Annotated in this window: 58 protein-coding genes and 4 tRNA genes (2 of these 62 cut by a window edge); 43 read left to right on the top strand and 19 right to left on the bottom strand. The window is 55.5% G+C overall.

Annotated features, from left to right (window positions below):
- The 6 genes in view from lptB to LZP73_RS12865 are tightly spaced (at most 39 nt apart) and all read right to left on the bottom strand, a layout consistent with a single transcriptional unit that may run on beyond the window.
- Positions 1 to 258, bottom strand: the 5' end (the start) of a protein-coding gene (lptB, locus tag LZP73_RS12890; RefSeq protein ID WP_234235420.1) for an LPS export ABC transporter ATP-binding protein. 474 nt of this gene lie to the left of the window's left edge; the window shows 258 of its 732 coding nt (coding positions 1-258); its start codon is at positions 256 to 258; the stop codon falls past the left edge of the window.
- Positions 255 to 806 carry a lipopolysaccharide transport periplasmic protein LptA gene (gene lptA, locus LZP73_RS12885; RefSeq protein ID WP_234235419.1) on the bottom strand — a complete coding sequence of 184 codons (552 nt, stop codon included), beginning with the start codon at positions 804 to 806 and terminating at the stop codon, positions 255 to 257. The genes lptB and lptA overlap by 4 nt, the downstream gene beginning before the upstream one ends.
- Positions 796 to 1,356: an LPS export ABC transporter periplasmic protein LptC gene (gene lptC / locus LZP73_RS12880; protein ID WP_234235418.1), complete on the bottom strand. Its 561-nt coding sequence runs from the start codon at positions 1,354 to 1,356 to the stop codon at positions 796 to 798. Before lptC ends, lptA begins: the two co-directional genes overlap by 11 nt.
- A complete protein-coding gene (gene kdsC, locus LZP73_RS12875; RefSeq protein ID WP_234235417.1) occupies positions 1,353 to 1,904 on the bottom strand; it encodes a 3-deoxy-manno-octulosonate-8-phosphatase KdsC in 552 nt (183 codons plus the stop codon). Before kdsC ends, lptC begins: the two co-directional genes overlap by 4 nt.
- A 1-nt stretch (position 1,905) precedes the next feature.
- Positions 1,906 to 2,883 (bottom strand): KpsF/GutQ family sugar-phosphate isomerase, encoded by a 978-nt coding sequence (locus LZP73_RS12870; protein ID WP_211164340.1) that lies wholly within the window; start codon positions 2,881 to 2,883, stop codon positions 1,906 to 1,908.
- 39 nt (positions 2,884 to 2,922) lie between these two features.
- Positions 2,923 to 3,885 carry a calcium/sodium antiporter gene (locus LZP73_RS12865; protein WP_234235416.1) on the bottom strand — a complete coding sequence of 321 codons (963 nt, stop codon included), beginning with the start codon at positions 3,883 to 3,885 and terminating at the stop codon, positions 2,923 to 2,925.
- A gap of 180 nt (positions 3,886 to 4,065) precedes the next feature.
- On the opposite strand from LZP73_RS12865, the gene mlaF reads away from it, so the two are divergent.
- From mlaF to murA, 7 genes are read left to right on the top strand one after another with little or no spacing between them, the layout of a single operon-like run.
- Entirely contained in the window at positions 4,066 to 4,878 is an 813-nt protein-coding gene (mlaF, locus tag LZP73_RS12860; RefSeq protein ID WP_169563969.1) for a phospholipid ABC transporter ATP-binding protein MlaF, read from the top strand.
- Positions 4,879 to 4,891: 13 nt separating this feature from the next.
- Positions 4,892 to 5,650 carry a lipid asymmetry maintenance ABC transporter permease subunit MlaE gene (gene mlaE / locus LZP73_RS12855; RefSeq protein ID WP_267960184.1) on the top strand — a complete coding sequence of 253 codons (759 nt, stop codon included), beginning with the start codon at positions 4,892 to 4,894 and terminating at the stop codon, positions 5,648 to 5,650.
- Between the two features lie 59 nt (positions 5,651 to 5,709).
- Complete coding sequence (mlaD, locus tag LZP73_RS12850) at positions 5,710 to 6,183, top strand: outer membrane lipid asymmetry maintenance protein MlaD (protein ID WP_234235414.1); 474 nt, start codon at positions 5,710 to 5,712, stop codon at positions 6,181 to 6,183.
- An 11-nt stretch (positions 6,184 to 6,194) separates the two neighbouring features.
- Positions 6,195 to 6,854 (top strand): MlaC/ttg2D family ABC transporter substrate-binding protein, encoded by a 660-nt coding sequence (locus tag LZP73_RS12845; protein WP_234235413.1) that lies wholly within the window; start codon positions 6,195 to 6,197, stop codon positions 6,852 to 6,854.
- Positions 6,854 to 7,141 carry an STAS domain-containing protein gene (locus LZP73_RS12840; protein ID WP_234235412.1) on the top strand — a complete coding sequence of 96 codons (288 nt, stop codon included), beginning with the start codon at positions 6,854 to 6,856 and terminating at the stop codon, positions 7,139 to 7,141. Before LZP73_RS12845 ends, LZP73_RS12840 begins: the two co-directional genes overlap by 1 nt.
- 19 nt (positions 7,142 to 7,160) lie before the next feature.
- Positions 7,161 to 7,418, top strand: a complete 258-nt coding sequence (locus LZP73_RS12835; RefSeq protein WP_169563974.1) for a BolA family protein — start codon at positions 7,161 to 7,163, stop codon at positions 7,416 to 7,418.
- A gap of 9 nt (positions 7,419 to 7,427) precedes the next feature.
- Positions 7,428 to 8,687: a UDP-N-acetylglucosamine 1-carboxyvinyltransferase gene (gene murA / locus LZP73_RS12830; protein ID WP_234235411.1), complete on the top strand. Its 1,260-nt coding sequence runs from the start codon at positions 7,428 to 7,430 to the stop codon at positions 8,685 to 8,687.
- A 69-nt stretch (positions 8,688 to 8,756) separates the two neighbouring features.
- Here murA and degS read toward each other — a convergent pair whose 3' ends face one another.
- Together degS and degQ are read right to left on the bottom strand one after the other, a co-directional pair.
- Positions 8,757 to 9,839, bottom strand: coding sequence for an outer membrane-stress sensor serine endopeptidase DegS (gene degS / locus LZP73_RS12825; protein WP_234235410.1), 1,083 nt, complete (start codon positions 9,837 to 9,839; stop codon positions 8,757 to 8,759).
- A gap of 136 nt (positions 9,840 to 9,975) precedes the next feature.
- Positions 9,976 to 11,328 (bottom strand): Do family serine endopeptidase DegQ, encoded by a 1,353-nt coding sequence (gene degQ, locus LZP73_RS12820; RefSeq protein WP_234235409.1) that lies wholly within the window; start codon positions 11,326 to 11,328, stop codon positions 9,976 to 9,978.
- Positions 11,329 to 11,662: 334 nt separating this feature from the next.
- Here degQ and zapE point away from each other — a divergent pair, with 334 nt between their 5' ends.
- The 8 genes from zapE to rlmB all read left to right on the top strand — a co-directional run bounded on the left by zapE (position 11,663) and on the right by rlmB (position 19,591).
- The gene (gene zapE / locus LZP73_RS12815; RefSeq protein ID WP_234235408.1) at positions 11,663 to 12,775 is read left to right on the top strand and encodes a cell division protein ZapE; all 1,113 of its coding nucleotides are present in this window, start codon (positions 11,663 to 11,665) and stop codon (positions 12,773 to 12,775) included.
- 280 nt (positions 12,776 to 13,055) lie between these two features.
- Entirely contained in the window at positions 13,056 to 13,484 is a 429-nt protein-coding gene (gene rplM / locus LZP73_RS12810) for a 50S ribosomal protein L13 (RefSeq protein ID WP_234235407.1), read from the top strand.
- A gap of 14 nt (positions 13,485 to 13,498) precedes the next feature.
- Positions 13,499 to 13,891 (top strand): 30S ribosomal protein S9, encoded by a 393-nt coding sequence (rpsI, locus tag LZP73_RS12805; RefSeq protein WP_234235406.1) that lies wholly within the window; start codon positions 13,499 to 13,501, stop codon positions 13,889 to 13,891.
- A gap of 132 nt (positions 13,892 to 14,023) precedes the next feature.
- Positions 14,024 to 14,212 carry a DUF2065 domain-containing protein gene (locus LZP73_RS12800; protein WP_169563981.1) on the top strand — a complete coding sequence of 63 codons (189 nt, stop codon included), beginning with the start codon at positions 14,024 to 14,026 and terminating at the stop codon, positions 14,210 to 14,212.
- A 66-nt stretch (positions 14,213 to 14,278) separates the two neighbouring features.
- A complete protein-coding gene (locus tag LZP73_RS12795) occupies positions 14,279 to 15,574 on the top strand; it encodes an adenylosuccinate synthase (RefSeq protein ID WP_234235405.1) in 1,296 nt (431 codons plus the stop codon).
- 148 nt (positions 15,575 to 15,722) lie between these two features.
- Positions 15,723 to 16,343 (top strand): flagellar protein MotX, encoded by a 621-nt coding sequence (locus LZP73_RS12790; RefSeq protein ID WP_234235404.1) that lies wholly within the window; start codon positions 15,723 to 15,725, stop codon positions 16,341 to 16,343.
- Positions 16,344 to 16,384: 41 nt separating this feature from the next.
- Positions 16,385 to 18,850: a ribonuclease R gene (rnr, locus tag LZP73_RS12785; protein ID WP_234235403.1), complete on the top strand. Its 2,466-nt coding sequence runs from the start codon at positions 16,385 to 16,387 to the stop codon at positions 18,848 to 18,850.
- A complete protein-coding gene (rlmB, locus tag LZP73_RS12780) occupies positions 18,851 to 19,591 on the top strand; it encodes a 23S rRNA (guanosine(2251)-2'-O)-methyltransferase RlmB (protein WP_234235402.1) in 741 nt (246 codons plus the stop codon). It abuts the gene before it with no gap.
- A gap of 103 nt (positions 19,592 to 19,694) precedes the next feature.
- On the opposite strand, the gene LZP73_RS12775 is transcribed toward rlmB, so the two are convergent.
- Entirely contained in the window at positions 19,695 to 20,438 is a 744-nt protein-coding gene (locus LZP73_RS12775; RefSeq protein WP_234235401.1) for a DUF481 domain-containing protein, read from the bottom strand.
- A gap of 214 nt (positions 20,439 to 20,652) precedes the next feature.
- Between LZP73_RS12775 and rpsF the strand changes: the two genes are divergently transcribed.
- The 4 genes from rpsF to rplI are packed head-to-tail and all read left to right on the top strand — an operon-like array spanning position 20,653 to position 22,102.
- Positions 20,653 to 21,054: a 30S ribosomal protein S6 gene (rpsF, locus tag LZP73_RS12770; RefSeq protein WP_234235400.1), complete on the top strand. Its 402-nt coding sequence runs from the start codon at positions 20,653 to 20,655 to the stop codon at positions 21,052 to 21,054.
- An 8-nt stretch (positions 21,055 to 21,062) separates the two neighbouring features.
- The gene (priB, locus tag LZP73_RS12765; protein ID WP_169563988.1) at positions 21,063 to 21,368 is read left to right on the top strand and encodes a primosomal replication protein N; all 306 of its coding nucleotides are present in this window, start codon (positions 21,063 to 21,065) and stop codon (positions 21,366 to 21,368) included.
- Between the two features lie 12 nt (positions 21,369 to 21,380).
- Entirely contained in the window at positions 21,381 to 21,608 is a 228-nt protein-coding gene (gene rpsR, locus LZP73_RS12760) for a 30S ribosomal protein S18 (RefSeq protein WP_169563989.1), read from the top strand.
- 41 nt (positions 21,609 to 21,649) lie between these two features.
- Positions 21,650 to 22,102 (top strand): 50S ribosomal protein L9, encoded by a 453-nt coding sequence (rplI, locus tag LZP73_RS12755; protein ID WP_234235399.1) that lies wholly within the window; start codon positions 21,650 to 21,652, stop codon positions 22,100 to 22,102.
- A gap of 181 nt (positions 22,103 to 22,283) precedes the next feature.
- On the opposite strand, the gene LZP73_RS12750 is transcribed toward rplI, so the two are convergent.
- Complete coding sequence (locus LZP73_RS12750; RefSeq protein WP_234235398.1) at positions 22,284 to 24,482, bottom strand: S46 family peptidase; 2,199 nt, start codon at positions 24,480 to 24,482, stop codon at positions 22,284 to 22,286.
- Between the two features lie 129 nt (positions 24,483 to 24,611).
- Between LZP73_RS12750 and dnaB the strand changes: the two genes are divergently transcribed.
- The 5 genes from dnaB (at position 24,612) to LZP73_RS12725 (ending at position 29,201) form a co-directional block, all read left to right on the top strand.
- Positions 24,612 to 26,018, top strand: a complete 1,407-nt coding sequence (gene dnaB / locus LZP73_RS12745) for a replicative DNA helicase (RefSeq protein WP_234235397.1) — start codon at positions 24,612 to 24,614, stop codon at positions 26,016 to 26,018.
- 50 nt (positions 26,019 to 26,068) lie between these two features.
- On the top strand, positions 26,069 to 27,148 hold the full coding sequence (alr, locus tag LZP73_RS12740; RefSeq protein WP_234235396.1) for an alanine racemase: 1,080 nt from the start codon (positions 26,069 to 26,071) through the stop codon (positions 27,146 to 27,148).
- A 217-nt stretch (positions 27,149 to 27,365) separates the two neighbouring features.
- Positions 27,366 to 28,343: a tRNA dihydrouridine(20/20a) synthase DusA gene (dusA, locus tag LZP73_RS12735; protein WP_234235395.1), complete on the top strand. Its 978-nt coding sequence runs from the start codon at positions 27,366 to 27,368 to the stop codon at positions 28,341 to 28,343.
- Between the two features lie 226 nt (positions 28,344 to 28,569).
- Positions 28,570 to 28,869 (top strand): hypothetical protein, encoded by a 300-nt coding sequence (locus LZP73_RS12730; RefSeq protein ID WP_234235394.1) that lies wholly within the window; start codon positions 28,570 to 28,572, stop codon positions 28,867 to 28,869.
- 131 nt (positions 28,870 to 29,000) lie between these two features.
- A complete protein-coding gene (locus tag LZP73_RS12725; RefSeq protein ID WP_234235393.1) occupies positions 29,001 to 29,201 on the top strand; it encodes a PspC domain-containing protein in 201 nt (66 codons plus the stop codon).
- A gap of 108 nt (positions 29,202 to 29,309) precedes the next feature.
- Here the strand turns inward: LZP73_RS12725 and LZP73_RS12720 are convergent, their stop codons facing one another.
- Positions 29,310 to 30,047 (bottom strand): enoyl-CoA hydratase-related protein, encoded by a 738-nt coding sequence (locus LZP73_RS12720; protein ID WP_234235392.1) that lies wholly within the window; start codon positions 30,045 to 30,047, stop codon positions 29,310 to 29,312.
- A 29-nt stretch (positions 30,048 to 30,076) separates the two neighbouring features.
- On the opposite strand from LZP73_RS12720, the gene LZP73_RS12715 reads away from it, so the two are divergent.
- The 3 genes from LZP73_RS12715 to LZP73_RS12705 are packed head-to-tail and all read left to right on the top strand — an operon-like array spanning position 30,077 to position 32,280.
- Positions 30,077 to 30,571 carry a copper chaperone PCu(A)C gene (locus tag LZP73_RS12715; RefSeq protein ID WP_234235391.1) on the top strand — a complete coding sequence of 165 codons (495 nt, stop codon included), beginning with the start codon at positions 30,077 to 30,079 and terminating at the stop codon, positions 30,569 to 30,571.
- Positions 30,572 to 31,543, top strand: a complete 972-nt coding sequence (locus tag LZP73_RS12710) for a DUF2333 family protein (protein ID WP_234235390.1) — start codon at positions 30,572 to 30,574, stop codon at positions 31,541 to 31,543.
- Positions 31,544 to 31,545: 2 nt separating this feature from the next.
- Positions 31,546 to 32,280 (top strand): TIGR04219 family outer membrane beta-barrel protein, encoded by a 735-nt coding sequence (locus LZP73_RS12705; RefSeq protein WP_234235389.1) that lies wholly within the window; start codon positions 31,546 to 31,548, stop codon positions 32,278 to 32,280.
- Between the two features lie 64 nt (positions 32,281 to 32,344).
- Here the strand turns inward: LZP73_RS12705 and tolC are convergent, their stop codons facing one another.
- Positions 32,345 to 33,661, bottom strand: coding sequence for an outer membrane channel protein TolC (tolC, locus tag LZP73_RS12700; protein ID WP_234235388.1), 1,317 nt, complete (start codon positions 33,659 to 33,661; stop codon positions 32,345 to 32,347).
- A 242-nt stretch (positions 33,662 to 33,903) separates the two neighbouring features.
- On the opposite strand from tolC, the gene nudF reads away from it, so the two are divergent.
- The 7 genes from nudF to parC are packed head-to-tail and all read left to right on the top strand — an operon-like array spanning position 33,904 to position 41,869.
- On the top strand, positions 33,904 to 34,515 hold the full coding sequence (nudF, locus tag LZP73_RS12695) for an ADP-ribose diphosphatase (RefSeq protein ID WP_234235387.1): 612 nt from the start codon (positions 33,904 to 33,906) through the stop codon (positions 34,513 to 34,515).
- 20 nt (positions 34,516 to 34,535) lie between these two features.
- Positions 34,536 to 34,973, top strand: coding sequence for a DUF1249 domain-containing protein (locus tag LZP73_RS12690; RefSeq protein WP_169564003.1), 438 nt, complete (start codon positions 34,536 to 34,538; stop codon positions 34,971 to 34,973).
- A gap of 15 nt (positions 34,974 to 34,988) precedes the next feature.
- A complete protein-coding gene (gene cpdA, locus LZP73_RS12685) occupies positions 34,989 to 35,828 on the top strand; it encodes a 3',5'-cyclic-AMP phosphodiesterase (protein WP_234235386.1) in 840 nt (279 codons plus the stop codon).
- A gap of 42 nt (positions 35,829 to 35,870) precedes the next feature.
- Positions 35,871 to 36,446, top strand: coding sequence for a YqiA/YcfP family alpha/beta fold hydrolase (locus LZP73_RS12680; protein WP_234235385.1), 576 nt, complete (start codon positions 35,871 to 35,873; stop codon positions 36,444 to 36,446).
- Between the two features lie 55 nt (positions 36,447 to 36,501).
- Positions 36,502 to 38,388 carry a DNA topoisomerase IV subunit B gene (gene parE / locus LZP73_RS12675; RefSeq protein ID WP_234235384.1) on the top strand — a complete coding sequence of 629 codons (1,887 nt, stop codon included), beginning with the start codon at positions 36,502 to 36,504 and terminating at the stop codon, positions 38,386 to 38,388.
- Between the two features lie 51 nt (positions 38,389 to 38,439).
- On the top strand, positions 38,440 to 39,609 hold the full coding sequence (locus LZP73_RS12670; RefSeq protein ID WP_234235383.1) for a PQQ-dependent sugar dehydrogenase: 1,170 nt from the start codon (positions 38,440 to 38,442) through the stop codon (positions 39,607 to 39,609).
- On the top strand, positions 39,602 to 41,869 hold the full coding sequence (parC, locus tag LZP73_RS12665; protein WP_234235382.1) for a DNA topoisomerase IV subunit A: 2,268 nt from the start codon (positions 39,602 to 39,604) through the stop codon (positions 41,867 to 41,869). The genes LZP73_RS12670 and parC overlap by 8 nt, the downstream gene beginning before the upstream one ends.
- An 89-nt stretch (positions 41,870 to 41,958) precedes the next feature.
- On the opposite strand, the gene LZP73_RS12660 is transcribed toward parC, so the two are convergent.
- Positions 41,959 to 42,150 carry a bacterioferritin-associated ferredoxin gene (locus LZP73_RS12660; RefSeq protein ID WP_169564009.1) on the bottom strand — a complete coding sequence of 64 codons (192 nt, stop codon included), beginning with the start codon at positions 42,148 to 42,150 and terminating at the stop codon, positions 41,959 to 41,961.
- A gap of 290 nt (positions 42,151 to 42,440) precedes the next feature.
- Positions 42,441 to 43,367: a D-2-hydroxyacid dehydrogenase gene (locus LZP73_RS12655; RefSeq protein WP_234235381.1), complete on the bottom strand. Its 927-nt coding sequence runs from the start codon at positions 43,365 to 43,367 to the stop codon at positions 42,441 to 42,443.
- A 49-nt stretch (positions 43,368 to 43,416) separates the two neighbouring features.
- Here LZP73_RS12655 and LZP73_RS12650 point away from each other — a divergent pair, with 49 nt between their 5' ends.
- Positions 43,417 to 43,749, top strand: coding sequence for a DUF3392 domain-containing protein (locus LZP73_RS12650; RefSeq protein WP_234235380.1), 333 nt, complete (start codon positions 43,417 to 43,419; stop codon positions 43,747 to 43,749).
- Between the two features lie 13 nt (positions 43,750 to 43,762).
- Here LZP73_RS12650 and LZP73_RS12645 read toward each other — a convergent pair whose 3' ends face one another.
- The 5 genes from LZP73_RS12645 to rsgA form a co-directional block, all read right to left on the bottom strand.
- Positions 43,763 to 44,497 (bottom strand): glycerophosphodiester phosphodiesterase, encoded by a 735-nt coding sequence (locus tag LZP73_RS12645; protein ID WP_234235379.1) that lies wholly within the window; start codon positions 44,495 to 44,497, stop codon positions 43,763 to 43,765.
- A gap of 25 nt (positions 44,498 to 44,522) precedes the next feature.
- Positions 44,523 to 47,726, bottom strand: coding sequence for a mechanosensitive ion channel domain-containing protein (locus LZP73_RS12640; RefSeq protein ID WP_234235378.1), 3,204 nt, complete (start codon positions 47,724 to 47,726; stop codon positions 44,523 to 44,525).
- 67 nt (positions 47,727 to 47,793) lie between these two features.
- The gene (locus tag LZP73_RS12635) at positions 47,794 to 48,705 is read right to left on the bottom strand and encodes a DMT family transporter (RefSeq protein WP_234235377.1); all 912 of its coding nucleotides are present in this window, start codon (positions 48,703 to 48,705) and stop codon (positions 47,794 to 47,796) included.
- A 23-nt stretch (positions 48,706 to 48,728) separates the two neighbouring features.
- Positions 48,729 to 49,610 carry an archaetidylserine decarboxylase gene (gene asd, locus LZP73_RS12630; protein WP_234235376.1) on the bottom strand — a complete coding sequence of 294 codons (882 nt, stop codon included), beginning with the start codon at positions 49,608 to 49,610 and terminating at the stop codon, positions 48,729 to 48,731.
- Positions 49,611 to 49,652: 42 nt separating this feature from the next.
- A complete protein-coding gene (gene rsgA, locus LZP73_RS12625) occupies positions 49,653 to 50,714 on the bottom strand; it encodes a small ribosomal subunit biogenesis GTPase RsgA (RefSeq protein WP_234235375.1) in 1,062 nt (353 codons plus the stop codon).
- Between the two features lie 112 nt (positions 50,715 to 50,826).
- On the opposite strand from rsgA, the gene orn reads away from it, so the two are divergent.
- From orn to LZP73_RS12585, 8 genes are all read left to right on the top strand, one after another.
- Entirely contained in the window at positions 50,827 to 51,372 is a 546-nt protein-coding gene (gene orn / locus LZP73_RS12620; RefSeq protein ID WP_234235374.1) for an oligoribonuclease, read from the top strand.
- A gap of 257 nt (positions 51,373 to 51,629) precedes the next feature.
- A tRNA-Gly gene (locus LZP73_RS12615) sits at positions 51,630 to 51,705 on the top strand.
- 49 nt (positions 51,706 to 51,754) lie between these two features.
- Positions 51,755 to 51,830 (top strand) — tRNA-Gly (locus tag LZP73_RS12610).
- Positions 51,831 to 51,955: 125 nt separating this feature from the next.
- Positions 51,956 to 52,031, top strand: a tRNA-Gly gene (locus LZP73_RS12605).
- A gap of 49 nt (positions 52,032 to 52,080) precedes the next feature.
- Positions 52,081 to 52,156: transfer RNA gene (locus LZP73_RS12600), tRNA-Gly, on the top strand.
- Positions 52,157 to 52,568: 412 nt separating this feature from the next.
- Positions 52,569 to 54,065, top strand: coding sequence for an NAD(P)H-hydrate dehydratase (locus LZP73_RS12595; protein WP_234235373.1), 1,497 nt, complete (start codon positions 52,569 to 52,571; stop codon positions 54,063 to 54,065).
- Positions 54,066 to 54,151: 86 nt separating this feature from the next.
- The gene (tsaE, locus tag LZP73_RS12590) at positions 54,152 to 54,610 is read left to right on the top strand and encodes a tRNA (adenosine(37)-N6)-threonylcarbamoyltransferase complex ATPase subunit type 1 TsaE (protein ID WP_234235372.1); all 459 of its coding nucleotides are present in this window, start codon (positions 54,152 to 54,154) and stop codon (positions 54,608 to 54,610) included.
- A 2-nt stretch (positions 54,611 to 54,612) separates the two neighbouring features.
- Positions 54,613 to 55,675, top strand: the 5' portion of a protein-coding gene (locus LZP73_RS12585; RefSeq protein ID WP_234235371.1) for an N-acetylmuramoyl-L-alanine amidase. 269 nt of this gene lie beyond the right edge of the window; 1,063 of the gene's 1,332 nt are visible here — the first part of the coding sequence; the start codon lies at positions 54,613 to 54,615; its stop codon lies beyond the right edge, outside the window.

The raw sequence follows: 55,675 nt of genomic DNA, 5'->3' as shown, positions 1-55,675 counted from the left end.
GGGCAGGTAGCCTATGCCTTTACGGGCCCGCAGGTGCATGGGATCTGTGGTGAGATCGTCATCGTCGATGAAGATCTGTCCCTTGTCGCTCTTGACCAAGCCGACGACCATATAGAAGGTGGTGGTCTTGCCGGCACCATTGGGGCCGAGCAGACCTACGACCTGGCCCGTCTTTACCGTCAGGCTGACATCCTTTACCACCTGGCGGCTCTTATAGCTCTTGGCCAGGTTCTCGGCTCTCAAGGTAATCTGTGTCATTCCTGCTCCTGCTGGTTAACCTGCGGCTCGCTCTGTGGCATGGGCTTGGGCTCTTCCTGATAAGTTTCAGGTTGAATGATGGTGATCACCCTGTCATCGCCGTCGCCCGAGCTCTCGGCGATGAGTTTCTGCTCGCCTATGTTATAGCGGATGAGGTTGCCCTTAACTTGGCTGCCGGCCTGATCCAGGCTGGCATCACCCTTGAGGGTCAGGGTGCGGCTGGCTAATTCGTAACGTATTTCCTTGGCGCTGGCCGATGCCGGACGGCCATCATCGAGGATCTGCGAATAGGTGGCAGGATCCCCTATGGCGACCAGCACCTTGGCGCCATCGTTTTCGGGAGAATAGGCCCTCAGTTCGCTGGCGTGGATCTTGATTGACCCCTGAGTCACTTCGACCGGGCCGAAGAAGATCAGCTGGTTGTTCTTGATGTCGGCGGTTTGGCTGACGGCCTTGATCTTGACTTCTTGCTTGAGATCGCCTTCTTTGGCCACTGAACTCATGCTGATGACGCACAGCAGGCCGGCGAGGAATAAATTATTTTGCATCGTATGTACCTTCTATCTGACTGGTCAGCTGCACTTCTTGTGCATTGAGGTCGGCGTAAAGTCCTTGGCCCCGGATGTTGAAGTCTTTGCCCTTGACGTAGATGACTCTGTCGGATGTCATTATCATGGTGTTGAGATCCAGTTCCAGATAGCTTGTGGTGAGTGTCTGTACGGGTTCGGTCGGGCTGATGGCATCGATGATAACATCATTTTCCAGCACTACCTTGCCGCTATCCTTGTTGAGCCGCCCTTGGTTGGCCCTCAACCGCCATTGCGCCTGGCCCTTGTCCGGGTATATGAGGTAAACGGGTTGAGTGAACTTGGTGAGGTTGAACTCGGCGAAGTGCTCCATGTACTTGGCCGTGACCCGGCTGTTGACTTTGCCTTCGTCGTTGAAGCTGATGCTGCGCAAATCGTTGGCCATGAAGTCTGGCCTATTTTGCGCAGCCAAGTTGCCGCTGTCCTGGCTGCCATGTTTGTGCTGCACTTGCCAGTAGAGTATGAGTGCCGTGCTGAAAAACGCGATTATCGCCAGGGTGACCCGGTTCATACACTCATTCCATGGGCTGTGGTGAATTTATTTTGACTGAGCAGCAACAGGTCTGTCAGTTCCCTCAGTGCACCATGACCGCCCTGGATATGGGTCACCATGTGGGCATGTTGCCTCACATAGGGGTGACCGTCGGCGACGCACACGGCCAGGCCCACGGCTTTCATCACCGGCAAGTCCACTATGTCATCGCCTATGTAGGCGACTTCTTCCGGTTGCACCTCATAGCGCTCGAGCAGCTCACGGTAAGGAACAAATTTGTCGTCTATCCCCTGGTAGATGTGACTGATGCCGAGCGCCGTCATCCTGTTCTCAACGATTTTTGAGTTGCGTCCGGTGATCACCGCCAGGTTGAAACCGCTGGACAGGAGTGAGCGCACCCCGTAACCGTCGCGGGTGTGGAAAGCCTTGAGCTCTTCCCCGTTGTTGCTCATGTAGATGCGACCATCGGAAAATACCCCGTCGACATCGCAGATGAGCAGCTTGATCTTCTGGGCCCGCTGCCAGACGTCGGCGCTGATGGGGCCGTAAAAGCCTTGTTGTTCCATGTTAAATCACTCCCGCCTTGACCATGTCGAGCATATTGAGGGCGCCTATGGGGCGTTGGTTGGCATCGATCACTATCAGGCCATTGATATTTTTTTCTTCCATCAGCAGCAGTGCCTGGGCCGCCAGCACATTCTCCGTGATGGTGACACAATTACGTGTCATCACCTTGGCAATGGGGGTGGTGCGCAGGTTGACTTCTGCATCTATCACCCGGCGCAAGTCACCGTCGGTGAAGATGCCGACCAGCGCCTGCTTGTCGTCGACAATCGCCGTCATGCCCAAGCCTTTCTTGGATATTTCGTACAGGGCTTCGGTGATGCAGATGTCGTGGGGCACCAGGGGCAGGGCGTCGCCCTGATGCATGACATTGCTGACCTTGAGCAGCAATTTGCGTCCAAGGGCGCCGCCCGGATGCGACAGGGCAAAGTCGTCGCGGGTGAAGCCTTTGGCTTGCAGCAGGGCGACCGCCAGCGCATCGCCCATGACCAGGGTGGCCGTGGTGCTCGAGGTCGGTGCCAAGCCGAGCGGGCAGGCTTCTTCCTCGACCGCAATGCAGAGGTGCACCTGGCTCAGGCGGGCCATGTTGGAGTCGGGTTTGCCCGTGACCGCTATCATGGGAATGCCCATGCGCTGGATAACCGGCATCAGGGTCAGGATTTCGCTCGATTCCCCCGAATTGGAAATGGCCAAGATGATGTCGTTCTCCGCCAATACCCCGAGATCGCCGTGGCTGGCCTCACCCGGATGGACGAAGAAGGCGGGGGTGCCAGTGCTGGCGAAGGTGGCGGAGATTTTATTGCCTATATGACCCGACTTGCCCATGCCCATGACTATGACCTTGCCGCTGCAATTGAGGATCAACTCGCAGGCCTGGGCAAACTCGTCCGAGTCGACGTATTGATACAGATTGTCCAGTGCCGCCTTCTCGATATCGATAACGCTGCAGCCCCACCGGCGCAATTGGCTTTTATCTAGCATGTCTGTTTCTCTTTTCTTCTATGCCGCTATATCGCTCAATCAATGGGATTGAAACAGGATAAACTGATAAGCGATGAAGCAGCTGACTAATACCACCCCGTGCCAGGGTTTCAATTCCCGGGTGCGACCGCTGAATAACACCAAGACGGCGAGGGCGACACTGGTGGCCATCACCATGTAAAAGTCCCGGCCGCTGGCCATGGCATCTATCTCTCCCGGGGCTATCAGTCCAGGGACCGCGAGCACGGCCAGGATATTGAATAGGTTCGACCCTACAATATTCCCTATCGCCAGGTCATCTTCTTTTTTCAGCACCCCGGCGATGCAGGCGGCGAGCTCGGGCAGGCTGGTGCCTATGGCTATGATGGTCAGGCCTATCACCAGCTCGGAAAGATGGAACGCCTTGGCGATACCGACGGCGCCATCGACCATGAGGTCTGCCGCCAGGGGCAAGAGTACTATGCCCAGCACCAGCCAGAAGAGGGCCCTGGGGGTCGGCACGTCTTTGGGAATTTCGGCATCCGCCTCGGCGTCGAGGGGATCTTGCTGCTTGTTGGTCAGGGCATGCCAGATGAGGTAGGACATGAGCACCAGAAACAGCCCCAAGAGTATGACACCGTCGAGACGGGTCAGCATGCCATCATGCAGCAGATACCCGGCAAGCGCAGTGGCGGCCAGCATCATGGGGATCTCCCGCTTGAGGGTCTGTGAGCTGACGGCGATGGCGCCGAGCAATGAGGTCAATCCCAGGATCAATGCCACATTGGCTATGTTGGAGCCCAACACATTGCCTATGGCTGTGTCCGTCATGCCTTCCATCGAGGCGGTGGCGGCGACAAACATCTCGGGTGCCGAGCTGCCCATGGCGACGACAGTCAGGCCTATGAGCATGGGCGGCAGCCCCAAATTGCGGGCGAAGGCGGCGGCGCCGTAGACAAATTTATCTGCGCTCCAGATCAATACGACTAAGCCAGCAACAAGTAAAAAAACATTAAATAACATTTGATAACAATCGAGAGGGATATTACCCCGCATTTTCGCTGGATTTAACTCAAATTGAAAGTATCCTGACTCGATAGTCGCGATTCGGTTGTAGGTTAAAGCGCAATTACGTACAATTTGCAGCTCTTCGAGACCTCGCCAGGAAGGCGGTTATCTCTTCTTTCATCTCCGGAATCACGCATGACTCAAGATCTATCTCCCTTGGTTGAAATCCGTCATCTCGGTTTTAGTCGTGGCAATCGTGTCATCTATGAAGACATCAGCCTGTCCATCCCCAGGGGGAAGGTGACGGCTATCATGGGGCCGAGTGGCATAGGGAAGACCACCTTGCTCAAACTCATCGGCGGGCAGTTGCAGCCGGATCACGGTCAGGTGTTGTTTGATGGCCATGATGTGCACCGCGCCAGTCGCAGTGAACTGTTCGAGCTGCGTAAACGCATGAGCATGTTGTTTCAGAGCGGCGCCCTGTTCACAGATATCAATGTGTTCGACAATGTCGCCTTCGCGCTGCGTGAACATTCGGGCCTGCCCGAGGCCATCATACGCGCCATAGTACTGATGAAGCTCGAGGCGGTCGGGCTGCGTGGCGCCGCCAACCTGATGCCCAATGAGTTATCAGGTGGTATGCAACGCCGGGCGGCATTGGCGCGGGCGATGGCGCTCGAACCCGAGATGGTGATGTATGACGAGCCCTTCGCCGGCCAGGACCCTATTTCCATGGGGGTGTTGGTCAAGCTGATACGCGAGCTGTCCGATGCCCTCAACCTCACTTCCGTGGTGGTCTCCCACGATGTGCACGAGGTGCTGAGCATAGCGGATTATGTCTATGTGGTTGCAGACAAGAAGGTGATAGCCCATGGCACACCGGCACAGCTGCAAGCGCTCGACAATCCGCAGTTGAAACAATTTATTCAGGGGGCACCGGACGGTCCCGTGCCCTTCCATTATCCGGCCGAGGATTATCAGAAGGAGTTGGCCCGTGGGCTTGATTAACACTATTGCCGCGATGGGTCGCAGCGCCATAGAGATGATGCTGGGCTTCGGCCAGGCGGGTCTCATGTTGTGGGGCGCCATCTTTCAGAAGCCGCGGATTGCCAAGGGGCTTCCTCTGCTGGTGCGGCAGATTTATGTGGTCGGCGTTCAGTCCATGGTGATCATCCTGGTCTCAGGACTCTTCATCGGCCTGGTACTGGCGCTGCAGGGCTATAACATACTCGTGGGTTTCGGCACGGAAGAGAGCCTGGGCCCCATGGTGGCTTTGAGCCTGTTGCGGGAGTTGGGGCCTGTGGTGACTGCCTTGCTGTTTGCCGGCCGGGCCGGTTCGGCGCTGACGGCCGAGATCGGCCTGATGAAGAGCACTGAGCAACTGTCCAGCCTGGAGATGATGGCGATAGATCCCCTCAGGCAGGTGATAGCACCGCGCTTTTGGGCCGGGGTGATCAGCATGCCCTTGCTGGCGCTGATGTTTTCTGCCATAGGCATATACGGCGGCCACCTGGTCGGAGTCGAATGGAAAGGCATAGACAGCGGTGCCTTCTGGTCGATTCTGCAGGATTCGGTCGAGTGGCGTGAAGATATAGTCAATTGTCTGATCAAGAGCCTGGTGTTTGCCGTGGTGATCACCTGGATCGCCTTGTACAGGGGCTATCAGGTGACCCCAAATCCGGAAGGACTCAGCCGTGCGACCACGCAAACCGTGGTGCAGTCGAGCCTGGCGGTATTGGCACTGGATTTCTTGCTCACGACTATGATGTTTGGCCGCTAGCGCTGCCAAGCTGCAACAAATTTGCGTAATACGGATTCTACACAAGGTGGTAAAAGAGTATGTCAACACGGAAAATTGAGTTATTGGTCGGCCTGTTCCTGTTAAGTGGCCTGGCCGCCTTCCTGATACTGGTATTTAACGTCGCCAATGTCGAAGTTAGCTCGGGAAAAAGCAACTATAGCTTACAGGCCAGCTTCAGTAACATTGGCGGCCTCAAGGTACGCTCTCCGGTCAAGGTCGGCGGTGTGGTGGTTGGCCGGGTCAGCGCCATAGAGTTGGATCCCGTGAAGCTGGTGCCCGTGGTGACCCTGACCATGGACAAACGTTACAATCAGTTTCCCGAAACCAGCAGCCTGGCGATCCTGACCTCTGGTCTCTTGGGGGAGCAGTTCCTGGGATTGACCCCGGGTTTTGTCGATGATGATGTCGCCATGCTCGGCGATGGCGATAAAATAGATGACACACGTTCGGCACTGGTGCTGGAAGATCTGATAGGTCAGTTCTTGTACAGCATGTCATCCAAGGATAAATAGGAGTCACACTTATGTTGCGAGCAATATCCCGTTTTTGTTGTGCCTTGATGCTATTCGGTGGTTTGGGGCAGGCCCTGGCCGCAGATGACGGCATCAATACCATGGATCCCTATGCCATGGTGAAAGCCGTGGCCAACAAGACTTTCGATCGTTTTCACCAGGACAAGGCCATCATAGATAAGGACATGGATCATCTGAAACTCATAGTCCGTGAAGAACTGATGCCTTATATCGACTCCAAATACGCCTCTTACAAGGTGCTGGGCCAGTATCTGCGTGATACCACTGCCGATCAGCGTGAGCGTTTCGTGCAGGCCTTCGAAGGCTATCTAATAGCTACCTATGCCCAGGCCTTTACCGAGTACACAGATCAAAAGGTAGAGTTCTCGCCGGCAATCGATTTCAGCAAGGAAAAGATGGTCGATGTGAACGTGCAGATCATAGAAGCGGGACGCCCTCCCATTAAGCTGCAGTTTAAGGTGCGTCGCCTTAAAGACAACAGCTGGAAGGCCTTCGACTTGGTGGCCGAAGGCGTCAGCCTGCTGGCATCCAAGCAGTCAGAGGTGACCAATCTGGTGCGTCAGCAGGGCATAGAGGCAGTGATCGACATGCTCAATGAGCGCACCAAGGCGCATGTGACCAAGGCGAGTCAGCAGAGGACGGCAAAATAGTGGTAGAGTTTGTGCAACAGGGCGAGCAATGCCTGGTCAAGGGCCGTCTGACCCAGACAGATGTGAGTCACCTCTGGACACAGAAGGACACATTGCTGGGCCCTCAGACAAGTGAGCTGGAGTTATCGGCACTCGAATACAGTGACAGCGCGGGTATTGCGTTCCTCATTAGTCTGTCCCGGCAGGGCAGGACGCAACACCTGAGACTGATGGCGCCGTCGCCCCAGCTGAAAAAACTCATCGCATTATATAACTTGGCAGCCTTCTTCTGCGAAGAAGCTAATTGAAAACTAAGGTAAAGATTTCATGGATTGCACATTGATAGAAGAAATACTCACAGCGGCACTAGGACTCGAAGAAGTTCATGTCAGCTCGGATGGCAGCCATTATAAGGTCATTGCCGTCGGCGAATGCTTCGATGGCATGAGTCGGGTGAAGCAACAACAGGCCATCTATGGGCCTCTGAGCGAACAGATCGCCAGCGGTGAATTGCATGCATTGACTATTAAAACTTTTACGCCGACGCAATGGAAACGTGAAAAACTGTTCAACATGCCAGGGTAGAGGATAACAGTGGATAAATTAAAGATTCAGGCCAGCGGCGCCTTGAGCGGCGATGTCGTTATTTCCGGTGCCAAGAATGCCGCCTTACCCATACTCATGGCCGGGGTGTTGGCCGAAGGTGACTTCCTGGTCTCCAACGTGCCGTCGCTGCGCGACGTGAACACCAGCTGCGAATTGCTGCGTTGTTTGGGGGCCGAGGTGACTGACCTGGGCCAGGGGCAGATACGCATCTCGACCGAAAACCTCAATGAATTCTGCGCTCCCTACGATTTGGTCAAGACCATGAGGGCCTCTATCCTGATCCTTGGACCTCTGTTGGCGCGCTTCGGCACCGCCGACGTGTCTCTGCCCGGCGGCTGTGCCATAGGTGCCCGTCCGGTGAACCTGCATCTGCATGGTCTGGAACAGATGGGCGCCAAGATAGAGGTCGAGGAAGGTTATATCAAGGCCAGGGTCGATGGCCGCCTCAAAGGCGCACATATCTTCATGGATATGATCAGCGTCGGTGCCACGGAAAACTTGCTGATGGCGGCGGCGTTGGCCGACGGCGAGACAGTGATAGAGAACGCCGCCCGTGAGCCCGAAGTCATAGACTTGGCCAATTGTCTCATCGCCATGGGCGCCAAAATTACCGGTGTGGGGAGCGCGACCCTGCGTATCCAGGGGGTTGAACGCCTGCAGGGCTGCCACTACCGGGTGATGCCGGATCGCATCGAAACCGGCTCCTTCCTGGTCGCCGCCGCAGTCACCCGCGGCCGCATTCGTTGTCTGGATGCAGATCCTGCGTCCCTGGAGTCTGTGCTGGCCAAGCTCGAAGACGCCGGCGCCGCTATCACCACAGGCAAAGATTGGATCGAGCTGGATATGCAAGGCAAGCGCCCCAAGGCTGTCAACATCAAGACGGCGCCTTACCCAGGTTTCCCAACCGACATGCAGGCCCAGTTCTGCGTGCTCAATGTGCTCGCCGAAGGGAATGCGACCATTACCGAAACCATCTTCGAAAACCGTTTCATGCATGTCCCCGAACTGATACGCATGGGAGCGAACATGGAGCTGGAAGGCAATACCTGCATCATTCACGGCATAGAGAAGCTGAAGGGCGCTCAGGTGATGGCGACGGATCTGCGGGCATCGGCCAGCCTGGTGATCGCAGGCTTGGTCGCAGATGGCACTACTACAGTGGATCGCATCTATCATCTGGATCGCGGTTATGAGCATATCGAAGCCAAGTTTCAGGGGCTGGGTGCCCAGGTCGTCAGGATCAAGTAGGCGGATATCCGGTATCAAGCAAAAAGCCACCTTAGGGTGGCTTTTTTGTGTCTGCTGCCGGCGAGTGGCTTAACCGTTCGATACGGGTTTCTCGCCGATCACCACAGGGATCTCCTGGGGCTTGCCCTGGCGTATTATCGTCATCATCACCTTCTTGCCCGGCATGGTCTCGGCTATTCTGTCCATCAACATTTCGACCCCGGGAACTTCTTCGCCTTCGTATTTGATGATCACGTCTTTGGGCATCAGCTGTGCCTTGGCTGCCGGTCCTGTGGCATCGATACCCGTGATCAACACCCCCTTGGTATCCGGCAGGTTGAGGATCTGCGCGAACACAGGGCTCAGGGCTTCACCCGATATCCCCAAGGCACCGCGAATGACCCGGCCGTGTTGGATGAGTTTATCCATTATGCTGTGAGCCAGCTTGATCGGAATGGCAAAGTTGATGCCGTGACCTCCGCCTTCACCGCCTATCTGGAAGGCGGCGGTATTGATGCCTATCAACTCGCCGCGGGTGTCTATCAGGGCACCACCCGAATTGCCCGCGTTGATGGCGGCATCCGTTTGCAGGAAATCCAGGTAGCCTGTGCTCAGGCCGTTACGGCCGGTGGCGCTGATGATCCCCTGGGTGATGGTTTGTCCCAGGTTGTAGGGATTGCCTATGGCGAGGACCACATCACCCACCTGAACCGGAATATCCAGGTTAATTGGCACTATGGGCAGGTTATCGCCCTCAATCTTGAGCACCGCCAGATCTGTCTCGGGATCCGAGCCTATGACTTCCGAGGTAAATTTGCGCCCGTCCTGCAGCGCGACCACTATCTCATCCGCTTGTTTGATGACGTGGTAATTGGTGAGTATGTAGCCTTCCTTGCTCATGATGACGCCGGAACCCAGCCCCTGGAGCGAACTGGAATTGAGCGGTCGGTTTTGATCTATGCTCAGGCTGTAGATATTGACCACGGCAGGGGCCGCCCGGCGAACTGCCTTGGCGAATGACAGCTCGCTGCCATCGTGAGAGGCGGACTGCAGCAAGCCGTGGTTGCCATTACCGCCGTTGAACAGGGAGGTGGCCAGCAAAAAAATGGCCGCCATGATCAGGCCAAATAAGACCGCCTTACCTAGGTAGTGCAGAGTATTCTTTATATTCATAGGGTGGCTTTGCGGTCGGCTAAAATCAAAAAAGGTGATTTAGATTAACATGTTTAATAATAAGAAGCACAGGTAGCCATAGGCTACCTGTGCTCAACCTTGGCCGGCATAGCGCACCGGCCGTCAATCTGTTGCTTTAACGCAATACCAGGTAGAGTTGGCTCTTGCCTCTGATGAGCTTGAGGGCGACGGCACCCTCCTGATCTTTCAGCTCAGCTTTCAGTGACTTGAGATCCTTAATCTTGGTACGGTTGACCCCGACTATGAGATCTCCCTTCTGCAATCCGCTCAAGGCTGCCGGCGAGCCTTGGGCCACATCTGTGATTTCTATCCCGTTGCTGGCGTTTTCCAGTGTGGCGCCCTGCAGCATGGGATGAATCACACCAGCGGCCGCCTCGCTCGTTTGACTGGCTTCTCCCAGTGTGACCTTGACGGTTTTCTCATCGCCATCGCGTATGAGTCCAAGCTCGAGCTTAGCCCCGGCACCCATGGTCGCGACCTTGGCGCGCAGCTCCTGGAAGGTCTTAATCTTGCGGCCATTGACGCTGACGATAATGTCGCCACCCTTGATGCCTGCCTTGTCGGCGGCACTGCCCGGCATGACTTCGTTGACGAAGCCGCCATGTTGGGTATCCAGTCCGAAGCCCTCGGCCAGCTCGCTGGTCAGATCTTGTCCTGTGACCCCCAGTACCCCGCGTCTGACTTCACCGTGCTCTATCAACTGTTTAACCAGGTTATGGACCATGTTCGCCGGAATGGCGAAGCCTATGCCAACATTGCCGCCGCCGGGAGCCACTATGGCAGTGTTGATGCCGATCAGCTCGCCATTGAGATTAACCAGGGCACCGCCTGAGTTGCCGCTGTTGATGGCCGCATCCGTCTGAATGAAGTTCTCCAGCATTTCAATCCCCAGACCGCTGCGTCCCAGGGCGCTGACTATGCCGGAGGTGACAGTTTGTCCCAGGCCGAAGGGGTTGCCTATGGCAACGGCGAAGTCGCCCACCCGCAGGCTGTCCGAATCCGAGGTCCGGATGGCGGTGAGGTTCTTGGCCTCAATTTGCAACAGGGCGATATCCGACTCGGCATCTGTGCCGATCAACTTGGCTTTGACCTCGCGGCCGTCGTGCAAGCCTATCTTGATTTCATCGGCACCGTCGATCACATGGTTGTTGGTGACTATATAGCCCTTGTCGGCATCTAGGATCACCCCAGAGCCCAGGCCGCGAAACGGCCTTTCCTGCACTTGTTCCTGGGGGGCGTTGGGACCGAAGAAGTAGCGAAATACATCCGGGATCCTTTGCTTGGACACATGGGTACCGGACACGGCCACAGACACAACCGCAGGCGTGGTGCGCTCGAGCATGGGGGCCAGGCTGGGTAACATTTGGCCTTCAACCGTCATGGGGATGGCGGCCTGGGAGATGGCAGGCATCAGACTCAGGCTGACGCCTAGAATTGCGGCTGAAAGTACAGATAATTTTGTCTTCATCTATTCAATGCTCCAAAGGTGTAAGTAATAATCTAGACCCTGTCTTGCTGTCTGAGCCGGCGAGAGTCGAGTCGCTATTGTTAGGGGCGCCATTGCCCTGATATTGACTCCGACTCTGGGTGGTTTAAAAAAGTTCTCTTGATTAACAAAGGTTAATTTTAAATTGTCCGGTATTTCTCAGGCCAAGTTCGTCGATAAGCCAGGCCTTCATCTCCCGCTGTCACCGGCGCCATCCCGGCTGCCAAGGCAAACTCGGCCGGCTCACATATACCTTGCAGCCGACTGGCATGGTACTATTGCGCCGCGCAAGTTCAGCAGAGAAGAGAATATTCGAGTGTCGCAGTTAAGCCCTTGGCAACATTATCAAAAAGATCTTACCCGGGAAGGTTTCTCGCACGACTCTGCCCAGGAAAATGCCGTGAAGGCATTACAAAGGGTATATGAGGATCTGATTAAGGCAAATCAACCCAGATCGGCATGGGGTAAGTTGTTGGGCGCATTCGGCGCTCAATCTCAGTCACACCAGGTTCAGGGCTTGTATCTATGGGGCGGTGTCGGCCGCGGCAAGACCTACCTGATGGATACCTTCTTCGACGCCTTACCCGGGACCAGGAAGCTCAGGGCGCATTTTCATCGCTTCATGCACCAGTTGCATCATGAATTGGGAGAGTTGCCCGGGGTACAAGATCCTTTGTTGCTGATCGCCAAGAAGATGGCGGGGCAATATCAGATCATCTGTTTCGATGAATTCTTCGTCTCCGACATTACCGATGCCATGTTGCTGGGCACGCTATTCCAGGCTCTGTTCAAGGAAGGGGTTGTCTTGGTGGCGACCTCCAATATCATTCCCGATGATCTCTATAAAAACGGCCTGCAAAGGGCGCGTTTCTTGCCCGCCATCGCCCTGATCAATAAGCATTGCCAGGTGTTGAATGTGGATTCTGGGATAGATTATCGCTTACGCACCCTGGAGCAGGCAGAGATTTATCATTACCCGCTGGACCAAGAGGCCGAGACCAACCTGCTGCGATACTTCGGGCAATTGGCGCCCGAGTCTGAAGTATCGACTGCGCCCATAGAGATAGACGGCAGGGAGATCCCTATCCGCAAGCAGGCTCAGGGGGTGTTGCTGGTCGATTTTCGCGCCCTATGTGATGGTCCGCGCAGCCAACGGGATTATATGGAGTTGGCGTGTCAGTATCATACCGTCTTGATCTGTGGGGTAGAGCAGATGGGCGCCCAGCAAACCGGCGATGATATCGCCCGCCGTTTCCTGGCCATGGTCGATGAATTTTACGAGCGTCAGGTGAAGCTGATTATGTCCGCCGCCGTGTTGCTGGAACATATCTATACCGAGGGGCAGTTGAGTTTTGAATTCAGGCGTTGCCGCTCCCGCTTGGTCGAAATGCAATCCCATGATTATTTGGCCCTGGAACATCTACCCTGAGGCGAGGTTCAGGGGGCAAAAGTGCTGCGGCACTCTGCCGGGAAAGCGTGGGCGGCGGGGCAGCCCAGTCCCATGGTTTTTTATGATTTTCATTAAAATATCAGGTGATTTTTAACTCAGCTTTGTCTATAATCCGCCACCTGCCCACGTTACTCCGCCAATTGGGCGGAAGTTGTAAGCCAAATTCCTTGCTCGAAGGGGCACCAGGATAGGCAATTTTGTGTTGTTCGCAAATGCAGACAGCATGTGAGACAGAAATTAACTTTGGGTTTTTGTAATAATGAAGACTTTTACTGCTACACCAGAAACTGTAACTCGTGACTGGTATGTCGTTGACGCAGACGGCAAAACTTTAGGTCGTATCGCTACTGAAATTGCTATCCGTTTACGCGGTAAGCACAAGCCAGAATACACTCCACACGTAGACACAGGTGATTACATCATCGTTGTTAACGCTGACAAAGTGACTGTGACTGGTAACAAAGCGAAAGGCAAGACGTACTACTCGCACTCAGGCTTCCCTGGTGGCATTAAGCAAATCAGCTTCGAGAAGCTGCAAGCGCAGAAGCCAGAAATGATCATCGAGAAAGCAGTCAAGGGTATGTTACCAAAAGGTCCTCTGGGCCGTGCCATGTTCCGTAAACTGAAAGTTTACGCTGGCGCAGAACATAACCACACTGCACAACAACCTCAAGTTCTTGATATCTAAACGGGATTAAGCAAATGGCTGCAACTCAGTACTACGGCACTGGCCGTCGAAAAACTTCTACTGCTCGCGTATTCGCTAAAGCAGGTAGTGGCAACATCGTTGTAAATCAACGCCCTCTGGATCAGTATTTTGGTCGTGAAACTGCTCGTATGGTTGTTCGTCAACCATTGGAGTTGGTTGAAATGACTGACAAGCTGGACATCTATGTAACTGTTAAGGGCGGTGGTACCACTGGCCAAGCAGGCGCCATCCGTCACGGTATCACCCGTGCTCTGATGCAACTGGATGAAGCTCTGCGTCCATCTCTGCGCGCCGCTGGTTTCGTTACCCGTGATGCTCGTAAAGTTGAGCGTAAGAAAGTGGGTCTGCGTAAAGCACGTCGTAAGCCACAATTCTCTAAGCGTTAATACGTTTTCAGAATGTCAAAAAACCCAGCTTATGCTGGGTTTTTTATTGTCTGCTGTCAGCTTATTTGTATTTTAGTGGCAATAACTGACACAATAAGCTTATGTCTGTCATTATCATACGAAATCCCCTTTATGTCTTTGCAACTCATGATGCTCGCGCTGGGTCTTATGCTGATATTCGAGGGCATAGGGCCATTGTGTTTCCCTAAAAAATGGCGCCAATATTTGGCTGAGATTTCAGCACAAAATCAAAGTGTTCTCAGGCGTTTAGGCGGTTCACTCGTCACCGCCGGCCTGGTGTTGCTGATTATTTTTTCATAAATGACTTGCCTTCTGCCCCCTAAAATCTGTTAAAATTCTTTTTTAACCGCAACCTTGCAGCAAACAATGGGCAAAAACGTAGTTGTTCTCGGCACCCAATGGGGTGACGAAGGAAAAGGTAAGATTGTCGACCTTCTAACAGAACAGGCAAAATATGTAGTTCGCTATCAGGGCGGCCACAACGCTGGTCATACTCTGGTTATCGATGGTGATAAAACCGTTCTTCATCTGATCCCGTCAGGCATATTGCGTGATAATGTTAAGTGCATTATCGGTAATGGCGTGGTGCTTGCACCCGATGCGCTGCTGAAAGAGATCAACATGCTCAAAGATCGTGGGGTTCCCGTTGAGGAGCGTCTGCTGATCTCTGAAGCGTGCCCGCTGATCCTGCCTTTCCATTGTGCATTAGACATCGCCCGTGAAAAAGCGCGCGGTAATAACGCTATTGGTACGACAGGACGCGGTATAGGCCCTGCCTACGAAGATAAGATTTCTCGTCGTGGTCTGCGTGTCGGTGATCTGTTCAATGCTGAACTGTTCGCCGAGAAGCTGAAGGAAGTGATGCAGTATCACAACTTTATGCTGACAGAGTATTACGATGTCGAAGCCGTCGATTACGAGCAGACTCTGGCCGATGCATTGGCTATCGCCGATTACCTGAAATCCATGTGTACCGATGTCACCGAACTCTTGGACACTGCGCGAAAAGCCGGTGAACCCATACTGTTCGAAGGCGCTCAAGGCACACTGCTGGATATAGATCACGGTACTTATCCATTTGTGACTTCGTCGAACACGACCGCAGGTGGTGTGGCGACGGGCAGTGGCTTCGGCCCCCGTCACCTGGATTATGTCCTGGGTATCATGAAGGCGTACACCACGCGTGTGGGTGCGGGTCCCTTCCCGACGGAATTGCGCAATGAAATCGGTGACTACTTAGGTACTAAGGGTCATGAATTCGGTGCTACTACGGGTCGTAAACGCCGTCCTGGTTGGTTGGATGCCGTGGCCATGCGCCGCGCGGTACAGATCAACAGCGTCAGCGGTTTCTGTCTGACTAAGTTGGACGTGCTCGATGGTCTGGAAGAAGTGAAGATCTGTGTGGGTTATCAAAATCCAGACGGTTCTATTGCTACCGTGACCCCGTTGGCAGCCGAAGGTTATGAACTGGTGACCCCGGTTTATGAAACCATGCCAGGCTGGAGCGAGTCGACATTCGGTGCGACTTCGATTGAGCAACTGCCACAGGCGGCACTCAATTATATCAAGCGCATCGAAGAGATTTTGGAGACGCCTGTCGACATCATCTCTACCGGTCCTGATAGAAATGAAACCATGATCTTGGTGAATCCGTTCAACTGATCCACAGGTTCAGTCATAAAGGCCGCAGTAGCGGCCTTTTTCTTGCCTGCGCTTTACCCGGTTGCCGGTGCTTGAAATTCAGTCATGGCTCAAGAAATGAGTTATACTGCCGATGCATAGAGTAACCCCATCGTCATCGAGAGCCGTTATGCTGCGTATTGTGTCAGTCATATTGCTGTTAGTTTCAGCGTCAATCAGCCGAGCCGAGCCCCAGGCAGTGGATGTTTACAGCCAGGAGCAGTTGCTGGAGTTGATCCGCAGCAAGCAGTATTTAACCAAGGTGCAGAAAGACGATTGTCAGCTGGTGCAAGATATTGAAGCCAGGGCCGAAGTGTTGAAGCAGCCGCTGTATCAATACCTTTGGGGTGAAATGCTGAATTTTGGCATCTGTGTAAAGGCCAATCCGCCCAGGGGCATTTCCCTGTTGCGCGATGCGGCCGAACAGGGCAGCAGTGAAGCCATGGTGCGGATTGCCGAATATTACCGCGACGGTAAGTTCGTGATCCAGGATAAGGAAAAGGCGGTACATTATGTATTGCCCGCGGCAGCCAACGGTGACTTACCGGCAAGGCTCATGCTGGTCGGCTTGTTCGGCCAGGGGCATGGCAGCCCAAGAGATTACGAATTGGGTTATCATTGGTTGTATAACGATGTTTTCAGTGATGACGCGACGAAAGAGAAAGCATTGAAATTATTGCAGGTGTTAGCCAAGAGAATGCCTGCCAGTGCAGTGGAGCGGGCCCAGCAGGAGCATCTGCGTCCCCGCTAATAGACTTCGCCAGAAGCGAAGACAACATATTTGGATATTGAATGATCAAAGACCCTCATTTTGAGCGTGAACAGGATAAATACGACAAACCCATCCCAAGCCGTGAGTATATTCTCGACTACTTGCGCTCCCAGAAATCCCCTATCACCCGTGACAACATAGCCGTTGCCCTGCAGATCACCGAGGAAGATCAGCTCGAAGCCCTGCGCCGCCGTTTGCGTGCCATGGAGCGTGATGGTGAGTTGGTGTTTACCCGTGGCCAGAGCTACGGCCTGCCCGAACGCATGGATCTGCTCAGCGGTACTGTGATAGGTCACAGGGACGGCTTCGGCTTCTTCAAGCCGGACGAAGGTGGGGATGATCTCTATATTTCCAACCGCGACATGCAGATGTATTTTCACGGCGACAAGGTGCTGGCGCAGAAGGCAGGTGTCGATCGCCGTGGCCGCCGCGAGGCCCGCCTGGTACGTTTGATCGAACCTCGCAGTGCCGCTCTGGTTGGACGTTATCATGTGGACTCGGGCATGGCCTTCGTCGTCGCCGATGACAAGCGTATCACCCAGGAGATCCTCATCGCCGGTGAAGATAAGAACGGTGCCCGGCACGGCGATGTGGTGGTGGTCGAACTGACCCGCCGTCCCGGCCGTTTCGTCAAGGCTGCGGGTAAGATCACCGAGGTGTTGGGACAGCAGATGGCACCGGGCATGGAGATAGAGATCGCCCTGCGCAACTATGATCTGCCCCATACCTGGTCACCCGTGATCGAGAAGAAGCTGCGCCGCATTCCCGATGAAGTGACCGAAGCGGATAAAGCCGGTCGCATCGACTTGCGTCAACTGCCGCTGGTGACCATAGACGGCGAAGATGCCCGGGACTTCGACGATGCCGTATATGCCGAGAAGAAGGCCGGCGGTGGCTGGCGCCTATGGGTGGCGATCGCCGATGTCAGCCATTATGTGCGCACCGACTCGGCGCTGGATACCGAAGCCCGTGCTCGCGGCAACTCAGTGTATTTTCCATCCCAGGTGATCCCCATGCTGCCGGAGAAGCTCTCCAACGGCCTGTGTTCACTGAACCCCCATGTGGATCGTCTCTGCATGGTGGCCGAGATGACAGTCTCGGCTAAAGGCAAACTCTCTGGTTACAAGTTCTATCCGGCGCTGATGAATTCCCATGCCCGCTTCACCTATACCCAGGTCGCGGCCATGCTGGAAGGCGGCCCGATAGCGCCTGAGCATGAGAGCTTATTCCCGCACCTGCAATGTTTGCAATCTCTGTATCTGGCATTGGATGAGCAGCGGGCACAGCGGGGGGCGATCGCCTTCGAAACTGTTGAGACCCAGTTCATTTTCAATGAACAGCGCAAGATAGACAGGATAGTGCCGCGGGCGCGCAATCAGGCCCATAAGATCATCGAAGAATGCATGATCTTGGCCAACGTCTCGGCCGCTAAATTCGTCAAGAAGCAGAAGGGCGAAGTCTTGTACCGGGTACATGAGGCGCCATCGGAACAGAAGCTGGCGAATTTCAAAGAGTTCCTGGCCGAACGCGGCCTGAGCATGGACGGTGGCCTGGAGCCGACCCCGGCGGATTACCAGAACCTGATGCTGAAAATTGCCGACAGGCCAGATGCGGAACTCATTCAGGTGATGTTGCTGCGCTCCATGCGCCAAGCGGTATACACGCCCGATAACGAGGGCCATTTCGGTCTGGCGTTGGAGGAGTATGCACACTTTACCTCGCCTATCCGCCGCTACCCGGATCTGGTGTTGCATAGGGTGATACGTTATCTGCTCACCAAGAAGCAGCAATCGAGTGTCGGCGAGTCGGCGGCTAAGGTGATGCGTTACCTGCTGAAGAGGGAGCAAGACACGAGCTCCGCCAAGTGGACTCAGGATGGCGGCTATCATTATCAGCTCGATGAGCTGGATGCGCTCGGGGAAGAGTGTTCCAACACTGAGCGGCGTGCCGATGAGGCGACCCGTGATGTCAGCGACTGGCTCAAGTGTGAGTTCATGCAAGATCATGTCGGCGACAGCTTCGAGGCAGTGATCGCCTCGGTCACCAGTTTTGGCCTGTTTGTGCGCCTCAACGACCTGTTCATCGACGGCTTGGTGCATATCTCCAGCCTGGGCAGTGACTATTTCCAATTCGATCCCATGCGCCAGCGCCTGATAGGTGAGAATACCAGGAAGGTGTATCAGCTGGGTGATCCCGTGATGGTGAAAGTGGCCGCGGTGAACCTGGACGACAGGCAGATAGATCTCATCATGCTGGGTGATGAAGCCAAGGGGCGGCGCAAAGCCGGCGGCAAGAAGCCCTTGACCGCCAGGGAGCGTGTCAATCGCGAAGGCGCCAAACTCGCGGGCGGCAAGGCCAAGGCCGGGGAGCGCAAGCCCAAGGGCCATGCCGGCGATAAGCCAAAGACCAAGGCCAAGACGACCACTGAAGACACGGCCCAGAACAAGAAGCCAAAGACCGCCAAGCGGCGCACGAGAAAGAAGTAAATGAAAAAACAAGATATGATTTTTGGGATCCATGCCTTCGAAGCCCTGTTGAGCACCAGCCCGGAGCGGATCATCGAACTTTGGTTGCTGCAGGGGCGCGACGATGAGCGTTTGCAGCCCCTGGTCGCCAGGGCCGAGGCCTTCGGTGTGACTGTGCAGCTGGCGTCCCGCAAAGTACTGGACGATAAGGCCCAAAGCAGCCAACACCAGGGGATAGTCGCACGGGTGAAAGCCGCTAAGGTCTTGAACGAGGCGGATCTGGACGAATTGCTGGCCATCACCGAGGTGCCTTTCCTGCTGATCTTGGATGGGGTCACAGATCCCCATAACCTGGGGGCCTGTCTGCGCAATGCCGACGCTGCCGGCGTGCAGGGCATCATAGTGCCCAAAGACAACTCGGTCGGGTTGACCTCCACCGTCAGTAAGGTGGCCTGCGGCGCCGCCGAGACTGTGCCTTTATTTCAGGTAACCAATCTTGCCCGTACCATGCGCCACCTGCAGGACAAGGGCATATGGATCATAGGCACCGCGGGCGAAGCGGATTGTGAATTGTATCAGGCCGAACTCAAGGGACCGCTGGCCATCGCCATGGGCGCCGAAGACAAGGGGCTGCGTCGCCTGACTCGTGAGAGCTGTGATACCTTGGTTTCCATCCCCATGGCGGGCAGTGTTTCCAGCCTCAACGTGTCGGTAGCCACCGGCGTGTGTTTGTTCGAGGCAGTGCGTCAGCGCCTGGGGTGAATGTGCATTGTAGCTGATAGGGCGGGCGCGAAAGCGGGCCGCCATCAATGAAAAACGGGACCGGCATTAGCCAGTCCCGTTTTTTTATGGGTCTCAGTGACTCTTATTGAAAGGTATAGAGCAGATTGAAGGTGGTGATGGTATCTGTCTGTTGGCTGTCTTCAGGTACCACTTCAGTGTATTTGACGTTGACGCCAATTTTGAATGCCCAGTCCTGAAACAGCAGATTTTTATAGTTCATTTCCAGGGTCAGGGTGCTGTTATCTTCACCCGCTTCGGCGGTGAGATCGGCATTGAGGCTGGTGTATTCCTGCAGCTTCTGGGAAAACTTGGCCGCGGTACGCAAGATGAGGTCTTTATTGGCGGCCGGATCGGGATCCGTGTCTGTGGCGGCAGGCAGGTTGTAGCGGTAACCCGGGCCGACTTCGAGGCTGAACTTGGTCTTGTCACTGCTGATAACATCGAAACCATAACCGCTGGACAAGGTGTAGATGCGGGTGTAACTGCCGAATTGATCCCAGGTCAGTTCGCCGCGGCCGAAGATGTAGCCGCCATCGAGTTTCAGGCTGGACTGCAGCTGTACATTATACTTCTCTGAGGTGGTTTTTTCCGCGTCGGAGGCGAAGTAGGCCTTGAAGGTGCCTTCCTGTTTGGCGACTTGGGTGTCATACACCAGCATGGTCCTGCCATTGAAGCTGCTGGACTCGGTATTGCCCGTATTGAGTTGGAACCCTGCCTCTATTTCGGCGGTGAAATCACTCGGCGGTTCCTGATAATCCGGGGGAACCAGGGCGAAGGCCGGAGGTGCGAGGCAAAGAAGACAGGTGATACATATGGCTCGTAACATGCTTTTTATTCTTAGTCGGAGTTTATTTTAAGATCCCGGATCCGGATGAGGCGCCATGATACCCGGATTGCCTTTGACAGCAAAGTTATTGCTTGAATTTCATGCCGGGTTTATGTACTATCTCGCGCCTAATTCAGTCACTTTATTTCGTTCCTTGCCTCCATTTGGTCTGACTGAGCCAATACCGAGGCTACTTAACCGTAAGGAGCAATAAATGCGTCATTACGAAATCGTATTTATGGTTCACCCAGATCAAAGTGAACAAGTACCAGGTATGATTGAGCGTTACACAGGTGTTATCACCGCAGCTAACGGCACAATCCACCGCCTGGAAGATTGGGGCCGTCGTCAACTGGCTTACCCAATCCAAGACCTGCATAAAGCTCACTACGTTCTGTTGAACGTTGAAGCAGCGGCAGAGACAATTGACGAGCTAGAAACAGCTTTCCGTTTCAATGACGCCGTTCTGCGTAGCATGGTTATGCGTACTAAAGCTGCCATCACCGAAGCATCACCAATGGCTAAAGCTAAAGATGAGCGCGATTCACGTCGTGGCCCAGCTGGCGAAAGATCATTTGATGAAGCTAGAGAAAACGCTGAAGAAAACGCTGAGTAAGTTTATCTGTGACCACCAATCACTTGGTGTTATCAGGAACCATAACCCGTTCCCGATGCTTTAACAGCCCGGCAGGCATCGCACACAGTGTGATCATGCTGGAACACAAATCGCAGCGCTATGAAGCAGAGATGCTCAGAAATGTGTACTGCCAGATACAAGTGGTCTTGAGTGGCCCGCGCTTTGAAAGCGTCGCAGATGAATTAAAAGCAGGTGTGGAGATACGAGTCGAAGGCTTCATGACACTACAACAGGGTCGTAATGGTCAAAATCGTCTGGTACTGCATGCCGAAAATGTCGAATTGAAATCTTAGGAGACTGTCAAAATGGCACGTTATTTCCGTCGTCGCAAGTTCTGCCGTTTCACCGCTGAAGGTGTTACTGAGATCGATTACAAAGATATTGTAACTCTGAAGAACTATATCACTGAAAGTGGCAAAATCGTTCCAAGCCGTATCACTGGTACTAGTGCTAAATACCAGCGTCAACTAGCTCGTGCTATCAAGCGTGCTCGTTATCTTTCTCTACTGCCATACACTGATTTACATCAGTAATTGCCAGTATTAATTCCTAATCGAATATAGAGGATTTGATAATGAACGTTATTCTGCTTGATAAGATCGCTAACCTGGGTAACCTGGGTGACCAAGTTTCAGTTAAGGCCGGTTACGCTCGTAACTACCTGCTGCCACAAGGTAAAGCTGTTGTTGCTAACGAAGGAAACGTTAAAGTTTTCGAAGCGCGTCGCGCCGAGTTAGAAGCTAAACTGGCTGCCGAATTGGCTGCTGCTAACCAACGTGCCGAAGCACTGTCTGCTCTGGAAGCTGTTGTTATCGCTTCTAAAGCCGGCGATGAAGGCAAACTGTTCGGTTCAGTTGGCAACCGTGACATCGCCGATGCAGTGACTGCTGCCGGCGTTGAACTGGCTAAATCAGAAGTTCGTTTACCATTAGGCGCTCTGCGTACTACTGGCGACTTCGAAGTTGAAGTTCAGTTGCACACAGAAGTTAAAGCTGCCGTTAAAGTTTCTGTCGTTGCAGAAGCTTAATCGAGCTTAGCTTGATGAAAAAACACCGCCCCAGGGCGGTGTTTTTTTATGCCTGTTGACCAGGTTCCAGTGCGGTTAAGTATTGGGTGCGCTCCGTTAGGCCAACATAGTGTGTCTTTGGCAGCGATTGGGCGTTGAAGCGACGCAACAGGAGTCGGTGCCCGCCGGCTCCTGCTTCGGGTTAGTTTCTTACCAAATCCAACTCTCTCAGCAAATTATCTGCGTGATCTACTTCATCCATCATCCAGAGTATGTAGCGGATATCCACATGCACTGCGCGGGTGATATCGGGATTAAAGAACCAGTCCTTGGTGATGGCCTCATAGGTGGAGTCGAAGTTCAATCCAACCAGCTCCCCCTTACCGTTAAGCACGGGTGAACCCGAGTTGCCGCCTGTGGTATCGGCGCTGGAGAGGAAGTTAACCGGCACAGAATCGAAGGCGGGTCGTGCCTGAGCGCAGGACAGCAGGCGGCAGAGCCAGCCGCGTGAGTCCCGATAGACCTCTGCTACCTTGTGGCTGCCATAGCGCTTGGCTTTGATGGCCTCGAGCAGCTTAGCCGGTGCATTGTAAGGCGCAACCCCTGTGTGTTTCGCCACTATGCCCTCGAGGCGGGTGAACGGCTGCTTGTAGAGGGCATCGCGGGACTGGTAGCCATCGACCACACCATAGGTGATCCTCAGGGTGCCGTTGGCATCCGGATACACGGGCCAGCCCTTGGCCTTGTAGTAGGAGATCACAGACTTCATATATTCTGGGCGGGCGATGGACAATTGGCCTTCGAGTGTTTTCTCGGCCAGCTCCTGCGCCATGTTGGTGTCGTACAAGGCAACGGCCAGACGGATGAAGGGATCGCTGCTGCTCTCGAAGGCGCTGACCTCGGCATTCATCCATTCAAGGCGCTGAGCCCTGTCTGTGAGTGAGGTCAGGGCATAGAGACCGTCGAGCCTGTCGCTCAGGCTGGCAGCCTTATTCTGATTGCCAAGCAGTTCATCGAGCGCGGCGACTCTGTTGTCCTGGGCCAGGTAGGCCTCCAAGTCCTGTTGCCACAGGGCCTTGTCGACACTTACATCGAAGCTGGTGTCTATGCGTTTGAGGCGCGCGGTAAACATCTTCATGTCTCGCTGCTGATAGCCTGGCTCACGCTCGGCATCGGCTCTTTGGCGTTCTTTCGCCAAGCGGTACAGGCTGTTGGCCGTGGTCAGCAGGGTGCTGGATTGGGCATTATCGAAGAAGTAGTGCGCTTGCTGTTGTCTATGTGCCTGTTCGAGCAAGGCTTCCAGCCGAGGGAGCGAGTCTTGGCCGGTCCCGCCTGCCTGTGTCAGCCATTGCTGGTAGTCATTTTCACGCTGCTGCTTGATAGCCGCTATGTCCGTGGCCCTGAAGCCATCGAGCAGGCCATTGAGTTTCTTCATCCGGTTCGCCATCGACGCCAGGGAGCCGGCATATTTGATGGCAACATCGGCATCGGCCGCGCCCATGGCCGTTATTGTGTCTATCTGTTGTCGATAACGTTTGGCTTGGAGCGGGTAGAGCCAGTCGCTGGCAAACCTGAGTTCGCTGGTGAGGCTGTAACGACTGGTCGAGCCGGGATAACCTGCGACCAGGATACCGTCACCTGCCTTGACTCCGTCGGCGTTGATTTTCAGGTAGCTCTCTGGCCGGTAGGGAACGTTATCTGCGGCATAGCCGGCGGGTTGACCGTCTTTGCCGACATAGGCCCGCAGAAAGCTGAAATCGCCCGAGTGCCTTGGGTATTCGTAGTTGTCTATGTCGCCACCGTAGGCCCCGACACTGGCCGGCGGTGCATACACCAGGCGCACATCGCGGATGATGAGCTGTTTGATCAGGTAATATTCCAAGCCATTATGATAGCTGCGTACCGAACAGCGGTAATTTTCGTCGGCTTCACAGGCCTTGACCAGTGCCTTGCTGTTGGCCTGTATGGTCTGGTAACGCGCCAGCGGTTGCTGGCTCAAGCCTGAGATCACCTTGTCCGTGACATCCGTCACCGCCTGGGTGATATAGAGGCGTTCATTGGGGCCTGCCGAAGGCTCCTGCGCTAAGCTGTTGGCCAGAAAGCCTTGTTCCAGATAATTGTGCTCTTTCTTGCTGTTGTATTGAATGGCGCGATAGGCGCAATGATGGTTAGTGACAACTAGCCCTTGGGGGGATACAAAACTGGCGGTACAATAGCCCAGCCCGACGACCGCATTCATGGGGTAACGGCCGAGATCGGCCAGTTGTTCGGCGGCTATGCCTATGCCGCGTTCCGTGAGTTGTTCGGTGATCGAGGGCATTTGATAGGGTTGCCACTGGCCTTCATCGGCATAGCAGATGCCGGATGTCAGGAGCAGGGCTGCAACCAAGGGATTACGCATGTTGATTCCTTATTTATTTTTAGATAGTCCGTTGAGGTGGGGCCAAGAGTTAGCTATCTTGCTAGGTTCCGTCTTGTTTGACCCGTTTTATAGCATATTTTGTAAAGCCGTTGGAAACTGGGAGTATGAATGTCACAGCAAGGTGCTTTTAAGCCGAAGAGCAAGCCAAGAGATGCACAGATAGATGCGCTTAAATTGCCACCTCACTCGATAGAAGCCGAACAGTCTGTGCTCGGCGGCTTGATGTTGGATGCGGAGGCCTGGGACAAGGTCGCCGAGGCGGTGGTGAAAGAAGACTTCTACTCCCGTTCCCACAGGATGATCTTCTCGGCCATGCATAGGTTGATCGAAACCAGTCAGCCGATCGACTTGATCACAGTTTCCGAGCAGCTGGAAATTGAAAGCCAACTGGAAGAAGCCGGTGGCTTCGCTTATCTGGGGGAGATCGCCAAGAATACCCCGAGTGCCGGCAACATACTGTCCTACGCCGAAATCGTGCGCGAGCGTGCCGTGGTGCGGGAGATGATCCGCGTGGCACACGAGATAGCCGACGCCGGCTACAATCCCGAGGGGCGCGACTCGGGCGCCTTGCTGGACTTGGCCGAGAGCAAGGTATTCAAGATTGCCGAGCAGCGCACCAATGCCAACGAAGGCCCGGAAGGCATCAAGACCATTCTGGAAAAAACCGTCGATAAGATAGAACAGCTGTATAACAATCCCCATAACGGTGTGACCGGGGTCTCCAGCGGCTTCGGTGATCTCGACAAGATGACCGCCGGCTTCCAGTCCGGTGACTTGATCATCGTCGCCGCCCGTCCGTCCATGGGTAAGACCACTTTCGCGATGAACCTGTGCGAGCAGGCGGCACTCAATGAAGACAAGCCTGTGCTGATCTTCAGTCTCGAGATGCCCTCGGAACAGATCATGATGCGTATGCTGGCCTCCCTCGGCCGCGTCGATCAGACCAAGATACGTACCGGCCAGCTGGACGATGACGACTGGGCACGGGTGTCCTCCACCATGGGGATCATGCTCGAACAGGGCAAGATGTATATAGATGACGGCTCGGGTCTGACGCCGACCGAGGTGCGCAGCCGGGCCAGACGCATTGCCCGCGAGTACGGCGGGCTGTCGATGATCATGATAGATTACCTGCAGTTGATGCAGGTGCCGGCATTGTCGGATAACCGTACCCTGGAAATCGCCGAGATCTCCCGCTCCCTCAAGGCATTGGCCAAGGAGCTGGAGATCCCTGTCATCGCCCTGTCACAGCTGAACCGCTCGCTCGAGCAGCGTGCCGATAAGCGCCCGGTCAACTCGGATCTGCGTGAATCCGGCTCCATCGAGCAGGATGCGGATCTCATCATGTTCATCTATCGTGACGAGGTCTATAACAACGATTCCCAAGACAAGGGCACGGCTGAAATCATCATAGGCAAGCAGCGTAATGGCCCCATAGGCAGGGTGCGCTTGACCTTCCAGGGACAATTCTCGCGTTTCGACAATTACGCCGGCCCTCAGTTTGAAGAAGACTAAGCTGGCCGAGCCGGCAGTATTTTTATTTTCCGTGACCACAAGGCAAATTTTTGAAACCTTTTCCCCGTGCAGAAATAAGCAGTAGCGCCTTGCAAACCAACCTGGCCAGATTGCGCCAGATAGCCCCCGCCAGTCGCGTGATGGCCGTGGTCAAGGCCAACGGCTACGGCCATGGGCTGTTGAATGTCGCCCAGTGCCTGAATAAAAACGCCGATGGCTTCGGCCTGGCGCGCCTGGAAGAAGCCCTGGAGCTGAGGGAAGGCGGGGTGAGCGCCAAGCTGCTGCTGTTGGAAGGCGTATTTCGCGGCGCAGATCTGCCCCTGTTGGTGGCCCACGACATAGAGACAGTGGTGCATCACGAGTCCCAGCTGCAGATGCTGGAGCAGGCGCTGCTGGCCAAGCCGGTTAGCGTTTGGCTGAAAATCGATTCCGGCATGCATAGGCTGGGATTTGCCCCCGAGCAATTTTCTGAGGTGTATGCCAGGTTAATGGCCTGTCCTCAGGTGGCCAAACCCATTCATCTGATGACCCACTTCGCCTGTTCGGATGAGCCTGACAACGACTTCACCGCCAGGCAGGTGCAGCTATTCAACAGCCTCACCCAAGGACTGCCGGGCGAGCGTACCCTGGCGAACTCGGCCGGTGCCTTGTATTGGCCCGAGAGCCAGGGGGATTGGATACGTACCGGTATCGCTCTCTATGGTGTTTCACCTGTGACCGGAGATTGCGGTGCCAATCATGGCCTGGTGCCCGCAATGCAATTGGTTTCCTCCTTGATTGCGGTGCGTGAACATGGCGCTGGGCAACCCGTAGGCTACGGCTGTCATTGGACCGCCAAGCAGGACACCCGCTTGGGCGTGGTTGCCATAGGTTATGGCGATGGCTACCCGCGCAATGCCCCTCCAGGCACCCCTGTATGGGTCAATGGCCGGCGGGTGCCTATCGTCGGGCGGGTATCCATGGATATGTTGACGGTAGATCTGGGCAAAGAGGCGACAGATAAGGTCGGTGACGACGCCGTCTTGTGGGGGCCTCAGTTACCTGTCGAGGAAGTGGCCGAGTACATAGGCACCATAGCCTACGAACTTGTGACCAAGCTGACCCCCAGAGTGGCCGTTTGCCTGACCTGAATTGCCGGCTCAAGTTGAGTCAGCTTAGCCGCCAGCCTTATCCTGGGTTATCGCATCACAGAGCCAATTCGGGTTGCCAGGCAGCAGCCCTATGCTCCCTGAGGTTCCCTCGCTAGTTTGCTGTCGTTTTGCGGGTTTGCAGTGTAAAATACGCCCCCGCTGTGGCCGCAAAGCCGCCACAGGCTTAAGCTTAGACTCACATAACACGGGTAACCCTATGTCGCTTGAATTAGACCGCACCTTCTCCATCGCCCCCATGTTGGATTGGACCGACCGCCATTATCGCTATTTTGCGCGTCTTCTGTCGTCCAAGGCGCTGCTCTATACCGAGATGGTGACCACAGGCGCCATACTCCATGGGCGCGGCGACTATTTGGCCTATAACAGGGAGGAGCATCCGCTGGCGCTGCAACTGGGTGGTTCCAATCCGGAGGATTTGGCCAAGTGTGCCGCCTTAGCGGCCCAGCGAGGCTACGATGAGGTCAACCTGAATGTGGGTTGCCCGTCGGACAGGGTGCAGAATGGCCGCTTCGGTGCCTGCCTGATGGCCGAGCCCGCCTTGGTGGCCGAATGCGTCGACGCCATGAAACAAGTGGTAGACATTCCTGTGACAGTCAAGACGCGTATAGGCATAGACGAGCAGGACAGCTATGAGTTTCTCACCGACTTCATAGACACGGTGCAGGCCAAGGGTTGCAGCGCCTTCACCATACATGCGCGCAAGGCCTGGCTGCAGGGCTTGAGCCCGAAGGAGAACCGCGAGATCCCGCCGCTGGATTACGCCAGAGTCTATCGACTCAAGCAAGACTATCCAGGGCTGAACATCAGTCTCAACGGCGGCATTACCAGCCTGGAACAGGCCAAGACACACCTGGCACACCTGGATGGCGTCATGGTGGGACGCGAGGCCTATCAGAACCCCTACATGTTGGCCGAGGTCGACAGCCGGCTCTGTGGTGTGACGGCGCCGGCATTGAGCCGGGAAGAGGTTATCGACAAGATGCTGCCCTATATCGAGGCCCATCTGGCGACGGGGGGCCGGCTGAATCATATCACGCGCCATATTATCGGCCTGTTTCAGGGCTTACCCGGCTCCCGAGGCTGGCGTCGCTACCTGAGTGAAAATGCCCATAGACCCGGCGCCGACACCCGAGTCGTGCGGCAGGCGCTGCAGACAATGCAGGCCGGCATTTAGTCCAGCTCATGCCGCTAGAATACACTCCTATGTCTTGGTGAAAATAACTATTGCCTTGGTTATTTTCACCAATCCCTTACTCGCCCCGCACTTACCTTTGCAGCCGCAAGCCAACACCTCTATTTATTTAACCTTCATATTCAATAGATTACATAGAAATTAAAACTTGGCACGTCCCTTGTATTAGTCCTGGTGTCATTAGTTAACAAGCGAAAGGGACGACATCATGATTAACACAAATGTGAAGACAATACTGACAAGGGGTTTGCTGCTCGGCAGCATTGGCCTGGGTTTCGGTGCCAATGCCGATGTTTTACAACCCAATGAGCTGGTGATCGCTGTGGAGCAAAATATGTCCGAGCAGGCACAGGAAATACTGACAGGTGCCAAGCGCGAGCTGACCCTGTCACTGCGGACCCAATTGGCCGAGAGCATCTATGATTTCAATCAGAATGCCGAGGCGGGCAAAGCGAGTGAGACGCCGCAATCCGAGACCCTGGCAGTTAATGCCAAGCAGAAGGATTGAGTATGTGGCAGGCACAGACGTTAGCGACCTTGCTACTGCTGCCGATGCTGGGATTTATAGTCGCATCCTGGTTGGTGTGTCGGCTGCAGTGGCATAAATTTTATGAAGATTAGGTCCGAATCGAGGTGGTTATGAAATCGCTCAAGAAACGTTTTGCAGATGAACAACGCCTGGTGTGCGGTGTCGCCGCCGGCATGGCGACTCAGTTTGGCTGGTCATGCTTCTGGACCCGATGTGCCTGGCTGGGGGCCCTCTTGATTAATCCCGGCTTGAGTCTGCTGGTGTATTTTGTCCTGGCGCTGCTGGTGTCTGATTGGAAACAGCGCATTTAATCTCGCAGCCCCGGGCGTCACTGCTCATCTGGGGATGGGATTTGGTGCCTGTACGACTCAGAGCCAACCACAGGGACCGGCTCTTACATGCTGCAATAATATCTATCACTATTTACTGAGGAAGGCCTGAAATCTGGCTTTGGCCTCATCACTGCCCAGACGAATACCGAACTCTTCCAACTCCTGATGCATCTGATGTTGTACCCTGTGCTTATGGGGCCGCATCAACTGACGGGTGGCCTGCAATGCCTGTGGTGGTTGAGCCGCCAACCTCTTCGCCTTATCCAGGGCATGTGCCAGCAGGGCATCCGGCGCGACCAGGGCATTGACCAGCCTGAGTTCATGGGCCGTATTGGCATCGAAGCTGTCTCCCAGCAGCAGCAGCTCGGCGGCTTTCTGGTAGCCTACGAGTTCGGGCAACAACAGACTGGCGCCGGCTTCAGGCACCAGGGCGAGATTCACGAAGGGCAATTGGAATTGCGCCGTTTCATCGGCATATACCAGATCGCAGTGCAGCAGCAGGGTAGTGCCTATGCCTACCGCGGCGCCCGATACGGCGGCGACCAAAGGTTTTTTCAGTTCGAGTAAGCAAAATAAGAAACGCACGGCGGGATGGTTGGGACCTAAGTCGCTATTTTTTAAAAAGTCTGCCACATCGTTGCCCGAAGTGAAGCAATTCTGTTGGCCGTGGATCATAAAGGCGCGAATGTCGTTGTCTGCCTCGCCTGCGATCAGGTATTCTGTCAGCTGCTTATACATATCGAGATCGAGTGCGTTACGTTTATCCGGGCGGTTGAAGCTGATGATACGCACGCCCTGATCATCCTGAACCTGTATATGACTCATTCGTTTTTCCTCATACGAATTGGGGTTACATGGAGTTTAAGACATTGAGACCAATATTCAAACAGATGTTTAAGTTCGCTGCCTTGTCCTGCCTGTCATTTCCCGTTTTAGCCGACATCACCCTGGTTGAAGGTCATATCCGCGCCATGCCGGCCAGTGTGCCTAACAGCGCCGCTTACCTGACCTTGGCTAATGACGCAGATCGGGCGGTGCGCCTGGTGGGCGTCAGGACAGATATTGCGCGGGAGGCGCAATTGCATAGGCTCATCGAAGAGCAGGGCATGGTGAAAATGCGCAGCGTCGATGGATTCGAGATCCCCGCCCATGGCACTTTGGTACTGAGTCCGTCGGGCAGCCACATAATGCTGCTTGGCCTCAAGGCGCCGTTGGCAGTGGCTCAGGAGGTCAGGTTGGAGCTCATATTGGAGCCGGGTGAGCCGGTTAGCGTGACTCTGCCCGTGTTGAAACAGGCAGATGCAGCCATGCAGCATGAGCATCACCATCATCATGAAGGAGTGCATTAGATGCAAATGACATGGAAAAAACTGCTTGGGCTAGCGGCGTTGTTATTGCTGTGTTTCTACATTATTTCTGTCTGGTGGAGCGTCGAGCCGGATGCGCTCACCCCGCAACAGCTGGTTCAGGATGAGGGCAAGCCGATCGTCGGTTACGCCACCACAAGTTCTTTGATTGTGACGCTGGAAACCTTGCTGGATAAGCAGGGCGGCTGGTTATCCAACGATGTCATCCCCCCGTCCCTGATGATGGATAATATGCCGGCGTTCGAATTCGGCGCACTGGAGCAGGCCAGGGATCTGGCGCTGATCATGCGCAACGAGTTCAGTCGTTCCCAGTCCCAGTCTACTGCGGATAAAGACTTGCCCGCGGCCCAGGCCAAACTGAACATAGATCATACCAGCTGGTTGGTGCCCAGTGCCGAGAGCGAGTACCGCGAAGCCATTAAGCTGTTGAAGTTGTATCGTGCCAGGATCAGCGATATCAACCATCCGGATGCCCAATTTTATGCCCGCGCCGACAACCTCAACGAATGGCTCAAGGAAGTTCAGAAGCGCTTGGGCAGCATGTCACAACGTCTGTCCGCCAGCGTAGGTCAGGAAAGATTGAACACTGACTTGTCCGGTGACAGCGCGGCGCGCCAGTCTACCCCGGGGATGGCGAGCAGCCAGATAAAAACCAGTTGGTGGCAGATAGATGACGTCTTCTACGAGAGTCGTGGTGCCTCCTGGGCGCTGCTCAACTTCATGCGTGCCATAGAAATTGATTTTGCCGAAGTGTTGAAAAAGAAGAATGCCGAGGTCAGTTTGCGACAAATCATTCGTGAGCTTGAGGCGACCCAACAAACAGTCTGGAGTCCCATCATACTCAACGGAAGCGGCTTTGGCTTTGTCGCCAACCATTCATTGGTCATGGCTAATTACGTGTCCCGGGCGAATGCCGCGGTGATTGATTTAACTAACTTGCTATCTCAAGGTTAATTATGAAAAAAACATTCCTTGCCGCTGCTTTGCTGAGTTCTTTTGCGGCCACTTCCATTCAGGCCGCCACCCTGGTTGGCTTTAAAGTCGGCGGCGATTATTGGCATGCAGATGCCAGTGGCAGTTTTTCGGCAGACAACGGTCAGCAGCAGGAGTTTGCCTACGACTCATCGGCTCAGGGCAGTGTCTGGATCGCGGTCGAGCATCCGTTGCCCTTCATTCCCAATGCCATGATCCGTGAGAACCGGGTGGAAGAAAAAGGCCTGATGTCCGGCGCCGATTTCATGTTCAATGGCGACAGCTTCACAGGCGATGTCAGGGCCAACACAGATCTGAGCAACACAGATTTTGTCTTGTACTATGAATTGCTGGACAATGATTTGGTGTCTCTGGATCTGGGTGCGGCCTACAAGCTGATGCATGGCGCTATTCGTGTGGAAAACAGCCATCCGCAAGAGAAGGACATAGACAGTGGTGTGACCATGGGCTATGCCAGCGCCAAGGTGGGCATCCCTGGCATGGGGCTGTACGGCTTTGCCGATGTGCTGAGTGGGTTGAACGAGTCCAGCGTTTATGATTATGCCGTCGGTCTGGGATGGGAATTCGATGGTCTGGCGCTGGATTATCGTGTGCGTGCCGGCTACCGCGACTTCAACTTTGACGTCAATGGTTTCTCTGGCATCAGTGCCAACATGAAGTTCGATGGCTACTTTGCCGGTTTGGAAATTGCCTTCTAGCCGAATTCGAGCCAAAAAAAACCGCCATTGAGGCGGTTTTTTTATGGACATGTCAGCAGAGCAGTTACATCTTCTCTGCCGTCTTCAGGCCGTTGTTGATCGCCAGCACATCATCTTCATTCAGGGTGCCGGCGGCTTGTTTCAGCGCCATGATAGAATTGATGTAACCGTAGCGGGCATCCGACAGCTTGCGCTTGGAGTCGTACAGGTCACGGGTGCGGTTCAGCACATCGACTATGGTACGGGTACCGACTTCGAAGCCTGCCTGGGTGGCCTTCAGTGCGCTCTCGGAGGAGACCACAGACTGCTCATAGGCACGGATCGAACTGATGGAGGCACCGACGTTATTGAAGTTGTTGCGTACATCCTTCACTACCCGGCGATGGATCTGCTCCAGCTTTTCACTCGCTTCAACATATTGATATTGCGCCTGGTTGACTTGAGAGCTGACCTTGAAACCCTGGAAAATAGGGATGCTCAGGGTCACACCTATGCTGGAGTTGTCGAAGTCAGGATCATCGACGTTGCCCGTCTTCTGTTCTATGCCCTTGCTGTAGCCGGCATTCAAGCTCAATGACGGCATATGGCCGGCCTTGTACAAGGTAATGGTTTCCTGGGCGATATCCTTGGCGATGCGCTGGGCCATCAGATCCAGGCTGCTGGTTTCGGCTATCTTAATCCAATCGGATGAGGCGGCCGGTGCCGGCGTACCGGCGGAGAAACGTTGGGTATCCAGTATGTCTATGTTCTGGTGATCTATGCCGGTGATTTCCCGCAGCGCTTCGTAGCTGTTGAGCAGGTTGTTTTCCGCCAGGATTTCTGCCGCCGAGGCTAAGTCGTATTGTGCCTGTGCCTCATGTACATCCGTGATCGCGGTCAAACCCACGGCAAATCTTTGTTTGGTCTGTTCCAGCTGGCGTTCGATGGCGCGTTTCTCGGCACCCTGAAACTCATAGTTGTCTTTGGCCGTCAGCACATCGAAATAGGCCGAAGTGACGCGTATGATGACGTTCTGCAGCACAGAGGCATAGGCAGAATCTGCCTGGGAGGCGGCCTTCTCGGCCAGGGATAAACCGACCCAGGCGCTGTGATCATAGATGATCTGATCCAAGTTCACTCTGCCGGTCACGCCGCTGGTGTCTTTTCCCGGGTCTTTCCAGGCCTTGTCGTAACCCACGCTGGCGCTGATGGTTGGCAACAGCGGTGCGCGATTTTCTTCGATACTTTCGTACAAGGCATCACGCTGGGCCTTGGCTTGTAGCAATACAGGGTCGTTGGTCAGGGCTTGCTGGTAAATCTGCAATAAATCGTCGGCTTGTACTGCAGAGGCTGAGGCAGCCAGAGTGAGTGCTGCACATAAAGTACGGATCTTGAATTTCATTTGCTGTCCTTATTAGACAAAATCCCCCGCTGGAGGAACATGTTAACTTCGTAAGACTAAGTAATGCCTTTACCAAGGCGGTTTGCGCTTCCCGACGCTTCCCGATACAGCTATAACTTGACGAGCGGTATAGTAAAAAAACTCGGCTTTTCAAGTCAACTCGGAAGTGTAACAGATTTTATTTTAACTATGTGGCAAATTCCTTTGATAATAGAGAGGAATTTACACCATGGGATGGGACGATGAAATTGATTAAATTCACCAAAAATGATGTGCAAGTCCTGGGCAAGGAATCCCTCTATCAGGGCTTCTTCAGCCTGGAGGCATACAGCTTCAAACATAGACTCTTCGCCGGTGGCTGGAGCGAGGTGGTGACCCGCGAAGTGTTCGAGCGCGGTCATGCCGTGGTGGTCTTGCCCTACGACGCCAGCACGGACCAGGTGGTGCTGATAGAGCAAGTGCGCCTGCCGGCCCTGGCGACCTCCGAATCCCCCTGGCTGCTGGAGCTGGTCGCCGGCATGATAGCGCCGGGGGAGACGCCGGAGGAAGTGGCGCATCGGGAATTGCTGGAGGAGACAGGCCTGACGGCAACCGGGATGCGCGAAGTGAATAGCTATCTTGCCAGCCCGGGCGGCACCTCGGAGCGATTCTATTTCTATCTGGCCAGCATCGACGCGACTCAGGCCGCCGGGCTGCATGGCCTCAAGGAGGAGCATGAAGACATCAGAGTACATGTGCTCAGCCGTGAGCAAGCGTATACTAAGGTGGAAACCGGCGAGATAGACAACGCCTCTACCGTGATAGGGCTGCAATGGCTCGAGTTGCATCATCGCCAATTAATCCCAAGCCGTTAACTTGAAGGGGAAAGCCTGAGGTGACTAAGTCGATATCCCGACATAAACCCAGATACCAGCCCAATGTGAGCGATTTCCTGGCGCTATGCGGTCGCAATTATGGCCACATTTTGAAATGGCTGCCGCTGCAGCTGAGCCTGGATTCCCCTTGCATGGTCGAGGGGGCGTTCGGGGTGCTTATGGTGCGAGTGCTGGAAAATACCAAATATACTCAACTGGTTGAAATATCCAGGCAACTGCCTGATTCGGCATTTTTTGCGCCTCCTAGGGTGCAGGTGAGGGTCTATCACGATGCCAAATTGGCAGAAGTGTTAACTGGTCAACAGATTTACCTCCTGCGGCCGGTGTATGATTACCCCAATCAACATATGCATCACAGCGATGAAAAGTACCGGGTCAACGCCTTCCTGGAAGAGTTATTGAAGATAGGTTGTCGCCCCCGAGTGTGCCAGTCTTAACCTTGGGTAATCAATGTGCTGAAACCAGCAGTCTCTTATTCCGTGCCGGATGATCTGAATGTGCGTTTAGTACAGGTCACAGATCCCCATCTGTTTGCCGACCCTGATACCCGGCTGTTGGGGGTCAATACCGCCGCCAGCCTGACCGCGGTGCTCGACTGTATTCAGAATGCGCACCATGAGCCAGAGCTGCTGCTCGCGACCGGCGATATCAGCCAGGACTATTCCCCTGGCTCCTATCGGCAATTTGTCGAGCTGGTCACCCCGCTGGGATTGCCTTGCCACTATTTACCCGGTAACCACGACGATGTCGGCGTCATGGCGGCGCATATGTGCCACCAGGGCATCTTCGCCCAACAACGCATCTTGCTGGGATGCTGGCAGATACTGATGCTGGACTCGACAGTGCCGGGCAAGGCCGGCGGTTTCATGGCCGAAGAGCAGTTTGAATTGATCGAACAGGCCATCGCCGCCGAGCCGGCGCGGCATGTACTCCTGGTGATGCATCACAACCCGGTATTGCTCAACAGTGCCTGGCTGGATAAGCACTGGATGACCAATGGTGCCGACTTGCTCGCCAGAGTAGCTGCCTATCCTCAGGTCAAGGCGTTGCTCTGGGGTCATGTGCACCAGGCCATGGATAGCCAGTACCAGGGACCCCATGGACAGATTAAACTCCTGGCGACCCCCTCAAGTTGCATTCAATTTGCGCCATTGGCGCCGGAATTCACTTTAGACGAGCGCCAGCCTGGTTATCGTTTGCTGGAGTTAAGAGTGGATGGTAGCATTCTCACCCAAGTGTATCGTGTGCCGGGAAATCGTTTCCGTGCCGATGCTGAAGCCGGCGGTTATTGAGTTAGCGTGACATAGCTAGTATTAACCGCAGCGTGAGGACATATGCTGCTTTATATACATGGGTTTAACAGCTCTCCCCTGTCGGATAAGGGCAGGGTGACGGCACAATTTATCGCGCAACATCATCCAGGGTTACGCTTCTATCAACCACAACTGGCCACGGCGCCCGAGGTGGCGATGGCTGAGCTGTGTCTGCTGGTGGAAACACAAGTGCAGGCCGGCGAGCCTCTGGCCTACATAGGCTCGTCTCTCGGCGGTTATTACGCCAGCTATCTGGCCGAGCGCTACGGTGGCAGGGCAGCCCTAATCAACCCGGCGGTGAGACCCTTCGACTTGTTTGACGACTTCATCGGCACCCAATACAACCCCTATACCCGGGAGAGCTACCGGGTCCTGCCCGAGCATAAGCAACAGCTGGCACAATTCGATACCCAGGTTATACGTAATCCTGAGCGTTTTTTGGTATGCTTGCAAACCGGCGATGAGGTATTGGATTACAGGGAGGCGCTGCATAAGTATGCTTGCTGCCAACTGCATATCGAAGCCGGCGGCGACCACAGTTTTGTGGGGTATGAGCAACAGCTGCAGCGCATGAGTCAATTCCTGTGCTTGCCTTGACAAACAGACATGTAGGGCCGCACCATGGCCTGAATAACAACCTATTGTGTGGACTATGACGAATCAATACACCTCCGACGCCATCGAGGTTCTCAATGGACTCGACCCAGTAAAACGCCGTCCAGGTATGTATACAGATACCACTCGCCCCAACCACCTGGGGCAAGAGGTCATAGATAACAGTGTCGATGAAGCGCTTGCCGGACACGCCACCCGAATCGACGTCGTCTTGCATACAGACAACTCGCTGGAAGTCACGGACGATGGCCGTGGCATGCCGGTGGATATTCACCCGGAGGAAGGCATTCCCGGGGTCGAGCTGATCCTCACCAAGCTGCATGCCGGCGGCAAATTTTCCAACAAAAACTATCAGTTCTCCGGTGGCCTGCATGGGGTCGGCATCTCTGTGGTGAACGCCCTGTCACGCCGGGTGGAAATTACCGTGCGCCGTGATGCTCAAGTCTATGATATGGCGTTTGAAAATGGCTTTAAGGTCGAAGACTTGCGCGTCACCGGCAGCTGTGGCCGCCGAAATACAGGCACCAGGGTGCATTTCTGGCCGGACGCGAGTTATTTCGACTCGGCCAATTTCTCCCTCACCAAACTCATCTATCTGCTGCGTGCCAAGGCGGTGTTATGCCCGGGACTGAGGATCAAGTTCACCAATAAGCATACGGGTGAAGTGCAGGAATGGTTCTATGAGAGCGGCCTGACAGATTATTTGAAGGCCGCCATCAGTGATAGCCTGAGGTTGCCGGAAGAGCCTTTCGTCGGCAGTTTTCAGGGGCAGCTGGAGGCCGCAGATTGGGCCATCACCTGGCTACCCGAAGGGGGCGAAAGCCTGGCCGAAAGCTATGTCAACCTGATCCCCACGCCATTGGGCGGCACCCATGTGAACGGTTTTCGCCAGGGCTTGCTGGAGTCCATGCGCGAATTTTGCGAATTCCGCAACCTGATCCCCCGCGGCATCAAGCTGTCACCCGAGGATATCTGGGACAGGGCGGCGTTCATCCTGTCGGTGAAGATGCAGGACCCCCAATTTGCCGGTCAAACCAAGGAGAAGCTCTCCAGCCGTCAATGTGCGGCCTTCGTTTCCGGCCTGGTGCGGGATGCCTTCTCCCTCTGGCTCAACTCCCACACAGATCTGGCCGAAGCGCTGGCGGAGATGTGCATAAACAATGCCCAGAAACGCCTCAAGGCGGCCAAGAAGGTGGCCCGCAAGAAGGTCACCTCTGGGCCGGCCTTGCCTGGCAAGTTGACCGATTGCAGTGGCCAGGACCCCATGCGCGGCGAGCTCTTCCTGGTGGAGGGTGACTCGGCGGGCGGCAGTGCCAAACAGGCCAGGGACCGTGAATTCCAGGCGATCATGCCGCTGCGGGGCAAGATACTCAATACCTGGGAGGTGGATGCTTCCCAGGTGCTGGCCTCCCAGGAGGTGCATGATATTTCGGTCGCCATAGGCTGCGATCCCGACAGCAACGACATTTCTGAGTTAAGATACGGTAAAATTTGCATCCTGGCCGATGCCGATTCGGACGGGCTGCATATCGCCACTCTCTTGTGCGCCTTATTCCTCAAGCATTACCGGGTGTTGGTCGAGTTGGGGCATGTCTATATCGCCATGCCACCCCTGTTCCGTATCGATATCGGCAAGGAAGTGTTTTACGCCTTGGACGATGCGGAAAGATTGGGGATCCTGGACAGGATCGCCGCCGAAAATAAGAAAGGCAAGGTACAGGTCACCCGCTTCAAGGGCTTGGGTGAGATGAATCCACTGCAGCTGAGAGAGACCACTATGGATCCCAATACCCGCAGGCTGGTGCAGCTCACTATCGATGATGCCGACGACACCTTGGCCTTGATGGATATGCTGCTCGCCAAGAAACGCTCCCCGGATCGCAAGACCTGGTTGGAGACCAAGGGCGATATGGCGTTACTTTAACCTTGTCCATTCTGCCGAGAACAATAATATTAAGGCATGCAAAGAATCATAATGTTGTCTATTAAAGCACTGAATTATATTAACTTACGTTGGCTTGGCTCTAGCCTGGCCCTGGTTCTCTTGGTGTCGGGGCAGGCCTATGCCGGCTATCAGTCGATAGTGATTACCGTCACCAAAGGTTTCGGCTTGACCTTGTACGCCTCCGAGCTGGGGGATGCCAAGGGCATGGCGCTTGGCGACGAAGGTACCTTGTTTGTCGGTTCGGGCAAGAGCGGCAGCATCAATGCCCTGGTCGACAGCGATCAGGATGGCCGGGTCGACAAACGCTATCTCATCAGCGACGAGCTGACGTCTCCCGAGGCCATTGCCTTCCATGATGGCGATCTCTATGTGGCCATAGAAGATCGCATATTGCGCTACGTTGACATAGAGCAGCGGCTGCGCCGTCCCGGCAGGCCCAAAGAGATCTATAGCAAGTTGCCGGAAGAGAGCCGCAAAGGCACCCGGGCGATGCGCTTCGGCCCGGATGGCCGTCTCTATGTCGCCATCGGCGCCCCCTGTAACGTATGTGAATCGCCGGCCCCCTTCGGCAGCATCATAGCCATAGACGTAGACACGGGCGACAGTGAGCAGATAGCCACTGGGATACGTGATGTGACCGGGTTGGACTGGTCACCGGTTGACGGCAAGTTGTGGTTCGCCGATAAGGGCCGCGACTGGATGGGGGATAATTTGCCGGCCGATGAGATCAACAGGGTCGACATCAAGGGCGCCCATTATGGCTTCCCCTATGTGCATGCCAAGGATGTGCTAGAGCCGGCCTACGACAAGCCGAAGAATTTAAAGGTCACGGCGCCCGTCTTCGAGCTGCCGGCCCATGTGGCACCGACCGGAATGGCCTTCTACCGTGGCAAGCAATTTCCCGAGAAATATCACCAACAGTTGTTCGTCGCCGAAAATGGCTCATGGAATCGCTCCAGCAAGGTGGGTTATCAGATAGTCATGTTGGATGTGGCCGATAACCAGGTGCTTAGCCGTCATACTGTGGTGAGTTTTCTGGATGGCGAGTTTCCTGTCGCCCGGCCATACGCCGTCATTAACGCCCCGGGAGGCGCCATGTATATTTCGGACGATCTCAAGGGCAATGTGTATCGCCTCTATTACAAGGGTATAGAGCCGGTTGCACCCCAGGAACAAGAACAGGAATCGACTAATGAGTGATGCGATAGAGTTAAGTCTGGATGGGGTAGAGCAGATGCCGCTGCGGCGCTTTACCGAAGAGGCTTACCTGAACTATTCCATGTATGTGATCATGGACAGGGCCCTGCCGCACATAGGCGATGGTCTCAAGCCGGTTCAGCGCCGCATTATTTATGCCATGAGTGAGTTGGGCCTGTCGGCCCAGTCCAAACCCAAGAAGTCGGCCCGTACCGTGGGGGATGTGCTGGGTAAGTACCATCCCCATGGCGACAGCGCCTGTTACGAAGCCATGGTGTTGATGGCGCAGCCCTTCTCTTACCGTTATCCGCTGGTGGACGGCCAGGGTAACTGGGGGGCGCCCGACGATCCCAAGTCCTTCGCCGCCATGCGTTACACGGAAGCCAAGTTGTCCAAGTTTTCCGAGGTCCTGTTGAGCGAGCTGGGGCAGGGCACGGTCGAATGGGGCGCCAACTTCGACGGCACCCTCAAAGAGCCCAAGGTGTTGCCGGCACGGCTGCCGCACATATTGCTCAACGGCATCACAGGCATAGCCGTGGGCATGGCGACCGACATACCGCCCCATAACGTGCGCGAGCTGGTGGCCGCCTGTGTCGAGCTGCTGGATAATCCCAAGACTGAGCTGCCACGCCTGATGGAGCTGGTGCCGGCACCCGACTATCCGACCGAAGCCGAGATCATCACCCCGGCGAGCGACATAGCCAAGATTTACGAGACGGGGCGCGGCTCGCTGAAGATGCGCGCCGTGTACAGCCTGGACAACGGTGAGATCATCATCACAGCACTGCCGCACCAAGCCGGCAGTGGCAAGATATTGGAACAGATAGCCGCCCAGATGCAGGCCAAGAAGCTGCCCATGGTGGCGGATCTGCGCGACGAATCGGATCACGAGAATCCCGTGCGTTTGGTGGTGGTGCCGCGTTCCAATCGCGTCGATTGTGAGCAACTGATGGCGCACCTGTTCGCCACCACAGATCTGGAGAAGAGTTTCAGGGTCAACCTCAATGTCCTCGGGCTCGATGGTCGCCCCAGGGTGAAGGGGCTCAAACAGCTGCTGACCGAGTGGCTGGAATTCAGGGTCGAGACGGTCAGACGCCGCCTGGAATTCCGTTTGGATAAGGTGCTCTCCAGGCTGCATATCCTCGAGGCGTTGATGATCGCCTTCCTCAATATCGACGAAGTGATAGAGATCATACGTTTCCATGACGAGCCCAAGGCCGAGCTGATGGCGCGTTTTTCGCTGACGGACAAACAGGCCGAAGCGATACTCGAACTCAAGCTGCGTCACCTGGCGAAGCTGGAAGAGTTCAAGATCACCGCCGAGCAGGACGAACTGGAGGCCGAACGCCAGAAGCTCGAACTCTTGCTGGGTTCGGATCGTCGTCTCAAGACGCTGATCAAGAAAGAATTGCTGCAGGATGGCGAGACCTTCGGTGACGACAGGCGCTCGCCGATAGTGCTGAGAAATGAATCCAAGGCGCTGAGCGAGCAAGAGTTGTTGCCGACCGAGGCCGTGACTGTGGTGCTGTCGGAGAAGGGCTGGGTACGTTGTGCCAAGGGCCACGATGTTGATGCCCAGGCGCTGTCTTACAAGGCGGGGGACCAGTTCCTCTGCAGCGCCATGGGCCGCAGCAACCAGGCGGCGTTGTTCATCGATTCCTCAGGGCGCGCCTTCGCCACCGACAGTCATACCTTGCCGTCGGCCCGCAGCCAGGGTGAGCCCATCACCACCCGCTTCAACATGGCCCCGGGCGAAAGCATGCAGCATGTGTTGATGGGCGAGGACGAGCAATGCTTCCTGTTGGCCAGCGACGCCGGCTATGGTTTCATCTGCGCCTATGGCGACATGGTGTCGCGCAACAAGGCGGGCAAGGCCCTCTTGAGTCTGCCGGCTAACGCCAGGTCCTTGCCTCCCAGGCTCATCGACAAGGCGAAGGCAACCTCCATCCTGGCGATCACCAACGAAGGCCGCATGCTGCTGTTTGCATTGGATGCCCTGCCGCAGTTATCCAAGGGCAAAGGCAATAAGATCATAGGCATTCCCGGCGAACGCGCCAAGAGCCGGGAAGAATTACTGACTCACCTGCAACTGGTGCCGGCCGATACGTCTGTGACTCTGTGGGCGGGTAAGCGCAAGCTGACCCTCAAGCCCGGCGATCTCGAGCATTATCGCGGCGAACGTGGCCGCCGCGGTGCCAAGTTGCCGAGGGGACTGCAGCGGGTCGACAGTGTCGAGCTGGGGGATGGCGAAACCCAAAGCTGATTTGGGATTGCCTAGACATAAAAAATGCTGCCAATGGCAGCATTTTTTATGTCTATCGTGAGTGGCGCTATCGGCTTAGGTGTCTGTTCTCAGGCCACTTCGTAATAATTGGGTTCTATCTCGAGTTGGTTCTGAATGATCTGCGTCGCCATTCTGGCGCACTTGCCGCATTGGCTGGCGACCCCTAAACGCTTCTTCACGTCGGCCAATGATGCGTCGCCCTGGCCCACGGCCTGTTTGATCTGGCTATCGGTAATCGCATGGCAAAGGCAAACATACATAGGGTGACTCCAATCTCGTTTCGCGGCTGTCGCTTGGCCGCATTTGCTGTATCGTGCTGTGGATCTTATGGGGAGGCGCTGCGCTCTCCCTCGAATGGCGCCAAGTATAAATAAGAATACTTCTCAATACTAATAACCATTGGCTATAATTTAGCGTCCAATCTGCTGTTCAAGGAATAACCCAAGGGGGTGAAAAAACCAGGCTGGCCCTGAGATGGGCAGGCATTGATGCCTAAGCTGCTGAGGCATAATGTAAAGTAGCTCGGCTGTCTTTCAGCCCGAATAGCGTCTCAATAGCCACGCTCGAAATCGACCCTATGGGCCAGCGGCTGGCCTGCCAGCAGCTTGTGGTAGTTGGCGGTGAAAATGTCCACTACCTGTTCGGGAAAACTGGGGGCGGCGATATGCGGGGTGATGGTGGCATTGGTGCGCTCCCAGATGGGGTGCTCGGCCGGCAGGGGTTCCTGATTGAAGACGTCCAGAATCGCCTGTTGCTCGGGATTGGCGGCCAGCTGCAGATTGAGGGCGTCGAGATCCAGCACGTCGCCCCGCCCCAGGTTGAACAGCACTGCATCCGGCTTGAGCAACGCCAGCATAGTGGCATTGAGGCGGCCACGGGTCTCTGGGGTGCTGGGCAACAGGCTGGCGATGGCATCGGCCTGGGGCAGGTATTGTGGCAGCGCGTCCAGGGTCGCTACCTCATCGAACCCGGGTACCTGGGTGGCGCTGCGATTCAGTCCCACTACCCGCATGCCGAAGTGTTTAGCTGTCTGGGCTATATGCCTGGCAATGGAGCCTGTGCCGAGCAAGAGCAAGGTCTGGCCCTGGAGTGTCTTGTAACTGCCGGGCAGCCATTGTCTCAATTGCTGCTGCGATTTGTATTTCAGATGCTCTCTCTGGTGCGCCAGCAGGTAGCCGAACAGGTACTCGCTCATCAGCGGGCCGAAGATGCCGCGGATATTGGTCAGCTGGTAGTCGCGTCTCTGTCTGGGTTTCGTCAGGGCATCGACACCGGCGAAGGTGGATTGCAGCCAGCGCAAGTCTCTGGCATGGGCCAGCAGGGGGGCGGCGAGTGCGGGTTCGGCCAACCAGATGTCGGCTTCCTGGATGCTCAGGGGATCGTCCCCCAGCAGTGTCAGTCCGGGAAGCGGGCTGGCGGCCAGCAACTGGCGGTAACGGCTATTCTCCCGGGTTAACAAGAGTAACTTGTGTCTCATACTTTCTCCCCGTATCCTTGGCGTTATTTCTCAATTATATCGAGTATTTATGGATAGCATCCTAGGGTTTCTTTCCCGCATGGGGGCCATGCTGCACCCTTGGCTCAACGAGATAGCCACCGCCATGGTCGCCTGCCTGATAGTGGTCTTCGGCGCCGACATCAATAGGTTGTTGCGCCGCAACCTGGCGGGGCGCTCCTTCACGCTGCGCACTCTGATCTTCGTGTTGGTCAATGCCTTCGGTTACGGCATCTTGATAGTGACCCTGAGCCCCTGGCTGGCGCGGAAACTGGCGCACATGCCATCCTATTGGATGTTGCTGCTGGTGGTTGCCGCCTTCCTGTTTGTCGGTGCCTGGGCCCAACGCAATCGTCAGGTGTAATTGTTTACCCGGCCTATTCGAACCAGTGGCTGTAATCCTGGCCATGCCTGTTTGCCTGGCTCTTGGCAAGTGCCTCGGCGGCGCGGTCCGGATAGTTGCTGAAGATGCCGTCGACCCCCAGCTGCTGCAGCGCCCTGATATCATCGCCATCGTCCACAGTATAGACATAGACGCGCACGCCCCTGGCATGGGCATCCTCGATCAGGGCCCTGTCGATGAAGGCGATATCCAGGTGCAGTGAGAAGGCATTCAGCTGGCTGGCGATGCTCGCCTTGTCCAGGGGAATGCCGGCAAGCAGGGGCGCCACCCTGGCATGGGGCAATGCCTGTTTGACCTGTTGCAGGTAAGGGTGGTTGAAGGAGGAGATCAGCAGCTGCTCGGATTTATATCCCAGCTCGGTCAGCGCCTTGGGGTAGAGCGCCAGGAAGGGCGTGACTGTGTCTATGCCTTTCAATTCTATGTTGATGATGCAACGCCCCCCAACCAACTCCAACACTTGCCACAGGCTGGGAATAGGCTCGCCGCCCACCCTGATACCGGCCAGCTCGGCCCGGCTCGTTAGGTGAATAAGCCCCTTGCCCGAACTCTTGCCTTCGAGCCGGCGGTCATGGAATACCATCAGCTCGCCGGCGACATTGTGGACATCCAGCTCGATCGCCTCGGCGCCCAGCGCCAATGCCTTTTCCATCGCGGCCAGGGTATTTTCCGGGGCGTAACCGCTGGCCCCCCTATGGGCAAATATCAGCATCTCATCATCCTGTTTCTGTTTGCCGTCAGCTTCTGATCAGGCTGGCGGTGTCTCTTTGCTGGCCGTTGTGAATATGGATTTCCATCTGTGGGTAGGCCAGTTCCAGCTGGTTTTCCTTGAGCTTTCTGGTGATCCTCTTATGCAGATCGTGGCGCAGCGGCCAGCGCGACGCCATCTCCTTGGCATAGGCCCTGACCTCATAGTCCTGGGTGTGCTTGCCGAAGCCGGCAAACCAGACCTCGGGCTCAGGGGTCTGTAGGGCGTCCTGGCATTCACGCACCGCCTGATAGAGCGAGGCCTCGACCTTGGCGGGATCCGAATCCCGGGCCACAGAGACATAGACTATCACCCGGGTGATGGGATCCGACAGGGACCAGTTGATCAGCTGCTCCGTGATGAAGGCCTTGTTGGGGACTATGATCTCCTTCCTGTCCCAGTCTATGATGGTGGTGGCGCGGATTTGGATCTTGCTGACCGTACCCGTGAGCTCGCGTATGGTGACTGTGTCGCCGATGCGCACCGGCTTCTCGAACAATATGATGAGACCCGAGATGAAGTTGGCGAAAATTTCCTGCAGGCCGAAACCTAAACCGACCGACAGGGCTGCGATCAGCCACTGGAGTTTGGACCATTCCATCCCCAGGGTCGAAAAGCCCACCAACAGGCCGAAGAAGACCACCAGATAGCGACTGACTGTGGTGATGGCAAAGCCGGTTCCCGGGCTGAGATCCAACCTTTGCAAGAGCACCAGTTCCAGCAAGCCCGGCAGGTTGGTGGCTATCATCATGGAGAAGCCGACAATGACTATGGCAAACAGCAGAGACTTCAGGGTGATAGGCAGGGTCTGTTCCATGCCGTTGACCATGGCACTGCTGGTCCAGAGGCTGATGCCATCCAGGAAGGAAAACAGCGCCGTGTGGGTCTGGGTCCAGAGGCCGATCAGGCTGATGAGGAAGGCCAGCAGCAACAGGGAGCGCACCAGGCCCAGTGACTGGCTGGAGATGGTGTCGAGATCGACCACAGGTTCCTCATAGCTGTCCGCCGCTTCGTTGATCCCGCCCTGAATCTCCCCCTTATCCCGCTGCGCCAGGCGTTCGGCCCGTTTCGCCTTGGCGCGATCGAAGGCGATGCGCCTGTGCTCTATCAGCATCCAGCGGCGGATCAGTTGATACAGCAGCAGGAAGCTCAATCCCAGCAGGAAAGAGAGCTGCAGTTGCAGCAACATCTGGAACGCGGTGAAGTAATAGCCGCGGATGGCCAGCACAGCGCTCACCAGGGGCACGAATATCAGGCCGCTCCACAACAGCTTCTGCAGCAGTTGTTTATTCTTGCCATCCTGTTGGGGTTCATTATGCTGCTTGGACAGGAGCAGCATGTCTTTATAGAGCAGGAATAACACCAGACAGAAGAGGATGAAGGCTCCGCGGCCTATGCTGTTGCGCACCAGGGACGCATCCAGCACTTCGGTGAAGCCCATCACCCAGATCAAGGGGCTGGCGACCAGGACGAACTTCCTGAACCTGAGCTGCCCCAGCTGCAACACCTCACGTGGCCACTTGAAGTGGCCCACCATCACGCCTTTCTCCGACGCCAGCAGCCGGGTAAGCCGGTGCAGCAGATAGATGAGGCCGATGGCGAGTGTGCCCATGCCGACAGCCTGGACCGAGTTGCGCTCCGAGGCGTACAGGATCAGGCCCGCCACTATGATGGGGAAGGGCTTGACCAGGGCGTAGCCGAAGGTTGCGGTCAAGGCCTTGAAGGTATAGATGAACTTGTCCTGGGTCACGTTACCTACGCGGGTGGCGTACTCGTCCATGGCGGCATTGAATCTCGGGCTCAGCAGATCCTGGGCGACCAGACAGAGCACCAAGAGTATGATCCACCAGGACCAGTAGTTATTCTGTTCTGCCCAGGTTTGTTGCAGCTGCTGCCATTGACCTGGTTGCAGCAGCCAGAGGCCGCTGCTGTGAACATCCGTCAGCCAGAGCTTGCTTATGCTGGCGGCATTGGGCACCCAGAATAAGTGTTCATTGAGGATATTCTTCAGCGTTTGGTGCAGCTGGTTGAGTTGTTCGAAGTTGACTTTGAGTTTGGCCAGCTCGTTCAGATATTGATCATAGCCCTGCAGCAGCTGCTCGATCAGCACCTGCTGGGAGGCGAGCAGTTTGAGCTGGAATTCGTTGAGCAGATTGCTCTGTTCGTATCTCTGCTCGTTGATCGAGTGCTGTTGTTCCAGATGGTATCTGGCCAGCCTGGCGTCGGCTATGTCGGCCTGCAGTCCTTCCTGGCTCGGGGGTTTGGGCAGGGATTGCAGCATCTGCAGGAAACGCTCGCCGAAGGCCGAGTTCATTTTCACCCAGGTGATCTGTTCCTGGATATTGGTCAACTGCTGCGACTGGGATTGGTACTGTTTCTCAGTGTCTTCCTGCTGTTCTATGGCATTGCCTATCTGCAGCGTCAGGGTCTGAAGCTTCTGGCCATAGAGCTGGTTGGCATCGCTGAGTTGTTGGCTCAGGGGATCGGCGCCGGCTTCGCTGGGTTGCAGATTGTCGGCCAGGGTCGCCTCTGTCTGTTGCTGCCGTTTTTCACTCATGACCTTGTTGAGTGTCTCAATCTGAGTTTCTTGCTGGAGCAATTGCTGACGCAGCAGCTGCAATTGCAGCTGTGCCAGCTCGATACGCTTCTGGCTGCTGGCCAGCTCGGCTTCGTCCGTCGCCAGGCTCTGTTCGTACAATAATCGCTGCGCCTGCTGCACCTGACCCTTGGGGGTGTCTATCGGGGCCAGCTCTGTCTTCTGATGTTGGGTCAGCGCCTGTCTGGCCTTGGAGATGACACCTGGCAGGTTGTTGTGGCGCTGCAGCAGCTCGGCGACTTGCTGACTCAACTGGGCTTCACTCTCCTTGAGCTCCGACAGGCGAAAATGCGCCATGGAGACTTGTTGGTTGAGTTCCACTTCTTTGTCCAGCGGAAGCTGGGCCGCGGCCTGCTGCAACTGGGTCAGCAGCGCCTGCTTATGGCGCTCGAAATTCAGTTGGACCTGCTGATATTGGGTCGCCTTGTTCGCCAGGCTGTCTATGCCGAGTTTCAGCTCATCGAGTTGTTCCTTGGTGGTCGGCTTCTGCGGCTCGGCCTGGGGTTGCACTCCTAAGCGATTGTTGAGCGAGAGAACTGGGCTGGCCACGGAAGCGAAGGAGGAAAAAAGAATAATAAACAGGAAAATACGCAGCATATAAGGTATGAGCTTCAGGACGGGAGACTGTCCATCTTAGCCAACTTGGCCGCCAATTGGTATGTTTCTACGGGCTCTTTTTTTGCCTTTGGGTCCTGTGACTCTGATGGGTCTCCAACAGGGCAGTCACGACCACCAGAGTGCCGCCCAGCAGGGTGCGGCCATCGAGGGTTTCACCCAGCAGCACTAATGCCAGCATGGCGCCGTAGAAAGGTTGCAGGCAGGAGACCAGGCCGACCGTCTTGGCACTCAATTGCCTCAGTGCCGAGGTGAACAGGGCATGGGGCGCGGCGGTAAAGACCACCCCCAGCAACAAGATGAGCCACCAGGTCTGTTGCTGGATTTCGCCCGGCGTTACCTGGTGCCAGGGGGCGAGGAATAGCACGGCCACAGATGTCTGGTAGAACATGGCCTGGGGGCCGCTGTAGGCAGAGAAATAACGCTTATGCAGCAAGTTGCGGGCGGTGAAAAACATGGCGGACAGGACCCCGAGCAGTATTCCCAGGGTGACATCGTTGCCCAGGCTGGCCTCGGGGATCAGCAGGCTCACGCCGGCGAGCACGGCAACACCGCTGAGCAGGTCCCCGAGCCTGAGCCGGGTCCGGGTCAACATGGGTTCGAGCAGCACTGTCATCACCGGATAGCAGAAGAAGGAAATCATGCCTATGGCCACGGACGAGAGTTGCATGGAGGCGAAATAGGTCACCCAATGCAGACTGACCAGGACCCCCAGCCCGATGGCGATGAGGTAATCCCGGCCGCTGCCGAGGGTGAGTCTATGGCGGCTGAACTTGACTATCGAGGCCAGCACCACGGCGGCAACGACGCAGCGCAGCAGGGTGATATCCAAGGCGCCAAGGGGAATGAGCTTGGAGAACAGGGCAGTGCCACCGAAGAGCAGCACCGCCAGATGCAGTTCTATGAGACCCGCACCCGGCAACCCGGATGATGCCGGGGCGGGTGCCTTGGGTCCCGGCATTTGCGCTGGTGCTTGCAAGCGTCTCAGTCTGCCTGTTTGGCCTGGGGCGCCAGGGTGGCGAAGGGGGCGCCCATACGGGTGACGGCCTCGGCTTCGACGCCGGCGGCAAAATGGGCCAGTGCGTCCTTGGCAAACAACATGACGACAGTGCTGCCGAGTTTGAAGCGACCCATTTCGGCGCCCTTCTCCAAGGTGAGGGCTTCCGGCCCCTGGGTCGGATAGTCCCAGGTGAATACTCGCTTGCCTTCGGGTGGCGTCACTGTACCGGCCCAGACGGTTTCTATGCTGGCCACTATCGTCGCGCCGACCAACACCATGGCCAGTGGGCCAACCTCAGTCTCGAAAATGGCCACAACCCGTTCGTTGCGGGCGAATAGCCCGGGAACATGGCGTGCGGTCAGAGGGTTGACCGAAAACAGCTCTCCCGGCACATAGGTCATCTTGGACAGGGTGCCGCGAATGGGCATATGGATCCTATGATAATCCTTGGGTGCCAGATAGATGGTGGCAAAATCACCGCCGTCGAAGCGTTTGGCATCCTCGGCTTGATCGCCGAGCAAGGCCAGTGAGGAATAATTGTGCCCCTTGGCCTGGAAGATACGGCCATCCTCTATCGGTCCCAGCTGACTCACGGCACCGTCGACCGGGTGCACCATGATGTCACTGTCCAGGCACAGGGGTCTGATGCCGGGCTTGAGTGCCCGGGTAAAGAAGGCATTGAAGCTGGCGTAGGCTTCGGGTTGGCTCTGGGCCGCCTCACTCATGTCAATCTTATATCGCTTGATGAACCACTTAATGCCGGCGGTGGTCAAGGCACCGGCTTCGGCGGCGGCCAATTTACCCACTAAGCGTGATAACAAGTGTTTAGGCAGCAGATACTGCAACGCTATCTTCACTTTATCCAATTTAGACTTCCTTCATGGTACTGATTGATTATGGGGTGATTTCTATTGTTCGTCCGTTGCCGCCCTGAAATAGCGGGCATGGCGCTGCTCATCCAGGCTGGCAATGATCTTGTGATAATTGTTGAACCTGTCCTCGGTGATCTTCCCTGCCTTGAGGGCCTCTTGCAGGGCACAGCCGGGATCGTCGCCATGTTTACAGTCGCGAAACTTGCAGGTGCCGAGGAATTCACGGAATTCGATGAAACACCAGCCCACTCTCTGCGCCGGCAGGTGCCAGAGGGCAAACTCACGCACCCCGGGGGAGTCGATGAGATCGCCGCCGCTGGGCAGATGCAGCAGTTTGGCTGTGGTGGTGGTGTGTTGTCCCAGGCCCGAGTTGTCCGAGACATCGCCGACCAGCAATTCGGCGTCCGGCAGCAGGGCATTGATCATGGAGGATTTTCCAACACCCGACTGGCCAGCGAAGACGCTGACCTTGTCCTTGAGCAGGCCCTTGATGGCATCCAGGCCGTCACCGGATTTGCTGCTGACTTTAAATACCTTGTAGCCTATGTCTTCATATCGCTGGAGCGCGGCGGCTATCTCATCGGCCTCGTCCGGATTGAGCAAGTCTATCTTGTTGAGGATGATCACCGGGGGTATGCCTGTGTCTTCGGCGGCCACCAGATAGCGGTCGATGATCTGGGTGGTAAAGCTGGGCAACACGGATGAGACTATGAGGATCTGATCTATGTTGGCGGCAATCACCTTGACGCCATCGTACAGATCCGGACGGGTCAGGGACGAAGTGCGCGGATGCACGGCTTCCACTATGCCGCCAATGCCCGACTGTTGTTCGAGTGCCAGCCTGACGATCACCTTGTCGCCTGTCACCAGGCCTTTGATGGTGCGGCGGATGTTGCAGCGCACGGTTTGACCGTCCACCGTCTCTATGTCTGCATGCTGGCCGAAGCGGGAGATCACCACCCCAGCCTGTTCCGGTCCGAGAGAATTGTCCTGCAGTTCAGGCAAGTTTTTATCTGAATTGCCGCGCTGCAATCGCTTCTCGTGATTGGCACGCATGCGCCGTAACTGGCCTTGGCTTAGGGGTTTCTTTTTGCTCACAGGTTTATCTTCATCAATAAGGTGATTTTTTGTGTTCCGAAAAGGCAGTATGATACACACTCTTGAATAAAAAAGCCTGAGTTTAGGCTAATGGACACGATAAGGCTTAGTTATGGCGGCGGACGCGAACAATCTGATTTGGGTAGATTTGGAGATGACGGGGCTGGACCCTGAGGTGGACAGGATCATAGAGATAGCCACCATAGTGACAGATCAGCAGCTGAACATACTGGCACAGGGGCCGGTGATTGCGATTCATCAGTCCGATGACACCCTGGCGAAGATGGACGACTGGAACCAGAAACACCATGGTGAGTCCGGGCTGATCGCGAGAGTGAAGACCAGCCAGTTCAGCGAAGCGGATGCCATAGCCCAGACGATAGCCTTCTTGAGCGAGCACGTGCCCCAGGGGGCTTCCCCCATGTGTGGCAATAGCATAGGCCAGGACAGGCGTTTCCTGAATCGCTATATGAGAGAACTGGAAGATTACTTCCATTATCGCAATGTCGATGTCAGCACCATCAAGGAGTTGGTGAAGCGCTGGAGTCCGGAAACCATGGACGGTTTCAAGAAGCAAGGCACCCACCAGGCACTGCAGGATATCCAGGAGTCCATCGCCGAACTCAGGTATTATCGCGACAAAGTATTTAAAATTTGAGCGTTCGGCAGATAAATCTTCAAGAAGGGGTTGCAGGCGATGGAATTTTTCATATAATGCGGCCTCAACTTTCGGATGGCATGCCGGATGGGAGTTGAATGTTGTGATACATATTTCAGTTTTGGGGTTGGAAACCTGACGCCGAAGCAGTAAGTTGAATGTGTGGCACAACAGATTAAAGCGGCATTGACTCAGTTGGTCTTGGTGGAAATACGATACCTTGCCAATACGATGAGTTAGAACGACGAAAGATTTAAGCGACATTAGCTCAGTTGGTAGAGCGATACCTTGCCAAGGTATAGGTCATCGGTTCGAACCCGATATGTCGCTCCAAATTCAAGGTTAAGCGATTCACAAGCATCGTTAAACCGTAAAGCATTAAGCGACATTAGCTCAGTTGGTAGAGCGATACCTTGCCAAGGTATAGGTCATCGGTTCGAACCCGATATGTCGCTCCAAATTCAAGCTTCAGAGATAAACCAAGTTTCTGAATGCAGCAGTTTTAAGCGACATTAGCTCAGTTGGTCTTGGTGGAAATACGATATCTTGCCAATACGATGAGTTAGAACAAAGAAAAATTTATGCGACATTAGCTCAGTTGGTAGAGCGATACCTTGCCAAGGTATAGGTCATCGGTTCGAACCCGATATGTCGCTCCAATTTAAAGGTTAAGCGATTCACAAGCATCGTTAAACCGCAAAGCATTAAGCGACATTAGCTCAGTTGGTAGAGCGATACCTTGCCAAGGTATAGGTCATCGGTTCGAACCCGATATGTCGCTCCAATTTCCAAATCCCCCTTTTCTCAAAAATCCAGCATTCTCAACTGCCGCATTCGGCCGTTCTGCTCAAATCAAGTGATATCCGCTTGGCTTGGAACTGCACTGGTCATAGGCTCGAACCTTTGCCTATGTCGGCAGACTCGCGCCCATGCCCAACAAATCCCCCTTTTGCTCTTGAAATCACGCTCGGGTGACACTCTTATGCTGTTGGCACTAATACCATTCCTTATCATTCTCGCTGAATGAGCACATACTTATGCGGAATGGTATAAGTGGCGTCTGCCCATGGCTTGTTGCCTGCGGCATTTATAGCTAGTCTGGAGATTGAGTCGGCAAGGGCCGTTCGGCACTGTTAGCGGGATACACAAGGGGTCGTTCGGCATTGTTAGCGGAAGACACTAGCGGGAGACACAGGATGGCGCAAGATTTGTCTGCATTGCCCAGGAGCCTGTATACAGGCCAACAGATACGCGCGGCCGAGACAGAGGCTGTGGCGCGGGGCGATGTGACCCTGTATGGCCTGGTCGAGCGGGCCGGAGAGGCGGCATTTAGCCTCATCACCCAGCAACACAGTGCGCCGACAGAGGTGTTGGTGCTGGCCGGCACAGGCAATAACGGCGCCGATGCCCTGGTGTGCGCCGCCAGGCTGCTGAAGGCAGGTTATGCCGTGACCCTGATGGCTTTGCCTAAGGCCGAGCCGGGTGAGCCCCTGTCGCTGGCGCTTGCGGCCTTCGCGGCTCAGGGTGGTAAGGTGCAGCCCATGGCTCTGCCGGAAATTGCCAAGGCCAAACTCATAGTCGATGGGCTGCTGGGGACAGGGGTGACGGGCGCGTTGCGCCCCGGGCTGGCGGACATCATCGCCGCCGTCAATGGGGCGAACGCCTGGGTGCTTAGCCTGGACTTGCCCTCAGGACTCAACGCAGATACCGGGGCCTGTGGCGGCGTCCCGGTTCAGGCCGATGTCACCCTGACCTTCGGCGGCCTGAAACAGGGACTCTTTACCGCCAAGGGGCGCCAACACTCTGGCTTCATAGCGCTGGCGGAGCTGGGCTTGGCGGCGTATCTGCCGCAACCTGCTGCCCTGAAAGTGACCCTTGAGTATCTGGCATCCTGCCTCGCTCCCAGAGCCAGGGATAGCCATAAGGGCATGGCGGGCAAGGTACTGATAGTCGGGGGGGACACAGGTATGGCCGGGGCGATACGGCTCGCGGGGGAGGCCTGTCTCAGGGCAGGTGCCGGCCTGGTGACTGTCATGAGCAGGCCAGAGCACCAAGTCACGGTCAACATGAATCGTCCCGAGTTGATGTTTCTCGGTTGTGAGCCGGCGGATCAGGCGTTTCTGCAACGCCTGGAGTGGGCCCAGCTGGTATTGCTTGGTCCAGGTCTTGGGCAGCAAGCATGGGGCCGGGCCTGTTTTGATGCCTGCCTGGGTGCCGGCCGGGCCGGCATTCCCAGGTTGCTGGACGCAGACGCATTGAACTTGTTGAGCCAGGCGCCGCGCAGCTGCCCCGACTGGGTATTGACCCCTCATCCGGGGGAGGCGGCTCGCCTGTTGGGTTGCAGCCTGGCCGAGGTCGAGACAGACAGGTTTGCGGCCATCAGGGCCATCCAACGCAAGTACGAGGGTGTGGTGCTGCTCAAGGGGGCTGGCACCCTGATCTTCGACGGTGAACATATGTATGTCGCGCCCGTGGGCAATCCTGGCTTGGCGAGTGGTGGGTGTGGCGATGTTTTGTCTGGTATAATCGCCGCCTTGATGGCACAGGGGCTGGAGCCCATATCTGCGACGCTTGCGGGCGTCATAGTACAGGGTTATGCCGCAGATCTCGCCGCCGCAGAGGGGGAGAGAGGCATGCTGGCCAGCGATTTGATGCCTTTTATTCGCCAATTGGTAAATAGTGATTTACTCTAGGCGGCCCATGGACACTCAGTCAGCTCGGGTTAAGGCACGAGTGTGCATCCTCACACATTTTGAGACAGCGGCGATACAAAACAGACATGACAGCAATAACTTTTTTTCTCGAGACTGAAACTGAAACCTTGGACCTGGGCAGAAAACTCGCCGCGCTGATGCGCCCCCCTTTCATCCTGTATCTCAGCGGTGAGTTAGGGGCGGGCAAGACCACCCTGAGCCGCGGGATAGTGCAGGGGCTGGGGCATGAGGGGGCCGTCAAGAGTCCGACCTATACCTTGGTTGAACCTTATGAGCTTGCAGACGTCGAAGTTTATCATTTTGATTTATATCGGTTGAATGACCCTGAAGAACTCGAGTATATGGGGATCCGTGATTATTTCTCCGCCACCAGTCTGTGTATTGTAGAATGGCCTGACAAGGGGATGGGGTTGCTGCCCGAAGCCGATATACAGCTGCATCTTCAATATGCCGATGGCGGGCGGGAGATACAGATAGAAGCCAAGTCCATTAAGGGGCAAGCGCTGTTAAATAATTTTAAGTAACCATGATAAAGACTAATAAGCTATTTACTCGCATTCTATGCTGCCTATGCCTGCTCACCTCCTGGACGGCCGCGGCGAATAAACTCGACGGTGTCCGCATTTGGGCGGCCCCAGAGTCGACTCGGGTCGTTTTCGACCTCAGTTCGGCGCCTGACTACAGTCAATTTACCCTGACGGGCCCTTATCGCCTGGTGGTCGATCTCAAGCAGACTTCGACATCCCTCAAACTGGCGGACATAGCCAACAACAGCAAGTTAGTCAAACGGGTGCGTGCCAGTCAGTCACCGGAAAAGGGGACCTTGAGGTTGGTCATAGATCTGGCCAAGCCGGTTGCCGCCAATTTATTTTCGCTGCCGGCGACTCCGCCCTATGGCAACCGTTTGGTGGTCGATCTCGAAGACAAGCTGCCGCCGGCCAAGAGTCAGGGCCAGGACAGGAGGCTGAGTCAAAGCGGCTCCAGCCTCAGGGATGTCATAGTGGCCATAGATGCGGGCCATGGCGGCGACGATCCAGGTTCCATAGGCCCTTCGGGTATGTATGAGAAGAAGGTAGTGATGGAGATCGCCGATAGGGTGGCGAAGAAAATCAACGCGACCCCTGGCATGCATGCCGTGATGACCCGCAGCGGCGATTATTTTGTCAATCTCAACAAACGTTCCGAATTGGCGCGCAACAGCAAGGCGGATCTGCTGGTGTCTATCCACGCCGACGCATTCACCTCACCACAGCCCAGGGGGGCGTCCGTGTGGGTCCTGTCCATGCGTCGGGCCAACAGTGAAATAGGCCGCTGGCTGGAGCAGAAAGAGAAGCATTCGGAACTGCTCGGCGGCGCCGGAGAGATCATCCAGAATACGGATAACGAGCAGTACCTGGCGATGACCCTGCTGGATATGTCGATGGACAGATCCATGGCCATAAGTCATTCCATCGCCGGTGGTGTGCTCAAGAATTTAGGCTCTGTGACCCAACTGCATAAGCAGCGCCCAGAGTCGGCGAGTTTTGCCGTGCTCAAATCACCGGATATTCCCTCGATTCTGGTGGAGACTGGCTTCATCTCCAATCCCA

The organism is Shewanella sp. AS16, assembly GCF_021412365.1.
GTDB lineage: Bacteria > Pseudomonadota > Gammaproteobacteria > Enterobacterales > Shewanellaceae > Shewanella > Shewanella salipaludis.
Note: the sequence above shows the minus strand (reverse complement) of the source record. Positions and strands in the feature narration are given on the sequence as shown.

Bases quoted from the DNA above. Each gene is read 5' to 3' on its own strand.
- lptC (WP_234235418.1), bottom strand. From the start codon at position 1,356: ATGAACCGGGTCACCCTGGCGATAATCGCGTTTTTCAGCACGGCACTC.
- lptA (WP_234235419.1), bottom strand. From the start codon at position 806: ATGCAAAATAATTTATTCCTCGCCGGCCTGCTGTGCGTCATCAGCATG.
- rplM (WP_234235407.1), top strand. From the start codon at position 13,056: ATGAAGACTTTTACTGCTACACCAGAAACTGTAACTCGTGACTGGTAT.
- LZP73_RS12865 (WP_234235416.1), bottom strand. From the start codon at position 3,885: ATGTTATTTAATGTTTTTTTACTTGTTGCTGGCTTAGTCGTATTGATC.
- mlaE (WP_267960184.1), top strand. From the start codon at position 4,892: ATGGGTCGCAGCGCCATAGAGATGATGCTGGGCTTCGGCCAGGCGGGT.
- rlmB (WP_234235402.1), top strand. From the start codon at position 18,851: ATGAAAAAACAAGATATGATTTTTGGGATCCATGCCTTCGAAGCCCTG.
- LZP73_RS12775 (WP_234235401.1), bottom strand. From the start codon at position 20,438: ATGTTACGAGCCATATGTATCACCTGTCTTCTTTGCCTCGCACCTCCG.
- LZP73_RS12680 (WP_234235385.1), top strand. From the start codon at position 35,871: ATGCTGCTTTATATACATGGGTTTAACAGCTCTCCCCTGTCGGATAAG.
- LZP73_RS12845 (WP_234235413.1), top strand. From the start codon at position 6,195: ATGTTGCGAGCAATATCCCGTTTTTGTTGTGCCTTGATGCTATTCGGT.
- degS (WP_234235410.1), bottom strand. From the start codon at position 9,839: ATGAATATAAAGAATACTCTGCACTACCTAGGTAAGGCGGTCTTATTT.
- LZP73_RS12595 (WP_234235373.1), top strand. From the start codon at position 52,569: ATGGCGCAAGATTTGTCTGCATTGCCCAGGAGCCTGTATACAGGCCAA.
- mlaF (WP_169563969.1), top strand. From the start codon at position 4,066: ATGACTCAAGATCTATCTCCCTTGGTTGAAATCCGTCATCTCGGTTTT.
- tsaE (WP_234235372.1), top strand. From the start codon at position 54,152: ATGACAGCAATAACTTTTTTTCTCGAGACTGAAACTGAAACCTTGGAC.
- LZP73_RS12660 (WP_169564009.1), bottom strand. From the start codon at position 42,150: ATGTATGTTTGCCTTTGCCATGCGATTACCGATAGCCAGATCAAACAG.
- rpsR (WP_169563989.1), top strand. From the start codon at position 21,381: ATGGCACGTTATTTCCGTCGTCGCAAGTTCTGCCGTTTCACCGCTGAA.
- LZP73_RS12800 (WP_169563981.1), top strand. From the start codon at position 14,024: ATGTCTTTGCAACTCATGATGCTCGCGCTGGGTCTTATGCTGATATTC.
- rnr (WP_234235403.1), top strand. From the start codon at position 16,385: ATGATCAAAGACCCTCATTTTGAGCGTGAACAGGATAAATACGACAAA.
- LZP73_RS12870 (WP_211164340.1), bottom strand. From the start codon at position 2,883: ATGCTAGATAAAAGCCAATTGCGCCGGTGGGGCTGCAGCGTTATCGAT.
- degQ (WP_234235409.1), bottom strand. From the start codon at position 11,328: ATGAAGACAAAATTATCTGTACTTTCAGCCGCAATTCTAGGCGTCAGC.
- LZP73_RS12650 (WP_234235380.1), top strand. From the start codon at position 43,417: ATGGATAGCATCCTAGGGTTTCTTTCCCGCATGGGGGCCATGCTGCAC.
- LZP73_RS12640 (WP_234235378.1), bottom strand. From the start codon at position 47,726: ATGCTGCGTATTTTCCTGTTTATTATTCTTTTTTCCTCCTTCGCTTCC.
- LZP73_RS12710 (WP_234235390.1), top strand. From the start codon at position 30,572: ATGCAAATGACATGGAAAAAACTGCTTGGGCTAGCGGCGTTGTTATTG.
- nudF (WP_234235387.1), top strand. From the start codon at position 33,904: ATGAAATTGATTAAATTCACCAAAAATGATGTGCAAGTCCTGGGCAAG.
- rpsF (WP_234235400.1), top strand. From the start codon at position 20,653: ATGCGTCATTACGAAATCGTATTTATGGTTCACCCAGATCAAAGTGAA.
- kdsC (WP_234235417.1), bottom strand. From the start codon at position 1,904: ATGGAACAACAAGGCTTTTACGGCCCCATCAGCGCCGACGTCTGGCAG.
- orn (WP_234235374.1), top strand. From the start codon at position 50,827: ATGGCGGCGGACGCGAACAATCTGATTTGGGTAGATTTGGAGATGACG.
- mlaD (WP_234235414.1), top strand. From the start codon at position 5,710: ATGTCAACACGGAAAATTGAGTTATTGGTCGGCCTGTTCCTGTTAAGT.
- LZP73_RS12705 (WP_234235389.1), top strand. From the start codon at position 31,546: ATGAAAAAAACATTCCTTGCCGCTGCTTTGCTGAGTTCTTTTGCGGCC.
- LZP73_RS12730 (WP_234235394.1), top strand. From the start codon at position 28,570: ATGATTAACACAAATGTGAAGACAATACTGACAAGGGGTTTGCTGCTC.
- LZP73_RS12835 (WP_169563974.1), top strand. From the start codon at position 7,161: ATGGATTGCACATTGATAGAAGAAATACTCACAGCGGCACTAGGACTC.
- LZP73_RS12720 (WP_234235392.1), bottom strand. From the start codon at position 30,047: ATGAGTCATATACAGGTTCAGGATGATCAGGGCGTGCGTATCATCAGC.
- LZP73_RS12715 (WP_234235391.1), top strand. From the start codon at position 30,077: ATGGAGTTTAAGACATTGAGACCAATATTCAAACAGATGTTTAAGTTC.
- rplI (WP_234235399.1), top strand. From the start codon at position 21,650: ATGAACGTTATTCTGCTTGATAAGATCGCTAACCTGGGTAACCTGGGT.
- LZP73_RS12790 (WP_234235404.1), top strand. From the start codon at position 15,723: ATGCTGCGTATTGTGTCAGTCATATTGCTGTTAGTTTCAGCGTCAATC.
- LZP73_RS12635 (WP_234235377.1), bottom strand. From the start codon at position 48,705: ATGCCGGGACCCAAGGCACCCGCCCCGGCATCATCCGGGTTGCCGGGT.
- LZP73_RS12645 (WP_234235379.1), bottom strand. From the start codon at position 44,497: ATGCTGATATTTGCCCATAGGGGGGCCAGCGGTTACGCCCCGGAAAAT.
- parE (WP_234235384.1), top strand. From the start codon at position 36,502: ATGACGAATCAATACACCTCCGACGCCATCGAGGTTCTCAATGGACTC.
- dusA (WP_234235395.1), top strand. From the start codon at position 27,366: ATGTCGCTTGAATTAGACCGCACCTTCTCCATCGCCCCCATGTTGGAT.
- parC (WP_234235382.1), top strand. From the start codon at position 39,602: ATGAGTGATGCGATAGAGTTAAGTCTGGATGGGGTAGAGCAGATGCCG.
- LZP73_RS12725 (WP_234235393.1), top strand. From the start codon at position 29,001: ATGAAATCGCTCAAGAAACGTTTTGCAGATGAACAACGCCTGGTGTGC.
- tolC (WP_234235388.1), bottom strand. From the start codon at position 33,661: ATGAAATTCAAGATCCGTACTTTATGTGCAGCACTCACTCTGGCTGCC.
- dnaB (WP_234235397.1), top strand. From the start codon at position 24,612: ATGTCACAGCAAGGTGCTTTTAAGCCGAAGAGCAAGCCAAGAGATGCA.
- LZP73_RS12750 (WP_234235398.1), bottom strand. From the start codon at position 24,482: ATGCGTAATCCCTTGGTTGCAGCCCTGCTCCTGACATCCGGCATCTGC.
- LZP73_RS12655 (WP_234235381.1), bottom strand. From the start codon at position 43,367: ATGAGACACAAGTTACTCTTGTTAACCCGGGAGAATAGCCGTTACCGC.
- rpsI (WP_234235406.1), top strand. From the start codon at position 13,499: ATGGCTGCAACTCAGTACTACGGCACTGGCCGTCGAAAAACTTCTACT.
- LZP73_RS12670 (WP_234235383.1), top strand. From the start codon at position 38,440: ATGTTGTCTATTAAAGCACTGAATTATATTAACTTACGTTGGCTTGGC.
- LZP73_RS12795 (WP_234235405.1), top strand. From the start codon at position 14,279: ATGGGCAAAAACGTAGTTGTTCTCGGCACCCAATGGGGTGACGAAGGA.